Source organism: Shinella sp. BE166, from assembly GCF_051201095.1.
Lineage (GTDB): Bacteria > Pseudomonadota > Alphaproteobacteria > Rhizobiales > Rhizobiaceae > Shinella > Shinella lacus.
The window spans coordinates 110,073-157,034 of sequence record NZ_JBPEHL010000014.1 but is presented as its reverse complement, the minus strand read 5'-3'; the positions used below and the strand labels follow the sequence as shown (position 1 = coordinate 157,034).

At 64.6% G+C, this 46,962-nt stretch carries 49 protein-coding genes (1 of these 49 cut by a window edge); 20 read left to right on the top strand and 29 right to left on the bottom strand.

What is annotated here, in order from left to right:
* Positions 1 to 139: 139 nt before the first annotated feature.
* The 3 genes from J2Y63_RS27210 to J2Y63_RS27200 form a co-directional block, all read right to left on the bottom strand.
* On the bottom strand, positions 140 to 1,006 hold the full coding sequence (locus J2Y63_RS27210) for a patatin-like phospholipase family protein (RefSeq protein ID WP_435268643.1): 867 nt from the start codon (positions 1,004 to 1,006) through the stop codon (positions 140 to 142).
* Between the two features lie 85 nt (positions 1,007 to 1,091).
* Complete coding sequence (rsmD, locus tag J2Y63_RS27205; RefSeq protein ID WP_435268642.1) at positions 1,092 to 1,652, bottom strand: 16S rRNA (guanine(966)-N(2))-methyltransferase RsmD; 561 nt, start codon at positions 1,650 to 1,652, stop codon at positions 1,092 to 1,094.
* A 6-nt stretch (positions 1,653 to 1,658) separates the two neighbouring features.
* Positions 1,659 to 3,584: a pseudouridine synthase gene (locus tag J2Y63_RS27200; RefSeq protein ID WP_435268641.1), complete on the bottom strand. Its 1,926-nt coding sequence runs from the start codon at positions 3,582 to 3,584 to the stop codon at positions 1,659 to 1,661.
* A 70-nt stretch (positions 3,585 to 3,654) separates the two neighbouring features.
* On the opposite strand from J2Y63_RS27200, the gene J2Y63_RS27195 reads away from it, so the two are divergent.
* Positions 3,655 to 4,098 (top strand): nucleoside deaminase, encoded by a 444-nt coding sequence (locus tag J2Y63_RS27195; RefSeq protein ID WP_256118499.1) that lies wholly within the window; start codon positions 3,655 to 3,657, stop codon positions 4,096 to 4,098.
* Here the strand turns inward: J2Y63_RS27195 and J2Y63_RS27190 are convergent, their stop codons facing one another.
* The 5 genes from J2Y63_RS27190 to J2Y63_RS27170 all read right to left on the bottom strand — a co-directional run bounded on the left by J2Y63_RS27190 (position 4,099) and on the right by J2Y63_RS27170 (position 10,344).
* Positions 4,099 to 4,584, bottom strand: coding sequence for a GNAT family N-acetyltransferase (locus J2Y63_RS27190; protein ID WP_435268640.1), 486 nt, complete (start codon positions 4,582 to 4,584; stop codon positions 4,099 to 4,101).
* A gap of 4 nt (positions 4,585 to 4,588) precedes the next feature.
* Positions 4,589 to 5,203: a hypothetical protein gene (locus J2Y63_RS27185; RefSeq protein ID WP_435268639.1), complete on the bottom strand. Its 615-nt coding sequence runs from the start codon at positions 5,201 to 5,203 to the stop codon at positions 4,589 to 4,591.
* Positions 5,204 to 5,375: 172 nt separating this feature from the next.
* Positions 5,376 to 8,267, bottom strand: a complete 2,892-nt coding sequence (gene ileS / locus J2Y63_RS27180) for an isoleucine--tRNA ligase (protein WP_435268638.1) — start codon at positions 8,265 to 8,267, stop codon at positions 5,376 to 5,378.
* 233 nt (positions 8,268 to 8,500) lie between these two features.
* Positions 8,501 to 9,481 carry a bifunctional riboflavin kinase/FAD synthetase gene (locus J2Y63_RS27175; protein ID WP_435268637.1) on the bottom strand — a complete coding sequence of 327 codons (981 nt, stop codon included), beginning with the start codon at positions 9,479 to 9,481 and terminating at the stop codon, positions 8,501 to 8,503.
* A 14-nt stretch (positions 9,482 to 9,495) separates the two neighbouring features.
* The gene (locus J2Y63_RS27170) at positions 9,496 to 10,344 is read right to left on the bottom strand and encodes a TIGR01459 family HAD-type hydrolase (protein ID WP_435268636.1); all 849 of its coding nucleotides are present in this window, start codon (positions 10,342 to 10,344) and stop codon (positions 9,496 to 9,498) included.
* 318 nt (positions 10,345 to 10,662) lie between these two features.
* On the opposite strand from J2Y63_RS27170, the gene groES reads away from it, so the two are divergent.
* The 3 genes from groES (at position 10,663) to J2Y63_RS27155 (ending at position 13,720) form a co-directional block, all read left to right on the top strand.
* Positions 10,663 to 10,959, top strand: coding sequence for a co-chaperone GroES (gene groES / locus J2Y63_RS27165; RefSeq protein ID WP_256118493.1), 297 nt, complete (start codon positions 10,663 to 10,665; stop codon positions 10,957 to 10,959).
* A 56-nt stretch (positions 10,960 to 11,015) separates the two neighbouring features.
* Positions 11,016 to 12,656, top strand: a complete 1,641-nt coding sequence (gene groL, locus J2Y63_RS27160) for a chaperonin GroEL (protein WP_256118492.1) — start codon at positions 11,016 to 11,018, stop codon at positions 12,654 to 12,656.
* 617 nt (positions 12,657 to 13,273) lie between these two features.
* Complete coding sequence (locus tag J2Y63_RS27155) at positions 13,274 to 13,720, top strand: hypothetical protein (protein WP_435268635.1); 447 nt, start codon at positions 13,274 to 13,276, stop codon at positions 13,718 to 13,720.
* Positions 13,721 to 13,726: 6 nt separating this feature from the next.
* Here the strand turns inward: J2Y63_RS27155 and J2Y63_RS27150 are convergent, their stop codons facing one another.
* The 3 genes from J2Y63_RS27150 to J2Y63_RS27140 all read right to left on the bottom strand — a co-directional run bounded on the left by J2Y63_RS27150 (position 13,727) and on the right by J2Y63_RS27140 (position 18,729).
* On the bottom strand, positions 13,727 to 16,525 hold the full coding sequence (locus J2Y63_RS27150) for a bifunctional diguanylate cyclase/phosphodiesterase (RefSeq protein ID WP_435268634.1): 2,799 nt from the start codon (positions 16,523 to 16,525) through the stop codon (positions 13,727 to 13,729).
* Positions 16,526 to 16,712: 187 nt separating this feature from the next.
* Entirely contained in the window at positions 16,713 to 17,930 is a 1,218-nt protein-coding gene (locus J2Y63_RS27145) for an NAD(P)/FAD-dependent oxidoreductase (RefSeq protein ID WP_435268633.1), read from the bottom strand.
* Between the two features lie 91 nt (positions 17,931 to 18,021).
* Entirely contained in the window at positions 18,022 to 18,729 is a 708-nt protein-coding gene (locus J2Y63_RS27140; protein ID WP_435268632.1) for a glutathione binding-like protein, read from the bottom strand.
* Positions 18,730 to 18,824: 95 nt separating this feature from the next.
* Between J2Y63_RS27140 and J2Y63_RS27135 the strand changes: the two genes are divergently transcribed.
* The gene (locus J2Y63_RS27135; protein ID WP_435268631.1) at positions 18,825 to 19,193 is read left to right on the top strand and encodes a VOC family protein; all 369 of its coding nucleotides are present in this window, start codon (positions 18,825 to 18,827) and stop codon (positions 19,191 to 19,193) included.
* A gap of 3 nt (positions 19,194 to 19,196) precedes the next feature.
* Here the strand turns inward: J2Y63_RS27135 and hisG are convergent, their stop codons facing one another.
* The 4 genes from hisG to J2Y63_RS27115 all read right to left on the bottom strand — a co-directional run bounded on the left by hisG (position 19,197) and on the right by J2Y63_RS27115 (position 23,486).
* Entirely contained in the window at positions 19,197 to 19,892 is a 696-nt protein-coding gene (gene hisG / locus J2Y63_RS27130; RefSeq protein ID WP_435268630.1) for an ATP phosphoribosyltransferase, read from the bottom strand.
* Positions 19,889 to 21,022, bottom strand: a complete 1,134-nt coding sequence (locus J2Y63_RS27125) for an ATP phosphoribosyltransferase regulatory subunit (RefSeq protein WP_435268629.1) — start codon at positions 21,020 to 21,022, stop codon at positions 19,889 to 19,891. Before J2Y63_RS27125 ends, hisG begins: the two co-directional genes overlap by 4 nt.
* 199 nt (positions 21,023 to 21,221) lie before the next feature.
* Positions 21,222 to 22,736: a histidine--tRNA ligase gene (gene hisS / locus J2Y63_RS27120; protein ID WP_435268628.1), complete on the bottom strand. Its 1,515-nt coding sequence runs from the start codon at positions 22,734 to 22,736 to the stop codon at positions 21,222 to 21,224.
* 114 nt (positions 22,737 to 22,850) lie between these two features.
* Positions 22,851 to 23,486 carry a helix-turn-helix domain-containing protein gene (locus J2Y63_RS27115; protein ID WP_435268627.1) on the bottom strand — a complete coding sequence of 212 codons (636 nt, stop codon included), beginning with the start codon at positions 23,484 to 23,486 and terminating at the stop codon, positions 22,851 to 22,853.
* A 266-nt stretch (positions 23,487 to 23,752) separates the two neighbouring features.
* On the opposite strand from J2Y63_RS27115, the gene J2Y63_RS27110 reads away from it, so the two are divergent.
* The 3 genes from J2Y63_RS27110 to copM all read left to right on the top strand — a co-directional run bounded on the left by J2Y63_RS27110 (position 23,753) and on the right by copM (position 24,985).
* Positions 23,753 to 24,175 carry a hypothetical protein gene (locus tag J2Y63_RS27110; protein ID WP_435268626.1) on the top strand — a complete coding sequence of 141 codons (423 nt, stop codon included), beginning with the start codon at positions 23,753 to 23,755 and terminating at the stop codon, positions 24,173 to 24,175.
* A gap of 39 nt (positions 24,176 to 24,214) precedes the next feature.
* The gene (locus tag J2Y63_RS27105) at positions 24,215 to 24,535 is read left to right on the top strand and encodes a hypothetical protein (protein ID WP_435268625.1); all 321 of its coding nucleotides are present in this window, start codon (positions 24,215 to 24,217) and stop codon (positions 24,533 to 24,535) included.
* A 69-nt stretch (positions 24,536 to 24,604) separates the two neighbouring features.
* Positions 24,605 to 24,985 carry a CopM family metallochaperone gene (gene copM / locus J2Y63_RS27100; protein ID WP_435268624.1) on the top strand — a complete coding sequence of 127 codons (381 nt, stop codon included), beginning with the start codon at positions 24,605 to 24,607 and terminating at the stop codon, positions 24,983 to 24,985.
* A gap of 50 nt (positions 24,986 to 25,035) precedes the next feature.
* On the opposite strand, the gene J2Y63_RS27095 is transcribed toward copM, so the two are convergent.
* Positions 25,036 to 25,257 carry a hypothetical protein gene (locus J2Y63_RS27095; protein ID WP_256118479.1) on the bottom strand — a complete coding sequence of 74 codons (222 nt, stop codon included), beginning with the start codon at positions 25,255 to 25,257 and terminating at the stop codon, positions 25,036 to 25,038.
* 158 nt (positions 25,258 to 25,415) lie between these two features.
* Positions 25,416 to 26,045, bottom strand: a complete 630-nt coding sequence (locus J2Y63_RS27090) for a DNA-3-methyladenine glycosylase I (RefSeq protein WP_435268623.1) — start codon at positions 26,043 to 26,045, stop codon at positions 25,416 to 25,418.
* 220 nt (positions 26,046 to 26,265) lie between these two features.
* Between J2Y63_RS27090 and J2Y63_RS27085 the strand changes: the two genes are divergently transcribed.
* Together J2Y63_RS27085 and J2Y63_RS27080 are read left to right on the top strand one after the other, a co-directional pair.
* A complete protein-coding gene (locus J2Y63_RS27085) occupies positions 26,266 to 27,009 on the top strand; it encodes a L,D-transpeptidase (protein WP_435268622.1) in 744 nt (247 codons plus the stop codon).
* A gap of 199 nt (positions 27,010 to 27,208) precedes the next feature.
* Positions 27,209 to 27,919: a L,D-transpeptidase gene (locus J2Y63_RS27080; RefSeq protein ID WP_256118476.1), complete on the top strand. Its 711-nt coding sequence runs from the start codon at positions 27,209 to 27,211 to the stop codon at positions 27,917 to 27,919.
* 54 nt (positions 27,920 to 27,973) lie between these two features.
* On the opposite strand, the gene J2Y63_RS27075 is transcribed toward J2Y63_RS27080, so the two are convergent.
* From J2Y63_RS27075 to J2Y63_RS27055, 5 genes are read right to left on the bottom strand one after another with little or no spacing between them, the layout of a single operon-like run.
* The gene (locus J2Y63_RS27075) at positions 27,974 to 28,438 is read right to left on the bottom strand and encodes a hypothetical protein (protein ID WP_435268621.1); all 465 of its coding nucleotides are present in this window, start codon (positions 28,436 to 28,438) and stop codon (positions 27,974 to 27,976) included.
* A gap of 52 nt (positions 28,439 to 28,490) precedes the next feature.
* Positions 28,491 to 29,789, bottom strand: a complete 1,299-nt coding sequence (gene glcF / locus J2Y63_RS27070; RefSeq protein WP_435268620.1) for a glycolate oxidase subunit GlcF — start codon at positions 29,787 to 29,789, stop codon at positions 28,491 to 28,493.
* A gap of 11 nt (positions 29,790 to 29,800) precedes the next feature.
* Positions 29,801 to 30,220 (bottom strand): hypothetical protein, encoded by a 420-nt coding sequence (locus J2Y63_RS27065; RefSeq protein ID WP_327506105.1) that lies wholly within the window; start codon positions 30,218 to 30,220, stop codon positions 29,801 to 29,803.
* A 2-nt stretch (positions 30,221 to 30,222) separates the two neighbouring features.
* On the bottom strand, positions 30,223 to 31,437 hold the full coding sequence (locus J2Y63_RS27060; protein ID WP_435268619.1) for an FAD-binding protein: 1,215 nt from the start codon (positions 31,435 to 31,437) through the stop codon (positions 30,223 to 30,225).
* Entirely contained in the window at positions 31,434 to 32,870 is a 1,437-nt protein-coding gene (locus J2Y63_RS27055; RefSeq protein WP_435268618.1) for an FAD-linked oxidase C-terminal domain-containing protein, read from the bottom strand. Before J2Y63_RS27055 ends, J2Y63_RS27060 begins: the two co-directional genes overlap by 4 nt.
* 106 nt (positions 32,871 to 32,976) lie before the next feature.
* Between J2Y63_RS27055 and J2Y63_RS27050 the strand changes: the two genes are divergently transcribed.
* Positions 32,977 to 33,873 (top strand): LysR family transcriptional regulator, encoded by an 897-nt coding sequence (locus J2Y63_RS27050; protein WP_435268617.1) that lies wholly within the window; start codon positions 32,977 to 32,979, stop codon positions 33,871 to 33,873.
* A 60-nt stretch (positions 33,874 to 33,933) separates the two neighbouring features.
* Entirely contained in the window at positions 33,934 to 34,440 is a 507-nt protein-coding gene (locus tag J2Y63_RS27045; protein ID WP_435268616.1) for a hypothetical protein, read from the top strand.
* Position 34,441: 1 nt separating this feature from the next.
* Here the strand turns inward: J2Y63_RS27045 and J2Y63_RS27040 are convergent, their stop codons facing one another.
* Positions 34,442 to 35,719, bottom strand: a complete 1,278-nt coding sequence (locus J2Y63_RS27040; RefSeq protein WP_435268615.1) for a DUF3422 family protein — start codon at positions 35,717 to 35,719, stop codon at positions 34,442 to 34,444.
* A gap of 197 nt (positions 35,720 to 35,916) precedes the next feature.
* On the opposite strand from J2Y63_RS27040, the gene J2Y63_RS27035 reads away from it, so the two are divergent.
* The 6 genes from J2Y63_RS27035 (at position 35,917) to J2Y63_RS27010 (ending at position 42,064) form a co-directional block, all read left to right on the top strand.
* On the top strand, positions 35,917 to 36,711 hold the full coding sequence (locus tag J2Y63_RS27035) for a FadR/GntR family transcriptional regulator (protein ID WP_435268614.1): 795 nt from the start codon (positions 35,917 to 35,919) through the stop codon (positions 36,709 to 36,711).
* Positions 36,712 to 36,792: 81 nt separating this feature from the next.
* Complete coding sequence (locus J2Y63_RS27030; RefSeq protein ID WP_435268646.1) at positions 36,793 to 37,305, top strand: NUDIX hydrolase; 513 nt, start codon at positions 36,793 to 36,795, stop codon at positions 37,303 to 37,305.
* A gap of 69 nt (positions 37,306 to 37,374) precedes the next feature.
* The gene (locus tag J2Y63_RS27025) at positions 37,375 to 38,877 is read left to right on the top strand and encodes an inorganic phosphate transporter (RefSeq protein ID WP_435268613.1); all 1,503 of its coding nucleotides are present in this window, start codon (positions 37,375 to 37,377) and stop codon (positions 38,875 to 38,877) included.
* Positions 38,878 to 38,887: 10 nt separating this feature from the next.
* The gene (locus J2Y63_RS27020) at positions 38,888 to 39,625 is read left to right on the top strand and encodes a 16S rRNA (uracil(1498)-N(3))-methyltransferase (protein WP_435268612.1); all 738 of its coding nucleotides are present in this window, start codon (positions 38,888 to 38,890) and stop codon (positions 39,623 to 39,625) included.
* 136 nt (positions 39,626 to 39,761) lie between these two features.
* The gene (locus J2Y63_RS27015) at positions 39,762 to 41,135 is read left to right on the top strand and encodes a glutamate--cysteine ligase (RefSeq protein WP_435268611.1); all 1,374 of its coding nucleotides are present in this window, start codon (positions 39,762 to 39,764) and stop codon (positions 41,133 to 41,135) included.
* A gap of 86 nt (positions 41,136 to 41,221) precedes the next feature.
* Positions 41,222 to 42,064 carry a DUF937 domain-containing protein gene (locus J2Y63_RS27010; protein ID WP_435268610.1) on the top strand — a complete coding sequence of 281 codons (843 nt, stop codon included), beginning with the start codon at positions 41,222 to 41,224 and terminating at the stop codon, positions 42,062 to 42,064.
* 135 nt (positions 42,065 to 42,199) lie between these two features.
* On the opposite strand, the gene J2Y63_RS27005 is transcribed toward J2Y63_RS27010, so the two are convergent.
* Complete coding sequence (locus J2Y63_RS27005; RefSeq protein WP_256118462.1) at positions 42,200 to 42,496, bottom strand: DUF1127 domain-containing protein; 297 nt, start codon at positions 42,494 to 42,496, stop codon at positions 42,200 to 42,202.
* A gap of 279 nt (positions 42,497 to 42,775) precedes the next feature.
* On the opposite strand from J2Y63_RS27005, the gene J2Y63_RS27000 reads away from it, so the two are divergent.
* Together J2Y63_RS27000 and J2Y63_RS26995 are read left to right on the top strand one after the other, a co-directional pair.
* Positions 42,776 to 43,729, top strand: a complete 954-nt coding sequence (locus J2Y63_RS27000; RefSeq protein WP_256118460.1) for a LysR substrate-binding domain-containing protein — start codon at positions 42,776 to 42,778, stop codon at positions 43,727 to 43,729.
* Positions 43,723 to 44,295 carry a GNAT family N-acetyltransferase gene (locus J2Y63_RS26995; protein WP_435268609.1) on the top strand — a complete coding sequence of 191 codons (573 nt, stop codon included), beginning with the start codon at positions 43,723 to 43,725 and terminating at the stop codon, positions 44,293 to 44,295. Before J2Y63_RS27000 ends, J2Y63_RS26995 begins: the two co-directional genes overlap by 7 nt.
* 65 nt (positions 44,296 to 44,360) lie before the next feature.
* Here the strand turns inward: J2Y63_RS26995 and J2Y63_RS26990 are convergent, their stop codons facing one another.
* The 5 genes from J2Y63_RS26990 to guaB form a co-directional block, all read right to left on the bottom strand.
* Positions 44,361 to 44,717 carry a hypothetical protein gene (locus J2Y63_RS26990; protein WP_435268608.1) on the bottom strand — a complete coding sequence of 119 codons (357 nt, stop codon included), beginning with the start codon at positions 44,715 to 44,717 and terminating at the stop codon, positions 44,361 to 44,363.
* Between the two features lie 175 nt (positions 44,718 to 44,892).
* On the bottom strand, positions 44,893 to 45,768 hold the full coding sequence (locus tag J2Y63_RS26985) for a dienelactone hydrolase family protein (protein ID WP_435268607.1): 876 nt from the start codon (positions 45,766 to 45,768) through the stop codon (positions 44,893 to 44,895).
* An 82-nt stretch (positions 45,769 to 45,850) separates the two neighbouring features.
* Positions 45,851 to 46,270, bottom strand: coding sequence for an MAPEG family protein (locus tag J2Y63_RS26980; protein ID WP_435268606.1), 420 nt, complete (start codon positions 46,268 to 46,270; stop codon positions 45,851 to 45,853).
* 98 nt (positions 46,271 to 46,368) lie between these two features.
* Positions 46,369 to 46,728, bottom strand: coding sequence for a hypothetical protein (locus tag J2Y63_RS26975; protein ID WP_435268605.1), 360 nt, complete (start codon positions 46,726 to 46,728; stop codon positions 46,369 to 46,371).
* A gap of 125 nt (positions 46,729 to 46,853) precedes the next feature.
* On the bottom strand, positions 46,854 to 46,962 hold the 3' end of the coding sequence (gene guaB / locus J2Y63_RS26970) for an IMP dehydrogenase (RefSeq protein ID WP_435268604.1). It continues 1,388 nt past the right edge of the window; 109 of the gene's 1,497 nt are visible here — the last part of the coding sequence; its start codon lies off the right edge, out of view; it ends in the stop codon at positions 46,854 to 46,856.

Below are 46,962 nucleotides of genomic sequence, written 5' to 3'. Positions count from 1 at the left end.
AAGCGCGCCTCAAAGACACTCGAAATGCTCCAGATCACACTCGACATCTTCCTCGCAAGAAAACGCCTCGCGAGTCCAACATGAACACTCCCCCCCTTGAGGGGGAGATGCCCGGCAGGGCAGAGGGGGGTATCGCGGGCTATGCCTTAACGGCGGCGGACAGCTTTTCGTCCAGCGCGCGTTTCAGCTCGTCGCGGATGCCGGCGGAGGTGGCGAGGACTTCGCCGGCCTTGACGAAATCGAGCACCCGGAAGCGGCCGACATCCGGGCGGAGGTAGATGTCCGGCGCGCCCTTTTCGAGTTTCAGCGTGACGATGGAGCGCATGGTGAGCTGGGTTGCGCCATAGAGGCTGTCGATGCTGTTGGGCAGTTCCGCGGTGCCGGCCGCCGGCTGGCCGATCACGTCGACGCCGATGGTGATATCGGCGTGGCCGATGAGGTGGTCGAAGGGCACGGGGTTCCACAGCCCGCCGTCGATCATCACCCGGCCGTTGATCATGACCGGGCGGAAGACGGCCGGGAGTGCGGCGGAGGCGGCGATCGCCGGAAACAGCGGCCCGCTCTCACAGACGCATTCGCACTGGCCGTAATAATCGGACGTCACGACCTTCAACGAGATCGCAAGGTCCTCGAACGTCTCCGGCAGGCGATCCGGCAGGAAGGCCTTCAGCACGCGCTCCAGGTTGAACTGCCCGACGCGGAAGCCGACCTCGGAGAGCCGCGTGGGCCTGAGGCTCCAGAGCCGGTTCATGATGCGGCTCGGATGGCCGATCGCGGCGAGCGTGTGCTCGCGGATTTCCTTGCCCGACATGCCGGCCGCCATGGCGGCGCCCAGGATGGCGCCGATCGAGGCGCCCGAGATCAGCACCGGGCGGATGCCGAGTTCGTCCAGCACTTCGATGACATGGATATGGGCGAGGCCCCGCGCGCCGCCGCCGCCAAGCGCGATGGCGACCGTGGGGCCACTTTGCCGCGGCACGTTTGCGGAAACGAGGGCATCGGTCATCGCGGCGGTCTCCTGCTCGCTTTTTGTTTCCGCCGCATTATCCGACGCCGAAGCGATGCCGCTTTGGCTGGAAATGCTCTACGGTTCAGCCGGACCGGTAGCGGTAGAAATGCATGCGCGTGTCGCCGAAGGTGCGGACTTCGAGAAGCTCGAAACCATCGACGGCGGCAGGCTGAATATCGGCACGCTCTTCAAGGATGGCAAGGGCGCCATCGACGAGCCAGCCGCCGCGCGCCGCCGCATCGAGCGCCCGCTCGCCAAGGCCCTTGGCATAGGGCGGATCGGCGAAGAGGAAGTCGAACGGCTCCACCGTGCCGACGCTGCCGAGCGCCGTGGCATCGCGCCGGAAAATCTTGGCGCGGCCGATGAGGCCGAGCGTTTCGATGTTGGAATGCAGGAGCCCCCTGCCCTCGACGCTCTGTTCGACGAAGAGAGCCGCGCGTGCACCGCGCGACACCGCCTCCAGGCCGACGGCGCCGGTGCCCGCGAAGAGATCGAGCACGCGCGTGCCGTCAAGCGCCTTGGGATAGGCATGCGACAGGATGTTGAACAGGCTTTCGCGCGTGCGGTCCGTCGTCGGACGAATGTCATCCGACTTCGGCGTCGCCAGCGCGCGGCCGCGGAACTCTCCGCCGACGATCCGCACGGGCGCTTACTTGCCCTTGCCGCGCGGACGGCTGCCACCGGCGGGCTTGCCGCCAGCAGGTTTTCCACCGGAGGGGCGTCCACCACCCGGCTTGCCGCCAAAGGACTTGCCGCCGGACGGCTTAGCCCCGAAAGGCTTGCCGCCATCGCGGCGCGGCGGACGATCCGAGAAGGTGCGTTCGCCCTCGGCACGGGGCTTGCGATCGGTACGATCGCCAAAGGAGCGCTCGCCTTCCGCGCGGGGTTTGCGGTCGCCACGGGGCGGACGGTCGCCGAAGGAGCGATCGCCGCGCGGTGGGCGATCGCCTAAATCACGGGGGGCGCGATCGTCGCCGGCGCCGGAACGCTTGCGGCCGAATCCGCCGCGACCGCCGTCGTCACGATCCTGCTTTTCCGGCTCGGAGGCGCGGATCCACTCGCCGTCCTCGTCGCGGGTCTTCAGCACGCGCGGCTTGTCGGCGCGGTCGTCGCCCGGGCGGCCACGGGCCGATCCCCCCTTGCGATCGGGATCGAATTTCTTCGCCGTGCGGGTCGGCGCGCCATCGGCGGTGCGGCCGTAGCGCTTGGTCTTCGGCGCACCTTCCGGCCGTTCGCGCGGCTCGCGCTTCACGCTTTCAGCGGTCTCCGCCTTCTTTTCGGCAACCGGACGGGCGCCTGGCGCCATCCAGACATTGGACTTGCGCGCACGCACGGCGGGCTCGCGCTTCGGCTTGCCTTCGAAACGATCGTCGGTGCGGTCGCGAGGGCCGCCGCGCGGCTTCTCGCCGAAGCGGTCGTCGCGCTTGGTGTCGAGGCGGGCGCGGGCCTTTTCGCGGCGGTCTTCCGGCTTGTCGCGGCGGCCGGCGGGCTTTTCGCCCCAGGCGGGCTGCGCGGCCTCGCGGGCCTTGGCGGCCGGCTTCTCATCCGCATCGTCAACCGCATGGTCGAAGAGCGGCGCATCGAAATTCGCCTTGGCTTCCTCGATGAGTCGGGGGCCGAGCTGGTCGCGCAGCGTGCGGCCGCGGATTTCCTGGGCGTGGCCTTCCGGCAGTTCGCCGAGCTGGAACGGGCCATAAGAGATGCGGATCAGGCGGTTCACGTCGAGGCCGAGCGCGCCGAGCACGTTCTTGATCTCGCGGTTCTTGCCTTCGCGAAGGCCCATGGTGATCCAGACGTTGGTGCCCTGCACCTTGTCGAGCGTCGCGTCGATCGCGCCATAGAGCACGCCGTCGACGGCGAGGCCTTCCTTCAGCTTGTCGAGGTCGGCCTGCTCGATCTTGCCGTGGGCGCGCACGCGGTAGCGGCGCAGCCAGCCGGTCGTCGGCAGTTCCAGCATGCGGGCAAGGCCGCCGTCATTGGTCAGCAGCAGCAGGCCTTCGGTGTTGATGTCGAGGCGGCCGATGGACATGACGCGCGGCAGGTCTTCGGGCAGGTTGTCGAAGACCGTCGGGCGGCCTTCCGGGTCGGCATTGGTGGTCACCAGGCCCGCCGGCTTGTGATAGAGCCAGAGGCGCGTGCGCTCGATGCCGCGGATCGGCATGCCGTCGACCTCGATGCGGTCGGCGAAGGTGGCGTTGAGCACCGGCGTGTCCAGCACCTTGCCGTTCACGCTGACGCGGCCTTCCATAATCATGCGCTCGATATCGCGGCGCGAGGCAACGCCGGCGCGGGCGAGCAGCTTGGAAATGCGCTCGGGCGCAAGGTCGGCGCTTGCCGCGGCGGCTGGCGCGGCCTTTGCGGGCTTCGCGTCACGGGCCGGCTTTGCATCACGCGCGGGTTTTCCGTCACGCGGCGCGGATTTGCCGGCGAAGGGTTTGCCGCCCGGCTTCTTGCCTGCCGGCTTGCCGGCGGCAGAGTATGGCTTGCCCTCGCCGGCCGATGCGGCGGCACGGGGCTTGCGGTCACGGCCCGCGGGCTTGTCACCCGGCCGTTTTGGCTTGTCTTTAAATGTCATTTGTGCTGCCTGCGTTTTGGCGTGTCCTATCAGGTCACACGCCCCGGGTTAAGAGGAATTCGTGCCGCTCATGACAAATCGCTTCATGGAGATCGCGCTGGCCGAGGCGCGTGCGGCAGGAGAAAGGGGCGAAGTGCCGGTCGGCGCCGTGCTGGTGCTCGACGGCGCGGTCGTCGCGCAGTCCGGCAACCGCACGCGGGCGGAGAGCGATGTCACCGCCCATGCCGAGGTCGCCGTCATCCGCGAGGCCTCCCGCAAGCTCGGCCAAGAGCGGCTGACGGGCGCCGATCTCTACGTGACGCTCGAACCCTGCACGCTCTGCGCCGCCGCCATTTCCTTCGCCCGCATCCGCCGGCTCTACTACGGTGCGGAGGACCCGAAGGGCGGCGCGGTGGACAATGGCGTGCGCTTCTTCGCCCAGCCGACCTGCCACCACGCGCCGGATGTCTATTCCGGCATCGGCGGCCTGGAAGCGGCGGAAATCCTCAAGGATTTTTTTGCGGAGCGGCGCTGATCAGCCTTCAGCGAACTGTTTAAGCTTGTCGCCACTCAGCCGGTAGCGGACCCATTCCGACTGCGGCTCGGCGCCGATCGCGTCATAGACGCGGATGGCCGGGGTGTTCCAGTCGAGCACGCTCCATTCGAAACGGCCGCAGCCTTCCTCGATCGCGGTACGTGCGAGGTGGCGCAGCAGCATCTTTCCGACGCCGGCGCCGCGGTGATCGGGCGTCACATAGAGATCTTCGAGATAGAGACCGTTCTTCGCCTGCCAGGTGGAATAGGACAGGAACCAGACGGCGGAACCCGCTGGCTCGCCCGCCTCCGTCTCGCAAATCACCGCGCGGGTGACGGAGCCTTCGCCGAACAGCGAGGAGGCAATCGTCTCCTCGGTCGCCGCAACCTCGTGCAGCGCCTTTTCATAATCGGCAAGTTCGCGGATGAAACGCAGGATGGTGCCGGCGTCGCTGACCGACGCCGGACGAATTCTGTAAGTCGTCATCGGCTTAGAAGGGCCACCAGGCGGAACCGCTCTGCTTGGCCGCCTTCGCTTCCTTCTTGCGGCGGCGCTCCTTGGTGCGCTCCGGCTCGCCGAGATCGGCCGAAGCCTCTTCCGGAAGGCGGCGATAATCGACCGGCGGATCGCTCAGGTAACGGCGCTTGTCGGAATAGGCGCCCATCTGCAGCCGGCGCGCATCGCGATAGGCAGCGGTCTGTTCAGCGGCGGAAAGCTTGCGGTTCGTCGTGCTCTGCGCGGCGAGCGGCGAGCGGTAGTTCCCGTCGTCGCTGTTGGCCGCAGCCTCGGTGCGCAGACGCTCGCGCATCTCCTCGGGGCTTTCGATCCACTCGGGATTGTCCTTGCTGGAGACGGACTGCTGCGGCGTGGTCAGGGCGACCTCGTCCTTCGGCACCACGAGGCCACCGCGCGGCTGGTAGCGGATGTTCTTCTTTTCCGCGTCGTCGGGCCGGAGCGTCACCGCGTTGCCGATATCATCCACCAGCTGCTCGCCGGCGGTCTTGCCGGTGCCGTAGGTCGGCCCCATGCAGCCGGTCAGCAGGAGGCTTCCACCGAGGAGGCCGATCAAGCCGGTACGCAGCCGAATATTTCGCGTCATTCCCATGAATACCCTTCCAGCAGAGCCGGCGCCCAAAGCCCGAACACGGCAATAGATCGCCGTGCCATGGCGGAAAAATCCGACCATTTTCAGGCAGCAATACCGGATGAAGACCGCAAGCGCAATTCATCCGGAATATTGACGGCCGGAAAGCCCCGGCCGTCAACAATGCTGTGCCTTATGCTGCGCGGCGAAAACCGATCTCGCGCAGCGCCGCCGCGTCGCGGGCTGAGACGTCCGGATAGTCCGGATCGGTGCCGACATCCGTGGTGATGCGCCAGGAGCGCGCGCACTTCCTGCCCTCGGCAAGCTGCGGCTCGACAGAGACCTTGGCGACGTCCTGAAGACGGAAGGCCGCGGCCGGGCCTTCGCCGGCAACCAGCGTGATGGCCGAGGTGATGCAGATTTCCGCAAAGTCCTGACCTTCGAGGGCTGCGAGCAGCTCCGGATCGTCGATGTGCACGACCGGGGCTGCCTCCAGCGAGGCGCCGATGCGCTTCTCGCGGCGTTCGATCTCCAGCGCGCCGATGACCACCGAACGCACGGCGCGGATCTTCTCCCACTTGGCTTCGAGCGCGTCGTTGCGCCATTCGGCCGGCACCACCGGGAACTGTTCCAGATGCACCGAAACGGCATCCGGCTTCAACGACAGCCACGCTTCCTCCGTGGTGAAGGGCAGCATGGGGGCGAGCCAGGTGACGAGGCACTCGAACAGCTTGCGGATGACCGCAAGCGAGGCGCGGCGCTTCAGCGAGGACGGGGCGTCGCAGTAGAGCGCATCCTTGCGGACGTCGAAGTAGAAGGCCGAGAGCTCGACATTCGAGAAGTCGATGAGCGAACGGGCGATCTTCTTGAAGTCGAAGGCGTCGTAGCCTTCGCGCACGACGGCGTCGAGCTCTGAGAGCCGGTGCAGCATGAGCTTTTCGAGCTCCGGCATGTCGGCATAGGCGATCTCCTCGCCCGTGTCGTGCGCCAGCGTGCCCAGCATCCAGCGCACGGTGTTGCGCAGCTTCCGGTAAGCGTCGATGTTGGTCTGGATGATCGTCTTGCCGAGGCGCTGGTCTTCCCAGTAGTCGGTCGTCATCACCCAGAGGCGCAGGATATCGGCGCCCGATTCCTTCATCACATCCTGCGGCGAGACGACGTTGCCCTTGGACTTCGACATCTTCTCGCCCTTCTCGTCCATGGTGAAACCATGGGTGATGACGGCGTTGTAGGGCGCACGGCCACGGGTCGCCGCCGATTCCAGCAGCGAGGAATGGAACCAGCCGCGATGCTGGTCGGAACCTTCCAGATAGACGTCCGCCGGCCATTTCAGGTCGGGACGGTCTTCCAGCGTGAAGGTGTGCGTCGAGCCCGAGTCGAACCAGACGTCGAGGATGTCCATAACCTGCACCCACTTGGCCGGGTCGTGGTCATTGCCGAGGAAACGCTCTTTGGCGCCTTCGGCAAACCACGCGTCGGCACCTTCCTGCTCGAAGGCTTCGAGGATGCGGGCATTGACGGCCTCGTCGATCAGCACTTCGCCCTTCTCGTCGGCGAAGACGGCGATCGGGACGCCCCAGGCGCGCTGACGCGACAGCACCCAGTCCGGACGGCCTTCGATCATCGCACGCAGGCGGTTCTGGCCGGCGGCGGGCACGAAACGCGTGTCGTCGATGGCGTTCAGCGAACGCGAGCGCAGCGTGGTGCCGTCGCCCAGTTCCTTGTCCATGTAGACGAACCATTGCGGCGTGTTGCGGAAGATGACCGGCTTCTTGGAACGCCAGGAATGCGGATAGGAGTGCTTGATGCGGCCGCGGGCAAACAGGTTGCTGGCGGCGATCAGCGCCTTGATGACGCGCTCGTTGGCGTCGCCCTTCTTGCCGTTGTCGTCCATGACGCGGGCGCCGTCGAAACCGGGGGCGTCGGCGGTGTAGAAGCCGGCATCGTCCACGGTGAACGGGATCTTCGACGAGATGCCGCGCGCCTCAAGGGCACGAGCCGCTGCCGTCCAGGCGTCAAAGTCCTCGCGGCCGTGGCCGGGTGCGGTGTGCACGAAACCGGTGCCGGCATCGTCGGTGACGTGATCGCCATCGAGCAGCGGCACCTTGAAGTCATAGCCGAGGGCGGCCAGCGGATGGGCGCAGACGACCGCCTCCAGTTCTTCCGGCGCGATGTCGCGGAGGAACTTGAAGGTGAGCTTTGCCTTGGCCGCCGATTCATCGGCAAGACGCGTGGCGAAGATCAGCTTTTCGCCCGGCTGCGGGCCGAAATCGTTCTGCGCGCTTTCCACCTCGTAGAGACCGTAGGGATAGCGCGACGAGAAGGCGATGCCGCGGTTGCCGGGGATCGTCCAGGGCGTGGTGGTCCAAATGACGACGGAATTGCCGAGCAGGTCGGCCGGACCTTCAGTCACCGGGAACTTCACCCAGATCGCATCGCTCTCGACATCGGCATATTCGACTTCGGCTTCGGCCAGCGCCGTGCGCTCGACGACCGACCACATGACGGGCTTGGAGCCGCGGTAGAGCTGGCCGCTCTTGGCGATCTTCAGGAGTTCGCCGGCGATGCGGGCTTCCGCGTGGAAGTTCATCGTCGTGTAGGGGTTGTCGAAGTCGCCCTCGATGCCGAGGCGCTTGAACTCTTCCGCCTGGATCTTGATCCAGCCGGCAGCGAAGTCGCGGCATTCCTGGCGGAATTCGTTGACCGGAACCTCGTCCTTGTTCTTGCCCTTCTCGCGGTACTTTTCCTCGATCTTCCATTCGATCGGAAGGCCGTGGCAGTCCCAGCCGGGCACGTAGTTCGAGTCATAGCCGCGCATCTGGAAGGAGCGGGTGATGACGTCCTTGAGGATCTTGTTCAGCGCGTGGCCGATATGGATGTTGCCGTTGGCATAGGGGGGGCCATCGTGCAGCACGAATTTCTCGCGGCCGGCGGCGGAGGCGCGCAGCTTTTTGTAGAGACCCATCTTCTGCCAGCGGGCCACCGTTTCCGGCTCCTTCGTCGGCAGGCCGGCGCGCATCGGAAAATCCGTCTGCGGCAGGTAGAGGGTGGGCGAATAATCGACTTTTTCGGGCGTATCGGTCATGGATGTGGCTATCGTCTTTTTTTCGCGCGCGTTTGCGCATGCGGGGATATTGTCAGGCTCCGACGGCGGGGCGCTTTTCGAAAACGCCCAAAATCCCGGACCTTCCGGCCTCGCTCAGAGCGCGCGGAAGGCCGGGCCACTAATTCGCAGATCGATGGTCAGCCGGTTGAGCATCATGCGCGCGGTATTACGGCCTTTTCGCCATTTTGAAAAGACGCCAGAGTCGTTTGTTCCTAGAAACAGATGCGCCGGTCGATCGGCCCCAGCGGCGTGACGCCGGAAAGCAGCGCGCGCGCCTCCTCCTCGTCGCGCTTCATCTGGATGACGAGCGGGTCGAGGCCGTCGAATTTCAGCTCGTCGCGCAGGTGGCCGAAGAAGGAGACGGCGGAGACTTCGCCGTAGAGATCGCCGGAGAAATCGAACAGGAAGGTTTCGAGCAGCGGCACACCATTCGACGTGACCGTCGGGCGGCGGCCGTAGCTGGCGACGCCGTCGTGCAGGCTTCCGTCGGGGCGGCGGAAGCGCACGGCGTAGATGCCGTTGCGCAGTTCCACTTCCGGGGGAAGCTGCATGTTGGCGGTCGGGTAGCCGAGCGTGCGGCCGAGCTTCTTGCCGCCGATGACCTCCGCCTCGACCGTGTAGCGGTAGCCGAGCTGACCGGCCGCTTCCACGACCGCACCCTCGCCAAGCAGGGCACGGGTGAAGCTCGACGAGATGACCGAGGCGTTCTCGTCGCGGAAGGCATCGACCAGCGTCACACCGAAGCCGTTGTCCTGGCCGGCGGCCATCAGGAAGGCCGGGCCGCCCTCCCTGCCCTTGCCGAAATGGAAATCGAAGCCGGTGACGACTTCGGAGGCGTGCAGCCAGTCGATGAGCACCGAGCGGATGAAATCATGCGCCGACATTTCGGAAAAGCCGCGATCGAACGGATATTCGATGACCGCGGAAAAACCCATGCCCTCCAGGATGCGCGCCTTCAGCGGCGCCGGCGTCAGGCGGAAGACCGGGCGCTCGGGGCGGAAGACGGTGCGGGGATGCGGCTCGAAGGTCAGCACGAGGGCCGGGATGCCGCGGTCGCTCGCGAGGTCGAGCGCGCGTTGCAGCACGGCCTGGTGGCCGCGGTGCACGCCGTCGAAATTGCCGATGGCGATGACGCCGCCGCGCAGGTGTTCCGGCAGCGGCTCTCTGGTTTCGTTCCTGTGAAATACCGTCATGACGACCGTCTCCGTCACTGCAGCCGGGGCATCCACCATTTGGGGTGGGAACCTTCGCGCGTCAGGAAAGCCGCGAGCTTCGCCTCGTCGGTGCGGCCCGCTTCGACATATTCCTGCGCATGGATGCCGCCGGAAATATAGAGCACATCGAGGCCGAAGGCTTCCGCGCCGCGCACGTCCGTCGGCATGCCGTCGCCGACCGCGATCACGCGCGACAGGTCGAAGTCGCCGCGGACGTCCTTCGCCTCGGCGATCGATTTCTCGTAGATCGGCCGGTGCGGCTTGCCGGCGATCAGGCTGGTGCAGCCGAGCTCCTCGTAGAATTTCGCCAGCGCCCCGGCACATTGGATGAGCCGGTGGCCGCGCTCGACGACGAGGTCCGGATTGGCACAGATGAAGGGCAGCTTTTTCGCGGCGAGCCTTTCCAGCTCCTCGCGATAGTCCTCGACGGTCTCCGTCTCGTCGCTGCGCAGGCCCGCGCAGACCACGATGCCGGCCTCGTCAAGGCCAACGGTCTCGACGCCGAGGCCGTCGAGCAGCGGCAGGTCCTTTTCGGCGCCGATGAAATAGACCTTCTTCGGGCCTTCGGCGATCAGCGCGCGGGTGACGTCGCCGGAGGTGACGATGCGATCATAGGAATCGTCGGCGACGCCGAGGCCGCGGATCTGCACCTTGACGCCCGGATGCGGGCGCGGCGAATTGGTGATGAGCACGACGGTGAGGCCGGCGGCGCGGGCGTCCGCGAGCGCTTCCGAGGCGTAAGAGAAAGCTTCGACGCCATTGTGCAGGACGCCCCAGACGTCGCAAAGCACCACGTCATATTGCGAAGCGATGTCGCGGAAGGATTGGATGCGTTCAGCCATCAGGTAGTCCTGTTCGAAATCGAGCCCGGCTGACATTGCAAAGCGAGGCCAAGAAAACAAGCCTCTCCACACAATTTTGCCCCATCAACAGGCAAACTGCCGGAAATTCATGGCCCTGACTTGATGGCGTGCGATTTCACTCCCATCTGCCGGCTGCGGTAACCATCCGGGGCAAAATAATTTCCAGGCGTCGTCCTTGACTCGAAAAGCGCCGGCGCCTATCTCCGGGCCGCTAGCACTCCTAACCAGTGAGTGCTAACATCCATCCATCGGGTCCATACCGGGATCCGCAATGTCATTCGATCGAGGGATAAGACAATGGCAAGCACCACCTTCCGCCCGCTTCACGATCGCGTCGTCGTACGTCGCGTCGAATCCGAAGCCAAGACCAAGGGCGGCATCATCATTCCGGACACCGCCAAGGAAAAGCCGCAGGAAGGCGAAATCGTCGCCGTCGGTTCCGGCGCCCGTGACGATTCCGGCAAGGTCGTTCCGCTGGACGTCAAGGCTGGCGACCGCGTTCTGTTCGGCAAGTGGTCGGGCACCGAAGTCAAGCTCGACGGCGAAGACCTTCTGATCATGAAGGAAGCCGACATCATGGGCATCATCGGCTGATCTAGCCGTTCATCCCCTTCCGAAATTCGCTGATACCTCTTTCAGGAGTTCACACAATGGCAGCCAAAGAAGTCAAGTTCGGCCGCACCGCGCGCGAAAAGATGCTGCGCGGCGTCGACATTCTCGCAGACGCAGTCAAGGTAACGCTCGGCCCGAAGGGTCGTAACGTTGTTATCGACAAGTCCTTCGGCGCACCGCGCATCACCAAGGACGGCGTTTCCGTCGCCAAGGAAATCGAACTGGAAGACAAGTTCGAGAACATGGGCGCCCAACTCGTTCGCGAAGTCGCTTCCAAGACCAACGACATCGCCGGCGACGGCACGACGACGGCAACCGTTCTTGCCCAGGCCATCGTTCGCGAAGGCAACAAGGCTGTTGCAGCCGGCATGAACCCGATGGACCTGAAGCGCGGCATCGATCTCGCCGTTGCTGAAGTCGTCAAGGATCTCCAGGCCAAGGCCAAGAAGATCAACACCTCGGAAGAAGTCGCCCAGGTCGGCACGATCTCCGCAAACGGCGACAAGCAGGTCGGTCTCGACATTGCCGAAGCCATGCAGAAGGTTGGCAACGAAGGCGTCATCACGGTTGAAGAAGCCAAGACCGCCGAAACCGAACTCGAAGTCGTCGAAGGCATGCAGTTCGACCGCGGCTACCTGTCGCCCTACTTCGTGACCAACCCGGAAAAGATGGTCGCCGACCTCGAAGACGCTTTCATTCTCCTGCACGAGAAGAAGCTTTCGAACCTCCAGGCGATGCTCCCGGTTCTCGAAGCCGTCGTCCAGACCGGCAAGCCGCTCGTCATCATCGCTGAAGACGTCGAAGGCGAAGCCCTCGCAACGCTCGTCGTCAACAAGCTGCGTGGTGGCCTCAAGATCGCTGCCGTCAAGGCTCCGGGCTTCGGCGACCGCCGCAAGGCCATGCTCGAAGACATCGCCATCCTGTCGGGCGGCACCGTGATCTCGGAAGACCTCGGCATCAAGCTCGAAAACGTCACGCTCGACATGCTCGGCCGTGCGAAGAAGGTCTCGATCACCAAGGAAAACACGACGATCGTCGACGGTGCCGGCCAGAAGTCGGAAATCGAAGGCCGCGTCGCGCAGATCAAGGCCCAGATCGAAGAAACCACCTCCGACTACGACCGCGAGAAGCTGCAGGAACGTCTTGCCAAGCTCGCTGGTGGCGTTGCCGTGATCCGCGTCGGCGGCTCGACGGAAGTCGAAGTGAAGGAAAAGAAGGACCGCATCGACGACGCCCTCAACGCGACGCGCGCTGCCGTTCAGGAAGGCATCGTACCGGGCGGCGGCGTTGCCCTGCTGCGCTCCTCCGTCAAGATCACCTCCAAGGGTGAAAACGACGACCAGGAAGCCGGCATCAACATCGTTCGCAAGGCGCTGCAGTCCCTCGTTCGCCAGATCGCGGAAAACGCTGGTGACGAAGCTTCGATCGTTGTCGGCAAGATCCTCGACAAGAACGAAGACAACTACGGCTACAACGCCCAGACCGGCGAATATGGCGACCTGATCGCACTCGGCATCGTCGACCCGGTCAAGGTTGTCCGCACGGCTCTGCAGAACGCAGCTTCGGTTGCCTCGCTGCTGATCACGACGGAAGCCATGATCGCCGAACTGCCGAAGAAGGATGCACCGGGCGGTATGCCTGGCGGCATGGGCGGCATGGGCGGCATGGACATGATGTGATAGGCGCAAGCCTATCGCAGCGTGACCATCAAGCTTCGCCCATGCACTAAAGTTGGTTCAGCGCGTCAAGCGCGCTGAACTGGCGGCATGGACATGATGTAAGACCCTTCGGGTCCTACATCTGAGCCAACCGGTTCAGTTCGGAAAGGGCGGTCTTCGGGCCGCCCTTTTTGTTTTTCCGGCAAAGCGGCGCATTTCAAAGAGGTTCACCGGACTGCATCGTTTCCGTGAAAAGAATTTTTCCGTTTGTACAATAATTCTCAAAAAGCCGTTGCTGGCATCAAAAAACCAATTATAAAGACGCCCCAAGTGAACTGTAAGATTCACCCGGGGTACAGGTGCTGGTTTTGGACAGGAACATGTCGATAAACCGCGCAGCCAGTTCTCCCTGAAATATATTGATAGAACCGCCGGAAGACTTGAAAGAAGGGTCAGCGGCGGTTTTCACGCGTACGTCGGATCCGATACGCATAGCAGGATCCGGACGAAGTTCAGTACATGGGAAAGTGGTTCGGCGGACTTCGAGGGTTGTCGCCGGCGCTCTCTTTTAACGTGTCGCGTGCCCGAAACGGGGCGTGACATGTCGGCCAAATTCGAGCAACTGCCTGAGGTCGTAGGTGTTCAAGATAATCAAGACTGATCTCTCGTCGCCCTTTCTTCCGGGCTCGATGGGGTTCGACGAGACGGACAACGAACTGCTGACGCAATATTGCGTGACGGAGCGCTGGACCGGCGATCTTTCCAACGGCCTCTTCACGCTTGGCGACAAGGCGATGCAGGCGCATGGCCTGCCGCAGCGCGCCTGCGGGCTGTTGAACCTCATCCGCTGCTACGAGCCGCTCGACCGCGCGCGCGTGCTCGAACTCTTCGAGCAGGCGGCCTCCTCATCCTCGTCCTTCTGCTTCTCAACGACCATTCACCTCGACGGCGCGCCGCGCCAGCCGGTGTTCTGCGTTGGGGAATCGACGGGCCTGGAGGAGAAATACGCCGGCACGATCATCGGCGTCTTCATCTTCCCCCGCTTCCAGATCGACCTCGCCGGCCGCCGCTTCAAGCGGCAATAGGCCGCTTCAGGCGGCCTTGCTGGCCTCGACGCTGGTACGGATGCTTTCCACCGGCATCGGGCGACCCAGGAAATAGCCCTGCGCCTCGTCGCAACCCTCGTCGAGCAGGATGGCAAGCTGGTTGCTCGTCTCCACGCCCTCCGCCAGGACCGGCACGCGCAGCGTCTGGCCGAGCGCCAGGATGGCGCGGATGATGGCCTTGGCCTCCGGGCTTGCCTCCACCTCGCTCATGAAGCTGCGGTCAAGCTTGATCTTGTCGAAGGGGAAGGCGCGCAGCGTTTCCAGCGACGAATAGCCGGTGCCGAAATCGTCGATGGCGATGGTGACGCCGAAGGCCTTGATGCGGCGCAGCGTCTGGAGCGCCCGCTCCTTGTCGGCGATGATGGTCGATTCGGTGATTTCGAGCTCCAGCCGGCGGGGGTTGAGGCCCGTTTCCAGGAGCACCCGGTGCACGAGGTCCGCGACATCGGCATTTCCAAGCTGGATCGGCGACAGGTTGACGGCGATCTTGTGGTCGTTGTTCCATGTTGCAGCCTCGCGGCATGCCTCGCGCAGAACCCATTCACCGATCGGCAGGATGGCGCCGCACTCCTCGGCAATCGGGATGAAATCGCCCGGAGGGATCTTGCCGCGCAGCGGATGGTGCCAGCGCAGCAGCACCTCGTAGCCGATCGTCTCGCCGGAGGTAACAGCTTTCTGGACCTGGTAGTGCAGTTGCAGTTCTTTGCGCTCCACGGCCTGCCAGAGGTCGTTGGCGATGAGGCGGCGGCTGCGGGCGGCCTCGTCCATCGAGACCTCGTAGAAGCAGACCGTCTGGGTCAGCGCATCCTTGGCGCGGTACATGGCAAGGTCGGCATTGTTGATGAGCGCTTCGACCGTGTCGGCATCCTGCGGGTAGATCGCGACGCCAAGGCTGGCGCCCGGCTTGATATCGTAGCCGTCGATGCGGATCTCTGCGTTAAGGCAGTTCTCCAGACGCTGGATGAAGTCGGTGAGGTCAGCCACGTCCGAAAAACGCTTGGCGGCGGCGAATTCGTCCCCGCCGAAGCGGGCGACCGTCTCGTCGGCCTCCAGGCAGGCCTGCATGCGCTTCGACAGCGTGGTGAGCACTTCGTCGCCCGCCGCGTGGCCGCGCGTGTCGTTGATTTCCTTGAACTTGTCGAGGTCGATGCCGATTGCTGCGACCTTGCCGCCGGAGAGGCGGGCGGCATCGAGGTCGGCTTCGAGACGGTTGTTGAAGCTCGCACGGTTCGGCAGGCCGGTCAGTCCATCGTGGCGGGCGAGGAAGGAGATCTGCTCCTCGGAGCGCAGGCGCTCGGAAATGTCCTCATAGGTCGCAACCCAGGCGCCGTCAGGCAGCGTGCGGTAGCGTAGTTGCACCGAGGTGCCGTTCGGTAGCTTCTCGACCATCGCGCCGCCGTCGTTCGCGAGAATCGCAGCGCGGCGACGCGCATAGACGTCCCGTGCCTTCGCCTGGCGCACATCCGGATCGGCAAACAGGTGGGTGACGCCCTGGTCGACGATCTCGCGCAGCGTCATGCCGGGCTGGATGCGGCCTTCCGGGAAGCCGAAGATCTCGCTGTAGCGCTTGTTGGCGATGAGCAGGCGTTCGTCCTTGTCGAACAGGCAGAGGCCCTGCGACATGTTTTCGAGCGCGAGGTCGAGGTTCTTCGTCACGGCAGCGAGCCGGTCGGCGTCGGCCTTTTCCTTCGTGACGTCCTTGGTAATCTTGGCGTAGCCGACGAGTACGCCGCCGGCATCGTAAATCGGATCGATGACGACATTCGCCCAGAAGCGGCCGCCGTCCTTCTTGTAGCGCCAGCCCTCGCTCTCGTATTTGCCTTCCGCGCGCGCAAGCGCCAGCGCGCGCTCGGGCAGGCCGGCCGCGCGGTCCTCCTCGCTGTAGAAATGCGAGAAGTGCTGACCGACGATCTCATGGGCCTTGTAGCCCTTGCTGCGCTCGGCGCCCGCGTTCCAGTTGGCGACCCGGCCTTCCGGGTCGAGCATGTAGATGGCGTAATCCTTGACGCCCTGCACGAGCATGGCGAACTGGCGTGTGCTCTCGCTGGCGGCAAGCTCCGACTGCCTGGCGAAGACGGCGGCCGTCAGCCCTGCGAAGAGCAACGAGAAGGCGACGACGGCAATCAGCGGCACCATCAGGCTGGTGGAGATCAGCGTGTCGTCGCTGACCGGCATCAGGCCCGGCTCGATCATCACGGCCGCCATTGCGGTGAAATGGAGCGAGACGACGCCGAGCGCCATCAGCACGGTGGCAAGGGCGCGACCCCGTGCGCCAAGCTGCGGGCGCATGCAGACGTCGAGCGCCAGCATGCCGAAGAGACCGGCGCAGACGACGGAGGCCGCTACATAGACACTGTCCCAGACGATGCGGCCCGGAAGCTCAAGCGCCGACATGCCGATATAGTGCATGGAGGTGATGCCCGCGCCGAGCAGCAGGCCGCCCGCCACGACCGCGCTGCGACCGGGAATGTAGCTTGCGAGCGCCAGCCCGATCGTCGTGACGACGATCGCGACGGCCAGCGACAGCAGCGTCGGCTCCATGTCGAAGCCCATGGCGACGCCGGGATCGTAGGCCAGCATGGCGATGAAGTGGGTGGCCCAGATGCCGAAGCCGCTCGATGTGCCGGCGGCACCGAGCCAGAGGCCGCGCGCCTTCCCGTCGGAGACCTGTGCCCTTTGCGTCAGCGAGACCGCGACATAGCAGGACAGGAAGCATATGAACGCCGCCAGCAGCACGAGGCGGAGGTCGTGCTCGACGGCAATGCAGGTCAGGATACGAAGCATGAAGGGGCACCGGAGTGGGAGCGAAGTGGCCCCACTCAGCCGGAGAACCCTAAAAAATCAGTGAATTCAGAAAGCTTAACGCCGAACCGCTATATTTCGCATCAGTTCATACTTAACAAAGATCAAAACAGTACAACTGTTTCATTCAGCGACGAAAATGCAGCTCAACCTTCGGGCTATACACCTTTCAGAGCGTCAGGGCCTTGAGGTCCGTCGCTGGGTCCTCCAGTGCTTCCCGCGCGGGCGTGCGGCCCATCTCGATCAGCTTCTTGCCGACCACATAGGCCTTCGCATCGTTGACCGCGTCCACCGCGATCAGCCGGCCTTCGCGGAAATACCAGACGGAGACGCTGCCTTCGCGCTGTCCGGGGCGCACGAACGTATCGTCGAAGCCCATGCAGAAGCCGGCGATCTGCAATTTCACGTCATACTGGTCGGACCAGAACCAGGGTTTCGGCTCATAGGGCGCATCGCCGCCGGCGATGACGGCAGCCGCCGCTTCCGCCTGGTCGACGGCATTCTGCACGGATTCCAGCCGCACGCGATTACCCTCGAAGGGCAGAACGGCACAGTCGCCCATGGCGAAGATCGCGGGATCGGACGTGCGGGCATGGGCATCGACAACGATGCCGTTAGTGACCTCGAGGCCCGCATCGCGCGCGAGCCCATCATTCGCCGCCACGCCGATGCCGGCGATCACCATGTCGACCGGCAGCACGAAGCCGTCGGAGAGTTCCGCGCCGGTGACGCGGCCATTCTCTCCCAAGAGGCGCACGAGGCCGGTCTTTTCGCGCACGTCAACGCCGCGCGCATTGTGGATGGCCTTGAGGATGGTGGCAGTGGCGGGCGAAGCGACGCGGGCGAGAATGCGGTCGGCCATTTCGATGACGGTGACGTGCAGCCCCCTGCCCCGCGCGACGGCCGCGGCCTCCAGGCCGATATAACCGCCGCCGACGACGAGCGCACGGCGGCCTTCCTGCATTTCGACGCCGAGGCGGTCGGCATCGCGGTAGTCGCGCACCGTGAACACGCCGTCGAGGTCGCCGCCGATCTCGGCCGGCAGGCGGCGCGGCGTCGCACCGGTGGCGAGTGCCAGATAGGCATAGTGCAATGTCGAGCCGTCGCTGAGCGTCACGCTCTTGGCGGCGCGGTCGATGGCGGTGACCTCGGTCGACAGGCGGATGTCGACATTGTTGTCCGCATACCAGCTTTCCGGGCGGAACTTCAGGCGTTCGAGATCGGCCTCGCCGAGCAGGTATTTTTTCGAGAGCGGCGGTCGTTGGTAGGGGTGGCTCGCCTCGGCGGCGATGATCGTGATCGGCCGTTCGTCCTTCAATGCGCGCAATTTGGCAACGAGGGCAAATGCGGCCTGACCGCCACCCACAACAACCAGTCTTCCCGTCACGATGTTTCCCCGTCTTTGGTTTTACCGACAGGTAGCGCGCTCCGGCGGGCGGCGTCAACTCGTCGCCGCGCCGCCGGATTTTTCGTTTGCGTCAGGGTTTTGCTGGAATATCGAAGCCCTTCTGGGCCGCCGGGCGGGCCGAGGCGCGCTCGACCCAGTCCACGACGGACGGGAAGCTCGCATAGTCGAGCGCCTCGCGGCCGCCGTAGAAAATATCCGCGCCGCGCACCCACGGATAGGTCGTGATGTCGGCGATGGTGTATTCGTCGCCCATGATCCACGGACGATCCTTCAGCCGGTCTTCCAGCACCGAGAGCAGGCGCTTCGATTCGTCCCGATAGCGCTCCGTCGGATAAGAATTGTTGGCGACCTTGTCGGCGGCGAATTTGTAGAAATGGCCGAACTGGCCGAGCATAGGCCCGACGCCGCTCATCTGGAACATCACCCAGCTCAGCGTCTCGTAGCGCAACGCCGGATCGGCGGGGATGAGTTTTCCCGTCTTTTCCGCAAGGTAGACGAGGATGGCGCCCGATTCGAAAAGGCCGATCGGCTTGCCGCCGGGGCCGTTCGGATCGATGATCGCCGGGATGCGGCCGTTCGGGTTGAGCGAGATGAATTCCGGCGACTTCACGCCATCAGGCCCGAACTCGATGCGGTGCGGCTCATAGGCGAGGCCGAGTTCTTCCAGCGCGATCGACACCTTCACGCCATTCGGCGTCGGCAGCGAATAGAGCTGGATGATATCGGGGTTCTTGGCGGGCCACTTTTTGGTGATGGGGAAGGACGACAGATCTGCCATGGAGGACTCCTTGCGATGGGAGCTTTTAGATAGGACACTCAAACAGGGTTTGTGAGGGTCGGGCCGAAACATTTCAACGGGAAAACGGAGGGCGCATGACGATCTTTCAAGGCATCAATGTCGTTTCGGTTTCCGTGACCGACCTTGACGCGGCCCGCAACTTCTATCGCGATACGCTTGGGCTCGGAGAGCCAACCTTCGACCTGCCGGATGCCGGGTGGATCGAATTCTCGACCGGCGCTGCGAGCGGCAATCTTTCGCTTACTCTGGCTGAAGAGGGCTGGCAGCCCGGCTTCGGCACGACCATCGTCTTGAATGTCGCGGATTGCCGGGTGGCGGTGGAGGTCTTGCGGAGCCGAGGCGTACGGTGTGACGATGCGCAGGATTTTCCCGGCTTCGTCACCTTTGCAAGCTTCTACGATCCGTTCGGCAATCGGCTGCAAATGTGCAGCCCGGCGCCGTGACGCTCACAGCGCCTTGCGCACCGCCTCCATAATTTCCGTCACCACCGCATTGCCCTCGTGCTCCGGCTTGCGGGCGCGCACGAGGCAGGCTTCGGACTTCAGGATCACGCCATCCGAGAGGATCTTCAGGTGGTTGGCGTGGAGCGTCGAGCCGGTGGAGGTAATGTCGACGATGATATCGGCGGAGCCGGAAGCCGGCGCGCCTTCCGTGGCACCGAGGCTTTCGACGATGCGGTAGAGCTGGATGCCGTGGTTGCCGGAGAAGAACTGCTGGGTCAACCGCCAGTATTTCGTGGCGATGGTGAGCCTGCGGCGGTGGCGGGCGCGGAAATCCGCGGCGACGTCGCCGAGATCGGCCATCGTGTCGACATCGAGCCAGATTTCCGGCACGGCGACCACGACATCCGCATGGCCGAAGCCGAGGCGGGCGCAGAATTCGACGCGGGCATCCGCCTCCGCCAGCCCTTCGCGCACGAGGTCCTCGCCGGTCACGCCGAAATCGACGGTGCCGTTGGCGATCTCGCGGGAGATTTCGGAGGCCGACAGGAAGGCGATTTCGATATCGTCGCGCCCCTCGACGCGGCCGCGATAGGAGCGGTCATTGCCGACGGCGACGACGGAAAAGCCGGCGCGGGCGAGCACGGCGGAGGAATCCTCCTTCATGCGACCTTTGGAGGGGAGACCGATGGTGATGGTCATGCGGCTCCTCCTTTGGCGCTCGCAATGCGATCGAGCCAGAGCGAGAAGCCGACCGCCGGAATGCGTTCCTTGGCGCCGAGCAGCGTCAGCAGCCGGTCGAAGCGGCCACCGCCGGCGAGCACCAGCGCGTCGCCGTCCGGCGTGATCTCGAAGACGAGGCCGGTGTAATAATCCAGCGGACGGCCGAAGGCGGCGCGGTAGGTGATCGAGGCAGGATCGACACCGATATCGCGCAGGGCCGCCACGCGGCTTTCGAAGCGGGCGAGCGCCTCGCCAAGCGAAAGGCCGGCCTTTTGCGCGAAGACGGCGAGCGCCTGGGACGCGTCCGCAAGGCTGAGTTCGAGGGCCAGGAATTCGCGCAGCAGCGCCAGCGTGCGGTCGTCGAGCCGCGTGTTGGCGAGTTCCATTTTTTCGCGCAGCCGCCTGGCGATATCGGCGGGGCTGCGGCTGGCATTGGTGGAATAGCCGGTCGCTTCCATGGTCTGGTCGATATGGGCGACCAGTGTCGCCTCATCGTCGAGTTTTCCCAGAATGGCGAGGCGCTCGACCTCGGGACCGAAGACGCCGGAGGGGGCGGGATCGGACAGATCGGCCATCAGCTTCTGCAATTGCGCCTGGTTGCCGAAGGCATGCACCAGCCGCTTCTGCCAGCCCGCCGGCAGGCCGCAGGCGGCAACGACCGCCTCGAACACCGACTGATCGCCCAGCACGACCGAAAGGCCGACGCCCGGCAGGCGGTTGTTCAGGACGGAAAGCGCATCGCAGACAGCGCGCGCATCGGCGCGGGCGACATCCTGTTCGCCGAGGTCTTCGATGCCGGCCTGGTAGAACTCATTCGAGCCCTCCCGGCGCTGGCGGAAGACCTCGCCGAGATAGGCGTAGCGCTTCGGCGTGCCGGTGGCGGTCTCGATGTGGCGCAGGCAGACGGGAATCGTGAATTCGGGGCGCAGGCACAGGCTCTTGCCCGTCTCGCTCTCCGTCATGAAGATGCGCCGCCGCAGATCCTCGCCTGCCATGTCGAGGAAGGGTTCGGCCGGCTGGATGACCGGCGTATCGACGCGCTCCGTGTGGAGGTTTTCCAGATCGGCGATGAGGTCGGGCGCGAAGGCGGGGAGGTTGATCAGGGGCATGGAAATAGCTCCGACCGTGGGGAGGCATCCCCCCCTCTGTCCTGCCGGCGGCGAGACCCCCTCATCCGACCCTTCGGGCCACCTTCTCCCCGCTGGGGAGAAGGGGAAACGAGAGGTCCGCGATCTTCCCCTTCTCCCCAGCGGGGAGAAGGTGCCGGCAGGCGGATGAGGGGGTCTTGCAGCACTATACCCATCGCCGTCAGTAAGCCCGCGCCCGGTCTTCGGCCTGCGCGTCAAGAATTTCGCGGACCCTTGCCACCAGCTCGGCTTCCGGCACGGAAACCTGCGCCACGCGGGCCTCGCGCCAGGAGGTGTTGTCCTCGATCTCGCCGGAAAGGCGCTTGCCCTCGATCAGGTCCTTGATCTGCACGAGGCCTTCGGCGCGCTCGTCGCCGCCCTGGATGATGGCGACGGGGGCGCCGCGGCGGTCGGCATATTTCAGCTGGTTGCCGAACTTCTTCCAGTTGCCCTGGTACATTTCGGCGCGGATACCGGCCTTGCGCAGTTCCTGCGTGAAGCGCTGGTAACGGCCCATGCTCTCGATATCGCCGTCCATGACGGTGACGAGCACGGGGGCGACCACTTCATTCTGCCCGAGCTTGCCGAGGTTCTTCAGCGCCGTCATCAGGCGCGAGACGCCGATGGAGAAGCCCGTCGCCGGCACCGGCTGGCCCATGAAGCGCGAGACGAGGCCATCATACCGCCCGCCACCGCCAACCGAACCGAAGACGACCTTTTCGCCCTTCTCGTTGGTGACGGCGAACTGCAGCTCGGCTTCAAAAACGGGGCCGGTGTAATATTCGAGGCCGCGGACGACGGAGGGGTCGATCTTGATGCGATCCGGGCCGTAGCCGGCGGAGGTGATCAGGTGGCCGATCTGGTTCAGCTCCTCGACGCCCTCGCCGCCGCGGGTGCTACCCTCCACGAGCTTTGCGAGGTCATCGGCGCTTTCGGCGTAGTCCTTGATGCCGACGAAGAAGAGCACCTTTTCGATCTGCTCCGCATCGAGCCCCGCACCCTTGGTAAAATCGCCGGACTCGTCCTTGCGGCCTGCGCCCAGCAGCAGCTTCACGCCCTCGGGGCCGAACTTGTCGAGCTTGTCGATGGCGCGCAGCACGTTGAGGCGGGCGCCCGCCTTGTCGTCGCCGCCAAGGCCGATCGCTTCCAGCACGCCGTCCAGAACCTTGCGGTTATTGACGCGGATGACGTAGTCGCCGCGGGCGATGCCGAGGGCTTCCATCGTGTCGGCCATCATCATGCACATTTCGGCATCCGCCTGCACGCCGGCAGCGCCCACCGTGTCGGCGTCGAACTGCATGAACTGGCGGAAGCGGCCCGGACCGGGCTTCTCGTTGCGGAAGACGTAGCCGGCGCGATAGGTACGGTAGGGAAGCTGGATCTCGTTGAAGTTTTCCGCGACATGGCGGGCGAGCGGCGCCGTCAGGTCGTAGCGCAGCGACATCCACTGCTCGTCATCGTCCTGCAGCGAGAAGACGCCCTCGTTCGGGCGGTCGGCATCCGGCAGGAACTTTCCGAGCGCGTCGGTATATTCGAAAAGCGGCGTTTCCACCGGATCGAAGCCGTAATGCTCGTAGACCTCGCGGATCTTCGCGGTCATCTCGTTGACGGCGCGGATATCCGCGGCATCACGATCGACGAAGCCGCGCGGCAGGCGGGCTTTCAGCTTCTGCGGTTTTTTCTGCTTTTCGCTCATCGGGATACCCGAAATTCCTGTATTTCCGTTGCGGTTTCCCTAGCGGATTGGACGGGCAGCGGCAAGGGCGAGATCACGGCCGATATAAGCGCGGCCCAGTATCAAGGCCCAGTATCAAGGCCGACGCAGCAGCGTATCCCAGCTGTGCACGATGACGGCGGAAGCGGTCGGGGCTTCCGTGGCGGGAATGAGCACCGAATGGGTATCGCCGCGGATGATGCCGCGCATCTCCGACTGGAAGGAGAGCCGCTTCATCTGCACATAGCCGTCGGGGATCGACGTCGTGGAGAGCGCGGTGCCGCCGTAGATCTGGATGCTGGCGATTTCGCGGGCATAGAGGCTGGCGACCAGCGCCTTGTCTTCCAGGCAATCGCGATAATGGCCGGTGAGATAACCGCGGATGCTGGTGCCGACGACGGCGCGCATTTCCGGGCTTTCGCGATATTCCTGCTGCGAGCCGCCGAGATAGCGGATATCGCGACCCTCCCAGAGGTTGCGGCTGTCGCGTGCCGTCAGGATCGCCTTCAGCAGGCGCCGTTCGGTCTGCGCGTCGGCGCGGCGCAGGAAATCGACGATGGCGCCGGTCGCGCGCAGGTCGGGTGCCGCGACGCCGCGCTCCCAGCGCGAGACGGTGGTGGGGGAAAAGCCGAGTTTCCAGGCGATGTCGTCCTGCGTCAGCCCGACCTTGAGGCGGTAGGCCCGGAGCTGGTCGACGAGGTCATGACCGGTGGTGAGGACGAAATGGGGCAAATTCAACCCTGCGGAGTGAGAAAATTCAGTTCCACGCCCTGTGGTCGAGTAAACGACCAGTTGCCTCGCTTTCAGCCGCCCGCGATGTCGGCTACCTTTGAGCTCAGCTAACCTCGGGTAGCTGTACTTGGATAAGCGGGAACGTAAACCCGTACTTTTACCGATTGGCGACAGCCGAAAATGGCTGGTAATTTACGCGCCGCGACCGTGCCGGGCAGGGTTGGTCGAACGCTCTCGGACACCACCGAATGGCATTGAAATCGACAATGACATCCAACCGTCTCGCCTCCGTGGCGCAGTTCATCGGTATCGATCCCCGGGAGTTGGAAAATCTCTTCGTCTGCGAGGAATGGAGCGCGGAACTGGCGACGGGCCTCGTGTGGCTGGGGCCGCAGGCGGCAAGCCTGCACGGCACGGCCAGCACGCCCTGCGGCATCATGGACCTCATCCACCTCTACGACCCGGCCGACTGGCAGAAGGTGTTGCAGGCGCTGGAGGATGCGGCGACCGCCTCCACCACCTTCAGCTTCTCGACCACCATCCGGCCGGGGCCGGGCCTGCACCGGCCGGTCTTCTGTTTCGGCCAGTCGGAGACGGTCGACGGTTCCGACGGCACGATCCACGGTACCTTCGCCATCGCCCGCGTCTGCATGGAGACGGTGCCGGATCGGCGCGGCAGGCTGAACTGACCCTTTTCTTTTCGGCTGCGAGCGCCTATCTCTCGGGGCATGAGACAGATCCTGTTCGTCTTCGCCATTCTGGGCGCCGTTCTTTCCGGCTGGGTGCCGGTGATCGCGGCGACGCTGAATGCCGGGCAACCGGCCGGCATGCATGCGATGCACCAGATGGCCGGTGACGACGGCGGCAGCGAGCACGGCAAGGCGAAACCCGCCGCCCATCCGCTTGCCTGTTCCGCCTGTTTTGCGATCGAGGCCGCGCGGCTGGAACCGATGAACCGCACGCTCGACATTTCGGGCCGCGTCTCGGCCGCCACGCCGCAGCTTGCCGGCCTGGCGCTTCCCCCGCTCGATCCGCCTCCCCGGGCCTGAACGACGCTTGAGTGAACAACCGGGTGCCTAGCACCCGGCCATCAACCGTTTTCAGAACTGGAAAAGACAATGAACGCAAAAACCCTGTTTTTCGGCGCAGCGCTGGCGCTCGCCTTCACCCTGCCCGCTTTCGCCCAGGAGGCCGACCATTCCGCCCATCAGGCCATGACGATGAGCGGCCCCAAAGGCGACCAGAGCGCGCCCAGCAAGGCCTTCGTCGAGGCCAATGCGAAAATGCATGCGGGCATGGATATCGAGTTCACCGGAAATGCCGATGTGGACTTCGTGCGCGGCATGATCGCCCATCACCAGGGCGCCATCGACATGGCGAAGATCGAGCTGGAATATGGCAAGGATGAAGGGATGCGCAAAGTCGCGGAAGACATCATCACCGCCCAGGAAGGCGAGATCAAGATGATGCAGGAGTGGCTGGCGCAGAACGCCAAGTAAAGAAGCAAAGCAAGGAGGCCCGCCGGCTGCCCGGCGGGCCTTCCGGATATCTATTCGCCGGCCGGCTGTGCCCGGTGGGCCGCCGAGGCCTCGACCAGCGAGGCCGCGATGACACGGGCCATCAGGAGGCTCGTTTCGCGAATTTCGGTGTTGCTGCCGTTGCGGGCAGACCGGATGAGGCGAAAACCTTCCCGGAGCATGATCTCCTGGGCCTTGTCGCAGGCCCAGACCTCAAGTGGAGATTCATCGAATGCAGGTGCGTTTGGCGTCATGTTTCCCCTCATGCCAAATCATTCAGCACAAAGCGGCACGCCGCGACTACCCCCGCGCACGTCGACCCCAGACTACCGATGTATGATTTTGCCGCTTTATAATAAGCTACATGATTCGTTGTAGAATCAAAGATATATTTGTGACGGCAATACCGGAATTATGGCCTTTCAAGGTCTTTCCTCTCCGCTTCCACTTCAGCGCGGCAGAAACATCCCTCGATATGGTCGTTGACGAGGCCCATCGCCTGCATGAAGGCATAGACCGTCGTCGGGCCGACGAAAGTCCAGCCGCGTTTCTTCAGGTCGTTTGACAGGCGCACGGAGGTGGGCGTCGTCGGGTTGGCGGCAATCGTCTCCCAGTCCACCAGCGCCGGCCGCTCCTCCGGCCCCGGCTCGAAGCTCCAGAAATAGCGGGCGAGCGTGCCGAACTCGTCGCGCAGCGCCTGCGCGCGCCGCGCATTGTTGATCGTCGAGACGATCTTGCCGCGGTGGCGCACGATGCCGGGATCGGCAAGGCAGCGGGCGATATCGTCCTCGCCGAACGCCGCGACCTTGTCGAAATCGAAGCCGGCAAAGGCGGCGCGGAAGGCCTCGCGCTTGCGCAGGATGGTGAGCCAGGAGAGGCCCGACTGAAACCCTTCGAGGCAGATTTTCTCGAAGAGGCGCAGGTCGCTGACGACCGGGTGGCCCCATTCGCCGTCATGGTAGCGGCGATAGTCCTCCAGATTGCCATGCCATGCGCAGCGCACGCGCCCGTCGTCGCCTTCCACAAGTCCCCGTGCCGTCATCGCCGTCTCCGTTGCCTTTTTGTTCCGGTTTACCACTCATCAACCACATTTGGAAAGCCGGCAATAACCCTACTCAAAGCTTTATCGGCATCGTGCATATCGAATGAACGGCCGTTTACCATTCGCTTCATCGGACAGTGCAAGCATTCTTTCCGAACCGGCGCCGCATCCTTCAATCGTGGCGGCGCATCCCGGCGACGATCAGTAGCGAGTACGTCCGATGTTGTTGATACGAACCCTTCTTGCAGCGACCCTTTTGTGCACCACCACGGTGGCGCAGGCGAACGACCGGTACATGAGCCGCCCGCCGATCGTCATCAGCCCCGATCTCACCGCGCCCTGGGTGATGCAGCTCACCGGCGAAGGCGTGCAGCCCGCCGTCAACACGCGCCGCATCCTCCAGCGCCAGAAGGTGCAGCAGCGCCGCGTCATCCGCCGCGATGGCGCCGCCCGCGTCGAGCAGGCTTCGGTGACGACGCATGCGAAGAACCCGATCAAGTCGAAGTTCGATCCAATGTACCTGCCGCAGGTCGTCTCCTACGAGAGCGAGCACAAGGCGGGCACCATCGTCATCGATACCAACAACCGCTTCCTCTATCTCGTGATGGGCGACGGCAAGGCGCGGCGTTACGGCGTCGGCGTCGGCAAGCCTGGCTTCGAATGGGCGGGCGCCCACACGATCACCCGAAAGGCCGAATGGCCGAGCTGGACGCCGCCGAAGGAGATGGTCGCCCGCGAGGCGGAAAAGGGCCACTACCTGCCGGCCTTCATGGAGGGCGGCCCGGAAAACCCGCTCGGCTCGCGTGCCATGTATCTCGGCTCTACACTCTACCGCATCCACGGCACCAACGCGCCCTGGACGATCGGTTATGCGGTTTCCTCCGGCTGCATCCGCATGCGCAACGAGGACGTCGTCGACCTCTACGAGCGCGTGAATGTCGGCACCAAGGTCATCGTGATCTGAGGCGAGCCGCCGTAAAGACAGACGCCGATCGAGCATCTCCGGTCGCCCCGCGGCCGGAGATCTTTGCTTTTATGGCAAGACTTCGTGCAACAACCCGAAGAAATCCGCCTTCACAATCGTCTTACTGCGCGTGGGCTGGCTTGAATTCGGTCAGGACTCGGCTAGCCTCTCGGAATTGAGGATTGAGAGGGAATACACCATGCGGAAATACGCATCGATCTTGCTGGCGGCCGCCGTCGCGGCCACGGCGATCATGCCGGCCACCTCGGCGGGCGCCTTCCCTGCCGCCCGTCAAGGCGGCCAGGTCGAGACCACGTCGGACGTCACGCTCGTACAGCAGTACCAGAGCAAGAAGCAGGTCGCGGCGAAATTCAAGCGCACCAAGGTGCGCTTCGTCACCGACCAAGCGCGCGGCACCGTGATCGTCGATACCAACAACAAGTTCCTCTACTATGTCGAGGGCAACAACAAGGCGACGCGCTACGGCATCGGCGTCGGCCGCGACGGCTTCGGCTGGTCGGGCGTGGTGAAGGTCGGCCGCAAGGCCGAATGGCCGAGCTGGACCCCGCCGGCCGAAATGCGCCGCCGCGAGGCCAAGAAGGGCCGCATCCTGCCCGTCACCCAGGCCGGCGGCGAGGACAACCCGCTCGGCGCACGCGCGCTCTACCTCTTCAAGGGCGGCCGCGACACGATCTTCCGCATCCACGGCACGAACCAGCCCTGGACGATCGGCCAGAACATGTCTTCCGGCTGCATCCGCATGATGAACAAGGACGTGGAGCATCTCTATGCCCGCGCCGACATCGGCACCAAGGTCATCGTCGTCGGCCCCGGCAACCGCCAGGGCAGCGTCAGCTACAACGACCGCGGCGTCGATTTCTTCGGCAACCTGTTCGGCTTCGGCGGCTGATCTCGCCACCCCATTTGAACGCCCCGATGCCGGCCTCGCGCCGGCATCGTCGTTTCAGCCGACCGAGCAGGAGACCTTGCCGGTGCGCTCGACGCTGTCGGCGTCCGCCCGGTTGAGGATCAGCTTGTAATCGCCGTCATAGGTGGTCTCGTCGTCCGTCATCTTCGTCCTGACGATGATATCGACCGAGCCGAACGGCAGGTCACCTTGGGTTTCCGCGTGGAGGAGAAGGCGGAGCTCGCCATCGTAGAGCCAGTCGTGGGCGAGATGCGACGGCGTGAGCGTCACGCGCTCCAGCCCCTTCGGCGCAACTTTCTTCGGCAGTTCGAAAGCCCCGCGGAAATTCAGAAGGCCGCCGCCGATGCTGTAGCTGAAACCGGCTTCCGCATCGAGCGTCAGGTTCTTGTCCTTCACCGCACAACTGAAACCGCCGGTGGCGAAGGCGGGCGAGGACAGGGCCGCAAGGGCGGCGAGCGAAAGCAGGAAGCGGCGCATGGCGATCTCCGGACGGGTTTGCACGCCGCTGCTCTAGCCGTTTACCGAAAAATTGGCTGTTTCGCGCGTGACAGGGTCAGGAAAGCACGGCCGGCTTTTTACCGCCATAGGCCCAGTCGAGCAATTCCACCGTATGCAGGATGGGGATTGCCGTGCCCGTCGCGATCTGCGTGATACAGCCGATATTGCCGGTGGCGATCAGGTCGGGCTTTATCGCCTCGATGTTCTTCACCTTGCGCGCCTTCAGCTTGGCAGAGATTTCCGACTGGAGGATGTTGTAGGTGCCGGCCGAACCGCAGCAGAGGTGGCCCTCCGCCGGATCGCGCACCACGAAGCCCGCCTTCTTCAGCAGCGTCTTCGGCGCCATGGTGATCTTCTGGCCGTGCTGCATGGAGCAGGCGGAATGATAGGCGACCGTCAGCCCCCGCGCCTCCTGTTGCGGCAGGTCGAGGGTCGACAGATATTCCGTGATGTCCTTGGCAAGTGCGGAGACGCGCGCCGCCTTGTCCGCGTAAGCGGGGTCGAGGCGCAACATGAAACCGTAGTCCTTGATCGTCGTGCCGCAGCCGGACGCGGTGATGATGATGGCATCGAGCCCGCCCTTCTCGACCTCGCCGAGCCACACGTCGACATTGCGCCGTGCCGCCTCCAGCGCCTGCGCCTCGCGGCCCATATGGTGGACAAGCGAGCCGCAGCAGACCTCGCCCGCCGGCGCCACGACCTCGACGCCGAGGCGGGTCAGCAGGCGGATCGTCGCCTCGTTGATCTCGGGCTTCAGCACCGGCTGGGCGCAGCCCGACAGGATCGCCACCCGGCCACGGCGCGGGCCTGCCGCAGGATGTGTGCCGGGCTTGGCGCTGTCGGAAGCCTTCGGCAGGGTGCGCGGTGCCAGTTCCAGCATGGCGCCGAAGGGTTCCAGCACCTTGACGCGCTTGAGGAGGCCCGCGAAAGGCCGGCCGAGCGCAGCGGCCTTCAACGCCAGGCGGAAACGGCCCGGATAGGGCAGCACGGCGGCGAGGACGTTGCGCGTCAGGCGGTTCCAGAACGGGCGCTTGTAGGTCTCCTCGATATGCACGCGCGCGTGATCGACGAGATGCATGTAGTCGACGCCCGAGGGACAGGTGGTGGTGCAGGCGAGGCAGGAGAGGCAGCGGTCGATATGGGTCACCACCTCAGCATCCGCCGGCCGGCCGTTCTCCAGCATGTCCTTGATCAGGTAGATGCGGCCGCGCGGGCTGTCGAGTTCGTTGCCGAGCGTCACATAGGTGGGACAGGTGGCGGTGCAGAAGCCGCAATGCACGCATTTGCGCAGGATCTTTTCAGACGTCGCGACATGCGGATCGGCCAGCTGCTCGGCGGTGAAATTGGTCTGCACGGCAATACTCCCTAGCGCAGCATGCCGTTCTTGCGGGCTGCGATGATGTAGTTCTTCTCGGCTTCGGTGACGTGCGCCGCCGCCAGCGCCTGTTGCCCGGCCGGCGTGATCGTCAGCACGTTGTCGCGCCGCAGGGGGTTGGCGGGCATGTAGCTGCCGTGGCGCGCCAGCTTGAGGTAGCCCTTCCTGATCAGGACGCGCATATCCGGCGTCAAAGGCGGCATCCCTCGCGCGCCGACGGTCGCGGACGGGCCGGTGTCGCCGCACAGCCACCAGAGCAGCGCCATCTGGCGCCGCGCCGCGCCGAGCACGGCGAGCGGCGCAGCCGGCAGGCTTCCCCAAGCGGCCTTGTCCTCGCGCGCCTGCCTGACGCGCTCCTTCCATGTCCGCCTCTGCTGCCGCGCAATCGAATCGCCTGCCAGCCGTCCCATCATCATGCTCCCTGTTTGCGGTCGATCAGGGGAGAGACGTAGAGGCCGGCCGGATCGAAGCTCGCCTTGACGCGCGCCGAGAGTGCCGCGACCGCATCGGCCTGCGGCTCGAACGTTTCCGTCGCGGCCATGACCTCCGGCCGGGCGCGCAGCAGCGTCGCATGCCCGCCGCCAATGGCCTTGATGTAGCGGCGCAGCAGCGCGGCCTCCGGGTCGGCTTCCATGCGCAGCCAGACGAGGCCGCCCTGCCAGTCGTAATAGGCGTCAACGCCGGTTTCGAGGCGAAGTGCGGCGACCAGCTGGTGGCCGGCGGTGGGGGCGACGGAGACGCGCCAGAGCGGACGCGGCGTGCCGTCGGCATAGGGCGCGGCATCGCGGATTTCGCGCCAGAGGCGGGCGGTGAGGTCGGCATCGAGGTGTGCGACGGGACCGAAACTGGCCATGGCAGCGGCAAGCTTTTCCGCACGCACGGCGACGGAGGCGGCGAGGCCTTCGAGGCGTAGAACCGTGGCGGCGCCATCCGGCAGGACGCCGCCGGCGAAACGGCCACGCACGCTTTCCGGCAGGTGGGCAGCACCCGAGACTTCCACCGACATCGACATGGCGGTCGCCATGGCCGCGACGGCTTCGGCGTCGTTGAGGTTCGAGACAACGATGGTGACGGCGGTTTCCGGCACCGGCAGGACGCGGAAGGTGACTTCCGTCATCAGCGCCAGCGAACCGTGCGAGCCGGCGAGCACCTTTGCGAGATCGAGGCCGGTGACGTTCTTCATCACCCGGCCGCCGGCCTTCACCACCTCGCCCTTGCCATTGACGAAACGCACGCCGAGCAGGCTGTCGCGCGCGGCACCCGCCACGAAACGACGCGGGCCGGAGGCATTGGTGGCGAAGACGCCGCCGATGGTGGGGATGCCGGAGGAGCCGAGCGCCCCGCGCAGGTCGCAGGGCTCGAAGGCGAGCATCTGACGGTTTTCCGCCAGCGCCGCCTCCACCACTTCCAGCGGCGTACCGGCGCGGGCGGTCATGGTCATCTCGGCGGGGTTATAGGCGACGATGCCGGTGAGGCCGCGGGTGGAGAGGATGTCGGCACCATCGGGTGCAGCGTTGAGGCCCCGCGTGCCGCCGCCGCGGATGGCAAGCGACGACCGCGACAGGGCGGCGACCTGGACGAGGCGCGCGGCGGCCTCTTCGGAGAGCGGTTCGTGGATCGGCGTCATGCGGCGGGGCGCCCTTCGAGCGGGAAGACTTTTGACGGGTTGAGCAGCCATTGCGCATCGAAGGCGGCGCGCACGGCCATCTGCTGGTCAAGGTCGACTTCGGCATATTGATGGCGCATCAGGTCGCGCTTCTCGATGCCCACACCATGTTCGCCGGTCAGGCACCCGCCGGCATCGACGCAGAGCCGCAGGATATCGTTGCCGGCGGCCTCCGCGCGCGCGGCATCTTCCGGGTCGTTGGCGTTGAAGAGGATCAGCGGATGCATGTTGCCGTCGCCGGCGTGGAAGACATTGGCGACGCGCAACCCGTATTTCGCGACGATCTCGGCCGTGCCGCGCAGCACATGCGGCAGCTGGCCGAGCGGCACGGTGCCATCCATGCAGATATAGTCGGCGATGCGGCCGGTGGCGCCGAAGGCGGATTTGCGGCCCTTCCAGATGAGGGCCGCCTCCGTCGGCGACTGGCTTTCCTTGACGACCTTCACGCCGTGGCGGCCGGCGATTTCGATGATGCTGGCGAGCATCGCGTCCATTTCCGCCTCGGAGCCCTCGACCTCGACGATCAGCAGCGCCTCGACATCCATCGGGTAACCGGCATGCGCGAAAGCCTCGCAGATCTCGATCGCCGGCTTGTCCATGAACTCGATGGCGACGGGGATGATGCCGGCGCCGATGACGTCGGCCACGCAGGCGCCCGCCTCCTCCGACGTGTCGAAGCCGAAGAGCACGGGGCGCGCGCCCTCGGGCTTGGCGATCAGCCGCACCGTCGCCTCGGTGACGATGCCGAGCTGGCCCTCGCCGCCGCAGACGAGACCGAGCAGATCGAGCCCGCCGGCATCGAGCCCCTTGCCGCCGAGATCGACGATCGTGCCGTCGATCAGCACGAGCTTGACGCCGAGCAGGTTGTTGGTGGTGACGCCGTATTTCAGACAGTGCGCGCCGCCGGAATTCATGCCGATATTGCCGCCGATCGTGCAGGCGAGCTGGGAGCTCGGATCGGGCGCGTAGAAATAGCCATCGGCGGAGACGGCGTCGGAAATGTTGAGATTGGTGACGCCGGCCTGCACGGTCGCCGTGCGGTTGGCGTAATCCACCTCCAGAATACGCGACATCTTGGAAAGGCCGATGACGACCGCGTCCTCCTGCGGGATCGCGCCGCCGGAAAGCGAGGTGCCCGCACCGCGCGGCACGACGGGCACGCCGTAGCGGTTGCAGTATTTCAGCACGGCGGCGACCTGCGCCGTCGTTTCCGGCAGCGCAACGGCGAGCGGCAGGCGGCGATAGGAAACGAAGGCGTCCGTCTCGAAAGGCACGAGCTCGCGCGGCTCGTGCACCAGGCAGCCCGGCGGCAGCAGATCGAGCAGATCGGCGACGATCTCCCGGCGGCGGGCAATCACCGCCGGCCGCGGCTCCAGAAACCCGATCTGATCCATGCGTCACCCCCTTCGCGTCAAGTGGTCTGTTTTCTTTACCACTTCCTATTGCAAGGCGCAAATGCTAAGCATTTTCTCCGCTTCGGCAACAATGGAATGCGATGGAATGACCAATCTCGGCGACCTCGAAATCTTCTCCCGCGTCATTGCAATGGGCAGCATGTCGGCCGCGGGGCGGGCCTTGGGACTGTCGCCGGCCGTGGTCTCCAAGCGTGTGAAAAGACTGGAAGAACGCCTCGGCACAAGGCTCTTCCAGCGCACCACGCGGCAGATTTCGCTCACCGAGGCCGGCCAGGGTTTTTATGACCGCATCGTCGGCATCCTTGCCGGCATCGAGGAGGCGGAGGCCTTCGTCTCCGGCCGCTCCGGCGCCGTGCGCGGCACGCTCCGCATTTCCGCGCCCACCTCCTTCGGCCGCATGCATATCGCGCCCAATCTCAAGGGCTTCATGGACACCTATCCGGAGCTCATCGTCAACCTGATGCTGACCGACGATTTTTCCGACATCGTCGGCGGCGGGTTCGATCTGGCGATCCGCATCGGCGAACTGTCCGATTCCTCGCTGGTCGCCCGCAGGCTGGCCTCGGTCCGGCGCGTGCTCTGCGCCTCGCCGGATTACATCGCACGCCACGGCATGCCGACCTCGCTGGAGGACCTGAACAACCATATCTGCCTGCCGCCGCATACGCAGGATGTCTGGCGGCTGGAGGGGCCGGAGGGCAGCGTCAACTATCGCCCGCAGGGGCCGCTCTACACCAATTCCAGCGAGGTGGTGCGCGAGGCGGTGTTTTCGGGCCTCGGCGTCGCGCTGCGCTCCACCTGGGATGTCGGGCTGGCGCTGAAGAGCGGCGAGCTGAAGCAGGTGCTGCCGGACTATGAGGGCTCGCGCAATGTCGTGCTCTCGGCGGTCTATCCGAGCCGGCAGTTCCTGCCGGTCAAGGTGCGGCTGTTCATCGATTATCTCGCCGATCTCTACGGCCCCCTGCCCTATTGGGAACGCTAAGCGCAATTGGCGCGGCGAAGACCTTGCGCTAGGCTGCGGGTCTCAAGCGGAGGGCGCGCGATGATCGGCAGGGTGACGGTGATCCTATTGGGATTGATGCTTCCGACGGCGGCATTCGCCAAGCCGCTCGATCCGTTGCTCGATGGTTTCGACGATGCCTGCGACTATAGCGATGCGCTCGGCGCCCTGCTCCAGTCGAGCTACGCCTTCGCCCGCAAGGAGGGTGAGATCGCGCTTCCGGCCGGTTACGAGGCGGTCTTCGGCGCCCCGACCGTCAAGCCCGACAACGAATATCTCCAGGTGACGCTGCCCGTGGTGGATGGCACCTGGCGCGGCGTGCCGGTCAAGGAGATCGAGATCTATATCACCGAACTCGCGAGCGGCTTCAGCTACCAGGCCGTGATCTTCCCGACGGAGGCGCTGAAGGAAGCGGAAGCCACCTTCAAGGAGCGCGGCGATGCCGCACAGAAGAAACTCGCAGCACAGGATGATTCCGGTTTCGGCTGGGACACCGGCTTCGCCGTCATCGAGGGCGCACCGCGCTACCAGTGCGACCTCTCCACCTAAGCTAGTGTTTATCCTCTTCGGCATGTTTATGCCGGATGGCGCGCACGAGCAGCCACATGCCGACAATGACGAAGGGCACGGCGATGCCGGTCAGCGTTTCCGGCTTTACCGGCACGCCGAGCCCGTGCGCCGCCTTCGCCACGTAGCCGAACAGCCCCACGACATAGTAGGAGATCGCCGCGACCGAGAGGCCTTCGACGGTCTGCTGCAGGCGGAGCTGCAGTTTCGCGCGGCGGTCCATGGAGTTGAGCAGCGTCGTGTTGAGCTGTTCGAGCTCCACGTCGATCCAACTGCGCAGCAGCGCTGTGGCGCGGGCGAGTTTGCGCGACAGGTTCGCCTGCCGCTCCTCGACGGACTGGCAGGTGCGCATGGCGGGCGCGAGCCGGCGTTCCAGGAAGAAGCCGAGCGTTTCGTAGCCGGGCACTGCGGTTTCCGCGAGCGTGCGGATACGCTCCTGCACGATGCCGTAATAGGCGCGGCTCGCGCCGAAACGGTAGAGGCTGAGGGCGGCGTTGGCCTCCAGTTCGGCGGCAAGGCGGGTGATTTCGGTGAGCAGTTCGTCCGCCTTGTCACGGGCGTGCTGCTTCATGGCATTGGTGATGCCGGTCAGCCCGTCCTCGATGCGGCGGATGTCCGGCGAGAGCGACTGGGCGAGCGGCAGGCCCATCATGGCGAGCGTGCGATAGGTCTCGATATCGAGCAGGCGCTGCACGACCGCGCCGCGCCCGGCCTCGTTCATGCCGCGGTCGATGACGAGGATCTGCGTCAGCCCGTCGCCGTTCTGGCGGAAGTCGGTCAGGATCACCGCCTGGCCGTTCTTGATCTCGCTATAACAGAGGCTCGTCGGGTCGAAGCTGGCAATAGCCTCTCTCGTTTCCGGCGAATCGGGCCGGATTTCCAGCCGGATACCGGAGATCAGCGTGCCGGGCGGCGAAAAGCTATCGCCGAACGGATGCACCGCCACCTCGGCGCCGAACTTGTCCGGCACCGGACCATCCCAGAAATAGGTCGAGAATTCCGTGTGCCGCTCCCAGCGCAGCGTGCCCTGCCCCCAGCTCAGCGCGTGGTGGCTGGAATCGCGGCCCGGCGGCGAGATGCCGCGTGAGCGTGACAGTTCCGCCATCACGGCATGATCGACCGCCGAGCCGCCCTCCGTCAGGAAGGCGAGCTGGAAGATGACGCGCGGCACCGGCACCAGCGCGTATGGTCTTGCGTGAATTTCCCCGAGCGCCTGCGCACGCGCGGTCGCCTGCGGAAAGGCGAAGCTGCCATTTGCCATGTCTGCACCGTCCCCTCATGTGCAACAGTTCTTTCTTAACAAATGTCAGGGGCCGGAAGATAGGACGCATTGACGCAGGCTGAAGACTCAAGCGTTGCGCAATTCCGGACGGAAAACCGGTTCCCACTTTCCTGGAATTGCTTTGGACTGGACAAGATTGTTGACCAGTTTCCGGCCGCGTTGATACTATCGCGGCCGTGACCGACACCGCCTTCGACCTTTTCGCCCGCATCAGCCACAGCCGCACCGCCGACGAGGTCGTGCGGCAGATCGAGTTGTTGCTGCTTGAAGGCATCCTGCGCGACGGCGACCGGCTGCCGGGCGAGCGCGAGCTTTCCAAGCGCCTCGACGTGTCGCGGCCTATCCTGCGCGAGGCCTTGAAGGAGCTGGAAAACCGTGGGCTGCTCGTCAGCCAGCACGGCGGCGGCACCTATGTGGCCGATATTATCGGCCAGGTTTTTTCGCGTCCCGTCGTCGACCTCATCGCCCGCCACCAGCGGGCGACGGAGGACTATATTGAGTACCGTCGCGAGCTCGAAGGCATCACCGCCGAACTCGCGGCGCGCCGCGCCACCGCCTACGACCGGCAGATGCTGACGCGCATCATGGATGCGATGCGCGCGGCGCATGCGACCGGCTCCTTCGATGCGGAACTCGAAACCGATGTCGAGCTGCACAACGCCATCGGCGAGGCCGCGCATAACATCGTTCTGCTGCACACGCTGCGCGCCTGCTACCGGCTGCTGGCGCAAGGGATCTTTTTCCACCGTCACCTCGTTTTCTCGTCCGAAGAGGCGCGCGGGCAGCTGCTCGCCCAGCACGAGGCGATCTACGCGGCCATCATGGCGGGTGACGGAAATGCAGCAAGAAATGCCGCACAGGCGCATATGGACTATATTGCTGTCGCAATCCGCGATGCCGAACGCAGCGGCGAATGGCAAAGGATTTCACAACTGCGCATGCAAAAGCGAGGCCATTCTCCACAGGCCTGACTTGCGCCGTAAATCTCGCGCAAGCATGATAGAATATAACGACTCAATGAGCCGTTCCCCATGAAAGGAATCAGGAAGACCTTGAACATTCTCGACCGCATCGTCAGCGACGTCCATCTCATGTTCCGTCGGCCCGTCCGGGAGCAATATGGTGCGCTGTGCTACCGCGTGAAGAAGAAGCGTTCGGGCGTCGAGGTTCTTCTCATCACCAGCCGCGACACCGGCCGGTGGGTCATCCCGAAGGGGTGGCCGATGGACGGCAAGAGCGCCGCCGGGGCAGCCGCACGCGAGGCCTGGGAAGAAGCCGGCGTGAAGGGCAAGATCGCCGAGGAGCCGATCGGCAGCTACCACTACATGAAAGGCCTTCCCGAAGGCCTGAAGGTCGATTGCCGGGTGCGCGTCTTCGCGCTCGCCGTCGATGACATCTGCAAGAACTTTCCGGAAAAGGGCGAGCGGCGCGCCGAATGGGTCGATTGCACGGAAGCGGCAAACCGCGTGCAGGAACCGGGCCTGAAGAGCCTCCTCCTCGCCTTCGAGGAAAAGATGCTCGCCGAGCTCGCGCCCAAGCCGAAAAACGGCACGACGGGCGCCTGATCCATCATTGCCATATTGCCGCCGATGCCTTGAAGCGATAGTGCGTCTGGGCAAAACGGAGCAGCTTGAATGGCCAATTCACAGGTCCAGCGCGGCAAGCCCACGCTGGACAAGGATCTCGAAAAATTCACCTTCACGGAACAGGCGACGCACTTCGTGCTGAAGTCCTGGACGGGTGTGGGCATTTCGCTGGTCTTCCTGCTGATCACCATGGCCGTCGCCGACAGTTTCGCCACCGGCACGCCGGGCGTGCTGGTGATTGCGGTCACCGCCGCCCTTGCCGCCTACATGGCCATGAACATCGGCGCGAACGACGTGACGAACAATGTGGGCGCCGCCGTCGGCGCGCGCGCCATGACCATGGGCATGGCACTCGTCATCGCCGCCATCTTCGAGATTGCGGGCGCGCTTCTGGCCGGCCAGGGCGTGGCCGCGACAGTCGCTTCCGGCATCGTCGATCCCGCCATCTTCCCGAGTCCAGAGGTTTTCGCCTGGGCGATGATGGCGGCGCTGGTCTCCGCTGCACTCTGGATCAACATCGCGACGCTCGCCAATGCGCCGATCTCCACCACCCACTCCATCATCGGCGGCGTGATTGGCGCGGGTGCGGCGGCCAGTGGCTTCCACAGCGTGCAATGGGACGCGATCGCCGTCATCGTGGTGAGCTGGACCGTCTCGCCGATCCTCGGCGGCGTCATCGCGGCGATGTTTCTCTATTTCATCAAGGAATTCATCATCTACCGCGAGGACAAGATCGCCGCGGCCAAGACCTGGGTTCCCGTGCTCGTCGGCGTGATGGCCGGCGCCTTCGCCGCCTTCATCGCCAATGGCGGCACCAACGGCTTCTATTATGTGCCGATCGGCCGGGCGCTCGTCGTCGGCCTCGTCTTCGGCATCGTCACCTATGTCGTCACACGGCCGATCATCCGCCGCCATGCGGAAGGCCTCGACAACCGCAACCAGTCGCTGCGCACGCTCTTTCGCATTCCGCTGATCTGTTCGGCAGCACTTCTCTCCTTCGCCCATGGCGCCAACGACGTGTCGAACGCCGTCGGGCCGCTCTATGGCGTTGTTTCGGCTTTGCACGCGAGTACCGCCGACGGCCAGAACGTGATCCCGCTCTGGGTGATGGTGATCGGCGCCTTCGGCATTTCGCTCGGCCTGCTGCTTTTCGGCCCGCGCCTCATCCGCATCGTCGGCAGCGAGATCACCAAGCTCAACCCGATGCGCGCCTTCTGCGTGGCCCTCTCGTCCGCCGTGGCCGTGCTCACCGCCTCGGCCTTCGCCATTCCGGTCTCCTCGACCCATATCGCCGTCGGCGCGGTCTTCGGGGTCGGGCTGTTTCGCGAATGGTACACGCGCAATTCACAGCGCCGCATCGACTATATCCGCAGCCGCGGCAACGGCATCGCGCCGGAAGAACCGACGGCCAATCCCGACGAGACGCGCCGGCGCTATCTCGTGCGCCGCTCGCATTTCATGACGATCGTTTCGGCCTGGATCGTGACGCTGCCCGTCTCGGCCATCCTGTCGGCCATCGTCTTCCTCGTGCTCAACGCGCTCTTTACTTGAGAGACCAGTCATGCGTGCCAATTACCGGATGCAGCGCCTTTTCGTCGGCGACGCCCTCGTTTCAGGCCATGCCATCGAGGCGTCGAAGGAGCATTTTCACTATCTGAGCAACGTGCTGCGCATGGCGGATGGCGATGCCGTGCTGCTGTTCAACGGGCGTGACGGCGAATGGCAGGCGACGCTTTCGCTGCCGACGCGCAAGCGCCTGCTGCTGACCCCGGTCGAGCAGACCCGCCCGCAGCCGGCCCCCTCCGACCTGCACTATCTCTTCGCGCCGTTGAAGGTCGGCCGGCTGGATTATCTCGTGCAGAAAGCCGTCGAAATGGGCGCAGGCGTGCTTCAGCCCGTCATGACCCAACATGTGCAGGGCAAGATCACCAGCATCGAGCGGCTGGAGGCCAATGCGGTCGAGGCGGCGGAACAATGCGGTATCCTCGCGATCCCCACTGTCGCCGCGCCGCGCAAGCTCGACGACCTTCTCGCCAACTGGCCGCGCGAGCGCCGCATCATCTTCTGCGACGAGGGCCATGGCAGCCAGAACCCGCTGCCCGCGCTGCAGGCGATCGAGGAACGCAAGCTCGCCTTGCTGGTCGGCCCGGAGGGCGGATTTTCCGATGAGGAGCGCGCGCTCCTGCGCAGCCTCGATTTCGTGACGGCCATTCCGCTCGGCCCCCGCATCCTGCGCGCCGACACTGCGGCCGTCGCGGCGATGGCCGTCATCCAGGCCGCGATCGGCGACTGGAGCTAAATTCGGCCAAAAAGTCGAATGGGTTTTTTTGAATCTGCCTTGAAAGGAATTCGCTTGCACCGCATCTAATTCCGGTCCAAGCACCCTCCTACGCCCAGCGGCTCCGCCGGGCGCATCCATTCAGAAGAAGACGCCCATGGCCCGTGATACCACCGACCAGACGCCGGTCCGCACCGTTCAAGACCTGGCGGAATACCTCGCCGACGGCAACAAGCCGAAGGAGAAGTTCCGTATCGGCACCGAGCATGAGAAATTCGTCTTCTTTACGGCCAATAACAGTCCCGTGCCCTATTTCGGCGAAGCCAGCATTTCGGCGCTTCTGAACGGCATGCAGGCCAAGACCGGCTGGGAGCCGATCGTGGATGCCGGCAACATCATCGGCCTTGCCGAACCCACCGGCATGGGCGCGATCTCGCTGGAGCCCGGCGGCCAGTTCGAGCTGTCCGGCGCGCCGCTGGAAAACCTGCACCAGACCTGCAAGGAATCGAACCAGCATCTGGCGACGCTCCGCGAAATCGCCGAGCCGCTCGGCATCCGCTTCCTCGGCATGGGCGGCAGCCCGAAATGGACGGCGGCCGAGACGCCGCGCATGCCCAAAAGCCGCTACGACATCATGACCCGCTACATGCCGAAGGTCGGCAGCCAGGGTCTCGATATGATGTACCGCACCTGCACGATCCAGGTGAATCTCGACTTCTCCTCCGAGGTCGACATGCGCCGCAAGATGCAGGTGTCGCTGAAGCTGCAATCGATGGCGACCGCCCTCTTCGCCTCCTCGCCCTTCACCGAGGGCAAGCCGAACGGCCTGCTCTCCTGGCGCGGCGATATCTGGCGCGACACGGACAACAACCGCGCCGGCCTCATCCCCTTCGCCTTCAAGCCAGACTTCGGCTTTATCGATTATGTGGAGTGGGCGCTTGACGTGCCGATGTATTTCGTCGTGCGCGACGGCAAATACCACGACTGCACGCATATCACCTTCCGCCAGTTCATGGCCGGCGCGCTGAAGGGCGAGCTTGCCGACTGGGAGCCGAACCTTGGCGACTGGACGAACCATCTCTCCACGCTTTTCCCCGACGTACGCCTGAAGCGCTTCCTCGAAATGCGCGGCGCCGACGGCGGCCCGTGGCGGCGCATCTGTGCGCTGCCCGCCTTCTGGGTCGGCCTGCTCTATGACGACGGCGCGCTCGATGCCGCCGAGGCGCTCACCCGCGACTGGGCAGTCGAGGAAGTCCAGGCGCTGCGCGATGCGGTGCCGGCACAGGGCCTCCGGGCCGATTTCCGCGGCAAGCCGCTGCTCGACGTCGCGCGCGAAGTCGTGTCGATCTCCCGAGAGGGCCTGAAGGCCCGCGCCCGCCTCAATGGCGACGGCGTCGACGAGACGATCTTCCTCGCGCCGCTCGACGAGGTGCTGGCGAAGAAGGCGACGCTCGCGGAAGATATGCTGGCGCTCTACAACGGCCGCTGGAACGGCTCGGTCGAGCCGGTCTTCACCGACTACCAGTACTGAGCCCTGCGCCCTGAAAAAGCGGTTTGCGCGGCCGAAATTCCCGTTATAGTGCAGGGACATGCCTGCTAACGGGAAGGGGTCCGCCCATGCTTTCGCTCTACGACATGATGATGCAGGCGCAGAACGGCAATGCCGTGGAGATCATGGCGCGGCAGTTCGGGCTGGCTCAGGAACAGGCGGCGAAAGCCGTCGCCGCGCTGATGCCGGCCTTTTCCGAAGGGTTCAAGCGCAACGCCGCCAATCCCTACGATCTCGCCGCCTTCATGCAGGCGGTGACCTCCGGCGAGCACGCCAAATATTTCGAGGATGTCAGCAAGGCCTTCACGCCGCAGGGCATGGCCGAGGGCAACGGCATTCTCGGCCACCTCTTCGGCAACAAGGACGTGTCGCGCGCGATCGCCGCGCAGGCCGCGCAGATGACCGGAATCGGCCAGGAAATCTACAAGCAGATGCTGCCTGTGATGGCAAGCACGCTGATGGGCGGCATTTTCAAGCAGTCCTTCGCGCCCTTCATGCCCGGCGGCACGACGCAGGCCAATCCCTTTGCCGACATGATGCAGCAATGGGCGGAGGCGACGGGCTTCGCCAAGAAGCCGACGCCGGCCAACCCCTTCGACAATCCCTTCACCCAGGCCGCGCAGGAATTCTTCGGCGGCGGCCAGAAGAAGGATGCGCCGGCCGCCAACCCCTTCACCGACAATCCCTTCGCCAAGGCCTTTCAGGACATGATGGCGAGCATGGGCGGCCAGCCGGCGGCGACCGCCAAGCCGAGCGAACCGGCCGCCTCGCCGGCGGATTCGCTGACGAGCTTCGTCAACACGATGTTCGACGCCGGCCTCGACATGCAGAAGGATTACCAGCGCAACATCGAGTCCATCTTCGAGACCATGCGCAACGGCATGGACACGGACGGCGGCAAGAAGCCCTGACATTTCGGCGGGAAAATTGAAAAAGCCCGACGCGGACCTTGGGAGTCGCACGCCGGGCAAGCGGCAGGGTTATTGGCTCTCACCCTGCGGGGAAGTGCAGCGTCGCCCCGGGAGGTAGGACGGCGCCAACGGAAATCAATCCATGCGGCCATTGCGCAGGTGACGGCGGGCGCGCTCGCGCGCCGCGATCGTCAGGTAGAGGCCGGCATCGGAGAAGAACGAGGAGGTCATGACCTCCCGGACGTCGCTGCGGCGCAGCCCCATATCGAGGAGCTGGTGGTCGTCGAGTTCGCTCAACCGGTTGATCACGCGGCGATTCTGCCAGGCGCGAGCAAAGCTGTAGGCGGCATTGCGGACACGGACGAGGACGCTCGGGGCCTGACGGCGCGTTGCGAGAATATCGATTTCCAGTCTGCGGTCGATCATGCGCATGGCATTTCTCCTTTCCGGCTCGGCGATCCATCGTCCTTCAATGGGGTTTCGCGCGGCGCCTGTGATCATTCACCGCCAGCAGGGGCCGGGCGGCGGTTCAAATATCCGGTTTCAAGAAGAGCCCTTTGCCGGGAGGTCGTGGCGAAAGCGGCAGATCCTGCCAAGCGACTGATCGGCTACGGCGTCAATCGTTCAACAATTGCTTTTTCGCAGAAAGCCATTGATCAGTCCAACGAATGTTTCTAATAGTATCAATCAAACAATCTTATGGGTGTATCCATGTCCGCTCCCTTAGACATCGACCAGCTCCAGACCTTCGTTGCGATTGCCGATACCGGAAGCTTCACCCGCGCTGCCGAGCGGGTCTTCAAGACGCAGTCGGCCGTGTCCATGCAGATGCGGCGTCTCGAAGAGCGCATCGGCAAGCAGCTCTTCATGAAGGACGGCCGCGGCAACCGGCTGACCGCGGAAGGCGACCGGCTGCTCAATTTCGCGCGCCGCATGCTGCGCCTCAACAACGAGGCCATCGCCGCCTTCGATGACAACCGCCTGGAAGGCATGCTGCGCATCGGCACGCCGGACGACTATGCCGACCGCTACATGCCCGAGATCATCATGCGGTTCGCCAAGACGCATCCGAATGTCGAGCTCTACATCGTCTGCGAACCCTCGGTGGACCTTGCGGAGAAAATGGCCAAGGGCGAGCTCGACATCGCGCTCGTCACCCACAATCCGCGCCAGCGCCAGTCGGACGTGGTGCGCACCGAGCCGCTCTGCTGGGTGATGTCGGCCAACCATCCGCTGCCGGAAAACGCGCCGGTGCCGCTCGCTGTCGGCCGGCGGGACTGCCAGTGGCGGCAGATCGCCTGTGCGGCGCTCGATTCCGTCGGGCGCGATTACCAGGTCCTGTTCACAAGCTGGTCGTCGACCGTCGTCGCCGCCGCCGTCATGGCGGGCATGGCCGTCTCGGTGCTGCCGGAATCGGCGCTGCGCCCCGGCATGAAGGTGCTGACGCAGGCGGACGGCTTCCCGCCGCTCGCGCCCGTGCAGATCGGCATCATGCGGCGGCCGGGCCTCTCGCCCTCGCTCTCCAATGCCATCACCAGCCATATCACCGCCTGTCTCGACAACATCACCCCGCTTTCGGCCGCAGACGACCTGCCGGAAGCCGAAGTGAAGGTGTTTCCGCGGATGCCGCGGGCGCGGCAGGGCAATATCCTGCCCGGATGGTGACGCAGCTCCCGCTCGACGGCATTCCCGCTGGCAAGGCCGGGCCGTCGAAGGTGACGATCCGGCTTGCCCGCGAAGATGAAGTCGAGACGCTCCGGCAGATCGAACGCTCCGCCGCGCAGGCTTTCAAGCTGATCGAAGCCTTCTCCTGGCTTGCCGTTGGCGAGGTGCAGAGCGCCGAACGGCACCAAGAGATGATCGCGCAGGGAACGAACTTCGTGGCCGCGGCCGACGGCGACTATCCCGTCGGCTTCCTCAGCGCGGAGGTAGCCGATGGCGAGCTGCATATCGAAGAGATTTCCGTCGACCACCTGCACCAAGGTTTCGGCATCGGCCGCAAGCTGATCCGGCGCGCCATCGACGAGGCCGCCGCGCGCGGGCTGGCCGCCGTAACGCTCACCACCTTCCGCACCATCCCCTGGAACTGCCCCTATTACGAGCGGCTCGGTTTCCGCACGCTGGACGAGGCCGATCTTTCGCCGCGCCTCGACAACTTGCTCGCCCTGGAGGCCGAACACGGGCTGGCGCGCGACACGCGCTGCGCCATGCGGCTCACCATCAACGAATAAACCCCAAGAAAAAGCCCCGGTGCGTTGCCTCACCGGGGCTGCCGTTCCTCACGATGCGCGAGCGATCAGTCGTAGGTGGCTTCCTTGCCATCGAAATAGATGGTGCTGGCCTCGCAGATGTTGATCGTCGTCTCGTCACCCTTGATGCTGGAGCCGTCCTCGGCTTCCCAGGTCACGTAGAATTCGATGTCGCAGGGGCCGTCGTAGTTGAACTCCATGTTCGCCGTCTCGTTGGCGCTGAGCTTGAAGTTCATCCAGTTGGCGCTCCATTCGCCGCCCTCGCCGGTGTAGAAACCGTCGATGATGTAGCCGGAGTCGTTCTTGATATCGAATTTCATGCCGGCGGCGAAGGCGACCGGCGCAGAGATGAACAGCGCCGCCGCTGCAAGCGCGGCGATCGATTTGGTAGCGATAAACTTCACGGGAATGATCCTGTTCGAGTGATGATGAAATCGCTGACCTGATGCCGCAATCTTTTGCTGGCCGCATGCGCGCGATGGTTCTGTTGCCCCTAACGAAACGGGGCCTGGCTCGCTAGAGCCTGGCCCCGTTTTCTCAAACGGATCAGTTATTTGCTTTATTCGAGGCGAGCAACCGTCAGGCGAGATTCTTCTTCAGGAAGTCCACGGTGCGCTGCCATGCGAGGTCGGCCGCCGCCTTGTCGTAGCGGGCAGCGGAGGTGTCGTTGTTGAAGGCGTGGTTGACGCCATTATACATGTGGATCTCGAAGGTCTTGCCACCCGCTTCCAGCGCCGCGCGATAGGCGTCGATGCCGGCATTGATGCGCTCGTCGAGCCCGGCATAGTGCATCATCATCGCCGCCTTGATGGCCGGCACGTCTTCCGCCGGCGGCTGCGCGCCGTAATAGGCGACACCGGCCTTCAGCTCCGGCGACTTGGTGGCAAAGCGATTGACGAGGCCGCCACCCCAGCAGAAGCCGATGGCGCCGACATTGCCGCTGGCGCCCTCGAGTTCGGCGAGGAATTTGAGGCTCGCCTCAGCATTGGCCACCGTCACCGCCGGATCGAGCTTGCCGATCAGTTCGCGCGCCTGGTCCTCGTTGTCCGGCGTGCCGCCGGACGGCGACAGGAAATCCGGGGCGAGCGCGATGAAACCTTCGAGCGCCATGCGGCGCGCCACATCGCGCGTATGGGCGTTGAGGCCGCGGTTCTCGTGAATGACGATGACGCTGCCGAGCGGGCCTGTCGCCTCCGTCGGGCGCACGACATAGCCCTTCATCTCGCCGCTGCTGCCGCCATAGACGACATCCTTGGCAGTGAGGCGCTGGTCGTCCGCGGCGATCATCTCGGCGCTGGCAGAATTGGCCGCAAGCAGCGGCGCGATGGCGGCTGCGGCAGCACCCGAGCCTGCAAGCGCCGTCAGGCGTTCCATGAAGCGGCGGCGGTCGAGCGTCAAGTGGGTATATTCGTCATAGGCATTGATCATTGCCTGCGTGATCTTCGGTTTGTCCATGGCGGATCCTCCGGTTGACTTTTCGGAAGATAAGATAGGCCGCCGAGGCGCTGCCGCGGAACACAACTGCGTTACCGTAAGGTCAGGTCAAGGCGAGCCAGGTGGCAAGCCAGATCCAAAGCAGGCCGACGACGGCCAGCCCCGCGATGAACAGCGGCCGGCGGTAGCGGATGCGGTTGCTGGTGACATGCACATAGGCATGCGCATAGCGCAGCGCCACGAACAGCCAGCCGCCCGCCACCGTCACCGGATTATCGGCATCGACCAGATAGAGCAGGATGCTGACCGCATAGAACAGCACCGGCAGCTCGAACTGGTTGGCGAGGCAGTTCTTGACGATGAGGCTTTCGGCCGGCTCCTCGCGGTTCTCACGGAACTGGGCGACGGTCGCGCGCCCGTCCTTGACGGCGCTGACGCGGCGGAGCGAGAGCAGCAAATAGAGGCAGAAGACGAGCGCGACATGCGCGATCATCGGCCAGATCGTGGCTTCCGTGGGAGACATGGGATCCTTCGGCTTGTCGTTGCGACCGATGCATAGGGGTTTCCGGCCGAAGCCTCAACCGGAAAGGGCCATTCCGACAAGCCAAAGGGGAAAGCGTGTTATTGCGGGGTCAGGACTTCCGTGCCGGAGCCGTCCTTGCCGCTGAGCGTCCAGGCGCCATCGAGCGTACCGTCGGGCTTGACATTGTAGACGATGAGCCCGACGGCATCTTCAAGCACATAGCCTGCAGCGAAAGCGTCGCCATAGAGCATGCAGATGCCGTTCGACGTGGTTGAACCCGTATGCCATTCGATCGAGCAGGTCGTCTCGCTCGTCAACGCGATCGTTGCAGTGCCGCTATAGGACGAACCGTCGAGGTTGGTGCCTTCCACATTGTAGGTGCCGGCATTGACCGTCTGCGCGTGTGCAGGCGCGACCAGCGCAAGGCCCAGAAGGGCGCCAGCCAGTATCTTCTTCATGATGTCCCCCAGATGAAGCCGGCGAGATTGCCGGTGCCCGATCCTAGCAGGAATCACAAGTCCGTGAAGACGGAAATGCCCGGCAAGGCCGGGCATTTTCAGGCTTATCAGCAGATGCCGAACAATCAGACGGCGCCCGGATAATTCGGGCTTTCGCGGGTGATCGTCACGTCATGGGCGTGGCTTTCGCGAAGCCCCGCGCCGGAGATGCGCACGAAGGTCGCCCTCTCCTGA

Excerpts from the sequence above, each read along its gene's own strand:
- groL (WP_256118492.1), top strand. The coding sequence starts at position 11,016 with ATGGCAGCCAAAGAAGTCAAGTTCGGCCGCACCGCGCGCGAAAAGATG.
- hisS (WP_435268628.1), bottom strand. The coding sequence starts at position 22,736 with ATGAGCGAAAAGCAGAAAAAACCGCAGAAGCTGAAAGCCCGCCTGCCG.
- J2Y63_RS27210 (WP_435268643.1), bottom strand. The coding sequence starts at position 1,006 with ATGACCGATGCCCTCGTTTCCGCAAACGTGCCGCGGCAAAGTGGCCCC.
- J2Y63_RS27055 (WP_435268618.1), bottom strand. The coding sequence starts at position 32,870 with ATGGATCAGATCGGGTTTCTGGAGCCGCGGCCGGCGGTGATTGCCCGC.
- J2Y63_RS27020 (WP_435268612.1), top strand. The coding sequence starts at position 38,888 with ATGCGTGCCAATTACCGGATGCAGCGCCTTTTCGTCGGCGACGCCCTC.
- J2Y63_RS27000 (WP_256118460.1), top strand. The coding sequence starts at position 42,776 with ATGTCCGCTCCCTTAGACATCGACCAGCTCCAGACCTTCGTTGCGATT.
- J2Y63_RS27015 (WP_435268611.1), top strand. The coding sequence starts at position 39,762 with ATGGCCCGTGATACCACCGACCAGACGCCGGTCCGCACCGTTCAAGAC.
- J2Y63_RS27135 (WP_435268631.1), top strand. The coding sequence starts at position 18,825 with ATGACGATCTTTCAAGGCATCAATGTCGTTTCGGTTTCCGTGACCGAC.
- J2Y63_RS27045 (WP_435268616.1), top strand. The coding sequence starts at position 33,934 with ATGATCGGCAGGGTGACGGTGATCCTATTGGGATTGATGCTTCCGACG.
- J2Y63_RS27110 (WP_435268626.1), top strand. The coding sequence starts at position 23,753 with ATGACATCCAACCGTCTCGCCTCCGTGGCGCAGTTCATCGGTATCGAT.
- J2Y63_RS27095 (WP_256118479.1), bottom strand. The coding sequence starts at position 25,257 with ATGACGCCAAACGCACCTGCATTCGATGAATCTCCACTTGAGGTCTGG.
- J2Y63_RS27005 (WP_256118462.1), bottom strand. The coding sequence starts at position 42,496 with ATGCGCATGATCGACCGCAGACTGGAAATCGATATTCTCGCAACGCGC.
- J2Y63_RS26985 (WP_435268607.1), bottom strand. The coding sequence starts at position 45,768 with ATGGACAAACCGAAGATCACGCAGGCAATGATCAATGCCTATGACGAA.
- groES (WP_256118493.1), top strand. The coding sequence starts at position 10,663 with ATGGCAAGCACCACCTTCCGCCCGCTTCACGATCGCGTCGTCGTACGT.
- J2Y63_RS27200 (WP_435268641.1), bottom strand. The coding sequence starts at position 3,584 with ATGACATTTAAAGACAAGCCAAAACGGCCGGGTGACAAGCCCGCGGGC.
- J2Y63_RS27195 (WP_256118499.1), top strand. The coding sequence starts at position 3,655 with ATGACAAATCGCTTCATGGAGATCGCGCTGGCCGAGGCGCGTGCGGCA.
- J2Y63_RS27175 (WP_435268637.1), bottom strand. The coding sequence starts at position 9,481 with ATGACGGTATTTCACAGGAACGAAACCAGAGAGCCGCTGCCGGAACAC.
- J2Y63_RS27040 (WP_435268615.1), bottom strand. The coding sequence starts at position 35,719 with ATGGCAAATGGCAGCTTCGCCTTTCCGCAGGCGACCGCGCGTGCGCAG.
- J2Y63_RS27150 (WP_435268634.1), bottom strand. The coding sequence starts at position 16,525 with ATGCTTCGTATCCTGACCTGCATTGCCGTCGAGCACGACCTCCGCCTC.
- J2Y63_RS27025 (WP_435268613.1), top strand. The coding sequence starts at position 37,375 with ATGGCCAATTCACAGGTCCAGCGCGGCAAGCCCACGCTGGACAAGGAT.
- J2Y63_RS27050 (WP_435268617.1), top strand. The coding sequence starts at position 32,977 with ATGACCAATCTCGGCGACCTCGAAATCTTCTCCCGCGTCATTGCAATG.
- J2Y63_RS27105 (WP_435268625.1), top strand. The coding sequence starts at position 24,215 with ATGAGACAGATCCTGTTCGTCTTCGCCATTCTGGGCGCCGTTCTTTCC.
- J2Y63_RS27060 (WP_435268619.1), bottom strand. The coding sequence starts at position 31,437 with ATGACGCCGATCCACGAACCGCTCTCCGAAGAGGCCGCCGCGCGCCTC.
- J2Y63_RS27125 (WP_435268629.1), bottom strand. The coding sequence starts at position 21,022 with ATGCCCCTGATCAACCTCCCCGCCTTCGCGCCCGACCTCATCGCCGAT.
- J2Y63_RS26980 (WP_435268606.1), bottom strand. The coding sequence starts at position 46,270 with ATGTCTCCCACGGAAGCCACGATCTGGCCGATGATCGCGCATGTCGCG.
- J2Y63_RS27185 (WP_435268639.1), bottom strand. The coding sequence starts at position 5,203 with ATGGGAATGACGCGAAATATTCGGCTGCGTACCGGCTTGATCGGCCTC.
- J2Y63_RS27080 (WP_256118476.1), top strand. The coding sequence starts at position 27,209 with ATGCGGAAATACGCATCGATCTTGCTGGCGGCCGCCGTCGCGGCCACG.
- J2Y63_RS27170 (WP_435268636.1), bottom strand. The coding sequence starts at position 10,344 with ATGGCTGAACGCATCCAATCCTTCCGCGACATCGCTTCGCAATATGAC.
- J2Y63_RS27090 (WP_435268623.1), bottom strand. The coding sequence starts at position 26,045 with ATGACGGCACGGGGACTTGTGGAAGGCGACGACGGGCGCGTGCGCTGC.
- copM (WP_435268624.1), top strand. The coding sequence starts at position 24,605 with ATGAACGCAAAAACCCTGTTTTTCGGCGCAGCGCTGGCGCTCGCCTTC.
- J2Y63_RS26995 (WP_435268609.1), top strand. The coding sequence starts at position 43,723 with ATGGTGACGCAGCTCCCGCTCGACGGCATTCCCGCTGGCAAGGCCGGG.
- J2Y63_RS27010 (WP_435268610.1), top strand. The coding sequence starts at position 41,222 with ATGCTTTCGCTCTACGACATGATGATGCAGGCGCAGAACGGCAATGCC.
- ileS (WP_435268638.1), bottom strand. The coding sequence starts at position 8,267 with ATGACCGATACGCCCGAAAAAGTCGATTATTCGCCCACCCTCTACCTG.
- hisG (WP_435268630.1), bottom strand. The coding sequence starts at position 19,892 with ATGACCATCACCATCGGTCTCCCCTCCAAAGGTCGCATGAAGGAGGAT.
- J2Y63_RS27190 (WP_435268640.1), bottom strand. The coding sequence starts at position 4,584 with ATGACGACTTACAGAATTCGTCCGGCGTCGGTCAGCGACGCCGGCACC.
- J2Y63_RS27085 (WP_435268622.1), top strand. The coding sequence starts at position 26,266 with ATGTTGTTGATACGAACCCTTCTTGCAGCGACCCTTTTGTGCACCACC.
- J2Y63_RS27140 (WP_435268632.1), bottom strand. The coding sequence starts at position 18,729 with ATGGCAGATCTGTCGTCCTTCCCCATCACCAAAAAGTGGCCCGCCAAG.
- J2Y63_RS26975 (WP_435268605.1), bottom strand. The coding sequence starts at position 46,728 with ATGAAGAAGATACTGGCTGGCGCCCTTCTGGGCCTTGCGCTGGTCGCG.
- J2Y63_RS27065 (WP_327506105.1), bottom strand. The coding sequence starts at position 30,220 with ATGGGACGGCTGGCAGGCGATTCGATTGCGCGGCAGCAGAGGCGGACA.